The sequence below is a fragment of the Delftia sp. WSY_16 genome (assembly GCF_043104415.1).
Lineage (GTDB): Bacteria > Pseudomonadota > Gammaproteobacteria > Burkholderiales > Burkholderiaceae_C > Comamonas > Comamonas tsuruhatensis.
The window spans coordinates 56,637-101,999 of the sequence record NZ_JBICKS010000027.1; the positions used below are offsets into that span (position 1 = coordinate 56,637).

37 protein-coding genes (1 of these 37 cut by a window edge) are annotated in these 45,363 nt (G+C 68.5%); 14 read left to right on the plus strand and 23 right to left on the minus strand.

Annotated features, from left to right (window positions below; all coding sequences use genetic code 11):
* On the minus strand, window positions 1–194 hold the beginning of the coding sequence (locus tag ACF8O7_RS14720; protein WP_046239777.1) for a tripartite tricarboxylate transporter substrate binding protein. Its footprint begins 802 nt before the window's first position; 194 of the gene's 996 nt are visible here — the first part of the coding sequence; its start codon is at window positions 192–194; its stop codon lies off the left edge, out of view.
* Between the two features lie 137 nt (window positions 195–331).
* Between ACF8O7_RS14720 and ACF8O7_RS14725 the strand changes: the two genes are divergently transcribed.
* Window positions 332–1,270, plus strand: a complete 939-nt coding sequence (locus ACF8O7_RS14725) for a LysR substrate-binding domain-containing protein (RefSeq protein WP_043791045.1) — start codon at window positions 332–334, stop codon at window positions 1,268–1,270.
* 129 nt (window positions 1,271–1,399) lie between these two features.
* Here the strand turns inward: ACF8O7_RS14725 and ACF8O7_RS14730 are convergent, their stop codons facing one another.
* The 4 genes from ACF8O7_RS14730 to gorA form a co-directional block, all read right to left on the minus strand.
* Entirely contained in the window at window positions 1,400–2,635 is a 1,236-nt protein-coding gene (locus ACF8O7_RS14730; protein ID WP_280048327.1) for an NAD(P)/FAD-dependent oxidoreductase, read from the minus strand.
* The gene (locus ACF8O7_RS14735) at window positions 2,632–3,684 is read right to left on the minus strand and encodes a hypothetical protein (protein ID WP_016449735.1); all 1,053 of its coding nucleotides are present in this window, start codon (window positions 3,682–3,684) and stop codon (window positions 2,632–2,634) included. Before ACF8O7_RS14735 ends, ACF8O7_RS14730 begins: the two co-directional genes overlap by 4 nt.
* 114 nt (window positions 3,685–3,798) lie before the next feature.
* Complete coding sequence (locus ACF8O7_RS14740) at window positions 3,799–4,053, minus strand: hypothetical protein (RefSeq protein WP_126311729.1); 255 nt, start codon at window positions 4,051–4,053, stop codon at window positions 3,799–3,801.
* Between the two features lie 625 nt (window positions 4,054–4,678).
* Entirely contained in the window at window positions 4,679–6,028 is a 1,350-nt protein-coding gene (gorA, locus tag ACF8O7_RS14745) for a glutathione-disulfide reductase (protein WP_126311728.1), read from the minus strand.
* Window positions 6,029–6,431: 403 nt separating this feature from the next.
* Here gorA and ACF8O7_RS14750 point away from each other — a divergent pair, with 403 nt between their 5' ends.
* Window positions 6,432–8,453 (plus strand): Ig-like domain-containing protein, encoded by a 2,022-nt coding sequence (locus tag ACF8O7_RS14750; protein ID WP_392443656.1) that lies wholly within the window; start codon window positions 6,432–6,434, stop codon window positions 8,451–8,453.
* A 38-nt stretch (window positions 8,454–8,491) separates the two neighbouring features.
* On the opposite strand, the gene ACF8O7_RS14755 is transcribed toward ACF8O7_RS14750, so the two are convergent.
* The gene (locus ACF8O7_RS14755) at window positions 8,492–9,580 is read right to left on the minus strand and encodes a tartrate dehydrogenase (protein WP_017406912.1); all 1,089 of its coding nucleotides are present in this window, start codon (window positions 9,578–9,580) and stop codon (window positions 8,492–8,494) included.
* A 130-nt stretch (window positions 9,581–9,710) separates the two neighbouring features.
* Here ACF8O7_RS14755 and ACF8O7_RS14760 point away from each other — a divergent pair, with 130 nt between their 5' ends.
* Complete coding sequence (locus tag ACF8O7_RS14760) at window positions 9,711–10,625, plus strand: LysR substrate-binding domain-containing protein (RefSeq protein ID WP_017406911.1); 915 nt, start codon at window positions 9,711–9,713, stop codon at window positions 10,623–10,625.
* Between the two features lie 33 nt (window positions 10,626–10,658).
* On the opposite strand, the gene ACF8O7_RS14765 is transcribed toward ACF8O7_RS14760, so the two are convergent.
* From ACF8O7_RS14765 to ACF8O7_RS14775, 3 genes are all read right to left on the minus strand, one after another.
* Window positions 10,659–11,105, minus strand: coding sequence for a GatB/YqeY domain-containing protein (locus ACF8O7_RS14765; RefSeq protein ID WP_016449728.1), 447 nt, complete (start codon window positions 11,103–11,105; stop codon window positions 10,659–10,661).
* Between the two features lie 116 nt (window positions 11,106–11,221).
* A complete protein-coding gene (gene rpsU, locus ACF8O7_RS14770; RefSeq protein ID WP_003052999.1) occupies window positions 11,222–11,434 on the minus strand; it encodes a 30S ribosomal protein S21 in 213 nt (70 codons plus the stop codon).
* Window positions 11,435–11,599: 165 nt separating this feature from the next.
* Window positions 11,600–12,820 carry an NAD(P)/FAD-dependent oxidoreductase gene (locus ACF8O7_RS14775; RefSeq protein ID WP_133074114.1) on the minus strand — a complete coding sequence of 407 codons (1,221 nt, stop codon included), beginning with the start codon at window positions 12,818–12,820 and terminating at the stop codon, window positions 11,600–11,602.
* Window positions 12,821–12,889: 69 nt separating this feature from the next.
* Here ACF8O7_RS14775 and ACF8O7_RS14780 point away from each other — a divergent pair, with 69 nt between their 5' ends.
* The gene (locus tag ACF8O7_RS14780; protein ID WP_017406259.1) at window positions 12,890–13,393 is read left to right on the plus strand and encodes an acyl-CoA thioesterase; all 504 of its coding nucleotides are present in this window, start codon (window positions 12,890–12,892) and stop codon (window positions 13,391–13,393) included.
* On the opposite strand, the gene ACF8O7_RS14785 is transcribed toward ACF8O7_RS14780, so the two are convergent.
* From ACF8O7_RS14785 to ACF8O7_RS14805, 5 genes are all read right to left on the minus strand, one after another.
* Window positions 13,380–16,343, minus strand: a complete 2,964-nt coding sequence (locus ACF8O7_RS14785; protein WP_043791038.1) for an ATP-binding protein — start codon at window positions 16,341–16,343, stop codon at window positions 13,380–13,382. The genes ACF8O7_RS14780 and ACF8O7_RS14785 overlap by 14 nt on opposite strands.
* A 252-nt stretch (window positions 16,344–16,595) precedes the next feature.
* A complete protein-coding gene (gene cobA / locus ACF8O7_RS14790; protein WP_392443659.1) occupies window positions 16,596–17,408 on the minus strand; it encodes a uroporphyrinogen-III C-methyltransferase in 813 nt (270 codons plus the stop codon).
* Window positions 17,409–17,434: 26 nt separating this feature from the next.
* Window positions 17,435–18,349, minus strand: a complete 915-nt coding sequence (ybiB, locus tag ACF8O7_RS14795) for a DNA-binding protein YbiB (RefSeq protein ID WP_034367674.1) — start codon at window positions 18,347–18,349, stop codon at window positions 17,435–17,437.
* Between the two features lie 98 nt (window positions 18,350–18,447).
* Complete coding sequence (locus ACF8O7_RS14800) at window positions 18,448–21,285, minus strand: molybdopterin-dependent oxidoreductase (RefSeq protein WP_392443662.1); 2,838 nt, start codon at window positions 21,283–21,285, stop codon at window positions 18,448–18,450.
* Between the two features lie 50 nt (window positions 21,286–21,335).
* Entirely contained in the window at window positions 21,336–22,598 is a 1,263-nt protein-coding gene (locus ACF8O7_RS14805) for an NAD(P)/FAD-dependent oxidoreductase (protein WP_392443664.1), read from the minus strand.
* Between the two features lie 414 nt (window positions 22,599–23,012).
* Between ACF8O7_RS14805 and ACF8O7_RS14810 the strand changes: the two genes are divergently transcribed.
* The 3 genes from ACF8O7_RS14810 (at window position 23,013) to ACF8O7_RS14820 (ending at window position 26,037) form a co-directional block, all read left to right on the plus strand.
* Complete coding sequence (locus ACF8O7_RS14810) at window positions 23,013–24,701, plus strand: PAS domain-containing methyl-accepting chemotaxis protein (RefSeq protein WP_016449720.1); 1,689 nt, start codon at window positions 23,013–23,015, stop codon at window positions 24,699–24,701.
* A gap of 122 nt (window positions 24,702–24,823) precedes the next feature.
* Window positions 24,824–25,474 (plus strand): DUF937 domain-containing protein, encoded by a 651-nt coding sequence (locus ACF8O7_RS14815; protein ID WP_016449719.1) that lies wholly within the window; start codon window positions 24,824–24,826, stop codon window positions 25,472–25,474.
* Window positions 25,475–25,596: 122 nt separating this feature from the next.
* Window positions 25,597–26,037, plus strand: coding sequence for a CBS domain-containing protein (locus tag ACF8O7_RS14820; RefSeq protein WP_016449718.1), 441 nt, complete (start codon window positions 25,597–25,599; stop codon window positions 26,035–26,037).
* Window positions 26,038–26,097: 60 nt separating this feature from the next.
* On the opposite strand, the gene ACF8O7_RS14825 is transcribed toward ACF8O7_RS14820, so the two are convergent.
* The 4 genes from ACF8O7_RS14825 to ACF8O7_RS14840 form a co-directional block, all read right to left on the minus strand.
* Entirely contained in the window at window positions 26,098–26,904 is an 807-nt protein-coding gene (locus ACF8O7_RS14825; protein ID WP_392443665.1) for an ABC transporter ATP-binding protein, read from the minus strand.
* Window positions 26,901–27,836: a nitrate ABC transporter permease gene (gene ntrB / locus ACF8O7_RS14830; protein WP_034367678.1), complete on the minus strand. Its 936-nt coding sequence runs from the start codon at window positions 27,834–27,836 to the stop codon at window positions 26,901–26,903. Before ntrB ends, ACF8O7_RS14825 begins: the two co-directional genes overlap by 4 nt.
* 40 nt (window positions 27,837–27,876) lie before the next feature.
* Window positions 27,877–29,157 carry a CmpA/NrtA family ABC transporter substrate-binding protein gene (locus tag ACF8O7_RS14835; RefSeq protein ID WP_034367671.1) on the minus strand — a complete coding sequence of 427 codons (1,281 nt, stop codon included), beginning with the start codon at window positions 29,155–29,157 and terminating at the stop codon, window positions 27,877–27,879.
* 317 nt (window positions 29,158–29,474) lie between these two features.
* A complete protein-coding gene (locus ACF8O7_RS14840; protein ID WP_392443668.1) occupies window positions 29,475–30,740 on the minus strand; it encodes a nitrate- and nitrite sensing domain-containing protein in 1,266 nt (421 codons plus the stop codon).
* A 295-nt stretch (window positions 30,741–31,035) separates the two neighbouring features.
* Between ACF8O7_RS14840 and ACF8O7_RS14845 the strand changes: the two genes are divergently transcribed.
* Both ACF8O7_RS14845 and tsaD read left to right on the plus strand, forming a co-directional pair.
* Entirely contained in the window at window positions 31,036–32,730 is a 1,695-nt protein-coding gene (locus tag ACF8O7_RS14845; RefSeq protein WP_016449713.1) for a bifunctional diguanylate cyclase/phosphodiesterase, read from the plus strand.
* Window positions 32,731–32,820: 90 nt separating this feature from the next.
* On the plus strand, window positions 32,821–33,861 hold the full coding sequence (gene tsaD, locus ACF8O7_RS14850; RefSeq protein ID WP_016449712.1) for a tRNA (adenosine(37)-N6)-threonylcarbamoyltransferase complex transferase subunit TsaD: 1,041 nt from the start codon (window positions 32,821–32,823) through the stop codon (window positions 33,859–33,861).
* 151 nt (window positions 33,862–34,012) lie between these two features.
* On the opposite strand, the gene ACF8O7_RS14855 is transcribed toward tsaD, so the two are convergent.
* Entirely contained in the window at window positions 34,013–34,393 is a 381-nt protein-coding gene (locus ACF8O7_RS14855; RefSeq protein ID WP_016449711.1) for an Hsp20/alpha crystallin family protein, read from the minus strand.
* Between the two features lie 97 nt (window positions 34,394–34,490).
* Here ACF8O7_RS14855 and ACF8O7_RS14860 point away from each other — a divergent pair, with 97 nt between their 5' ends.
* On the plus strand, window positions 34,491–35,801 hold the full coding sequence (locus ACF8O7_RS14860) for a branched-chain amino acid ABC transporter substrate-binding protein (RefSeq protein ID WP_392443670.1): 1,311 nt from the start codon (window positions 34,491–34,493) through the stop codon (window positions 35,799–35,801).
* 27 nt (window positions 35,802–35,828) lie between these two features.
* On the opposite strand, the gene mltB is transcribed toward ACF8O7_RS14860, so the two are convergent.
* Genes mltB through ACF8O7_RS14880 form a run of 4 tightly spaced genes read right to left on the minus strand, consistent with a single transcriptional unit; the run spans window position 35,829 to window position 41,129 of the window.
* A complete protein-coding gene (gene mltB / locus ACF8O7_RS14865; protein WP_392443672.1) occupies window positions 35,829–37,025 on the minus strand; it encodes a lytic murein transglycosylase B in 1,197 nt (398 codons plus the stop codon).
* Window positions 37,022–39,178 carry a transglutaminaseTgpA domain-containing protein gene (locus ACF8O7_RS14870; RefSeq protein WP_392443675.1) on the minus strand — a complete coding sequence of 719 codons (2,157 nt, stop codon included), beginning with the start codon at window positions 39,176–39,178 and terminating at the stop codon, window positions 37,022–37,024. Before ACF8O7_RS14870 ends, mltB begins: the two co-directional genes overlap by 4 nt.
* Window positions 39,175–40,209 carry a DUF58 domain-containing protein gene (locus ACF8O7_RS14875; protein ID WP_392443676.1) on the minus strand — a complete coding sequence of 345 codons (1,035 nt, stop codon included), beginning with the start codon at window positions 40,207–40,209 and terminating at the stop codon, window positions 39,175–39,177. The genes ACF8O7_RS14870 and ACF8O7_RS14875 overlap by 4 nt, the downstream gene beginning before the upstream one ends.
* Complete coding sequence (locus tag ACF8O7_RS14880) at window positions 40,209–41,129, minus strand: AAA family ATPase (RefSeq protein WP_392443678.1); 921 nt, start codon at window positions 41,127–41,129, stop codon at window positions 40,209–40,211. The genes ACF8O7_RS14875 and ACF8O7_RS14880 overlap by 1 nt, the downstream gene beginning before the upstream one ends.
* A 90-nt stretch (window positions 41,130–41,219) precedes the next feature.
* Between ACF8O7_RS14880 and ACF8O7_RS14885 the strand changes: the two genes are divergently transcribed.
* The 4 genes from ACF8O7_RS14885 to ACF8O7_RS14900 all read left to right on the plus strand — a co-directional run bounded on the left by ACF8O7_RS14885 (window position 41,220) and on the right by ACF8O7_RS14900 (window position 45,293).
* Window positions 41,220–42,125, plus strand: coding sequence for a histone deacetylase family protein (locus ACF8O7_RS14885; protein ID WP_049801441.1), 906 nt, complete (start codon window positions 41,220–41,222; stop codon window positions 42,123–42,125).
* 17 nt (window positions 42,126–42,142) lie between these two features.
* Window positions 42,143–42,952, plus strand: a complete 810-nt coding sequence (locus tag ACF8O7_RS14890) for an enoyl-CoA hydratase (protein WP_392443680.1) — start codon at window positions 42,143–42,145, stop codon at window positions 42,950–42,952.
* Between the two features lie 92 nt (window positions 42,953–43,044).
* Window positions 43,045–44,334, plus strand: coding sequence for a mechanosensitive ion channel family protein (locus ACF8O7_RS14895; protein ID WP_016449703.1), 1,290 nt, complete (start codon window positions 43,045–43,047; stop codon window positions 44,332–44,334).
* 209 nt (window positions 44,335–44,543) lie between these two features.
* Window positions 44,544–45,293 (plus strand): electron transfer flavoprotein subunit beta/FixA family protein, encoded by a 750-nt coding sequence (locus tag ACF8O7_RS14900; RefSeq protein ID WP_012204310.1) that lies wholly within the window; start codon window positions 44,544–44,546, stop codon window positions 45,291–45,293.
* Window positions 45,294–45,363 lie beyond the last annotated feature (70 nt).

Genomic DNA, 45,363 nt, shown 5'->3' on the forward strand with positions numbered 1-45,363 from the left:
TTGCCGGCCACGGTGCACAGCGCGCGCATGGACTGGTCGGCCGTGCCGCCCGCAGGCCAGGGGCAGATGAAGGTGATGGGGCGTTCGGGCCAGTTCTGGGCGAAAAGACGTCCGGTGGCGGCCAGTGCGCTGGCGCCGAGCGTGGCGAGCACGAATTCGCGCCGGCTTGCATGGCGTGTGCGTGGGGTGTTCATCGCTTGTCTCCTGTATTGGCTTTTTGCAGCCCTGTGATCCGGGCCTTGGGCTGACTGGCGCGATTGTTCAGCGCCTGATCATGACAATCCAATGAAAAGATAGACTGGCTTCATAACCTCAAAGCTATGAAGACCCCATGAGCAAGATAGACCGCGTGCTGCGCTCCAACCTCAAGCTGCGCCATCTGCAGCTGCTGGTGGCGCTGGACCAGTTCCGCCACCTGGGCCGCGCCGCCGAGTTCCTGGCCGTCACCCAGCCCGCCGTCTCCAAGACCCTGGCCGAGATCGAGCGCATGCTGGACATGACGCTGTTCGAGCGCTCCACGCGCGGCACCGAGCCCACGGCGGCCGGGGTCAGCATGGTGCGCTTTGCGCGCTCGGTGCTGGCGGGCTTCGAACGCACGCGCGATGAAATGGCGGCCGAGGCCAGCGGCACACGCGGGCGCACCAGCGTGGGCGCCATGGTCGTGGCCACGCCCGTGCTGCTGGCCCGGGCCGTCGAGCAGTTGAAGGCGCGATCGGCCCAGACCACGGTGCTGGTCGAGGAGGGCGATCTCACGCGGCTGCTGCCCAAGCTGCGCATGGGCGAGCTGGACCTGTTCGTGGGCCGGCTCGAACCCGGCTATGCCTCGCCCGACCTGGAAACCGAAGCCCTGTACGACGAGCCCATGGTCGCCGTCGTGCGCCCCGGCCATGCGTTGCTGGCGCAGCCTGCGAGCTGGCAGGCGCTGGCCGACATGCCCTGCGTCATGCCCCCGCCCTGGGCATCGCTGCGCGTGAAGCTGGAGCAGCAGTTCTTCGCCCACGGCCTGCATCCTCCGGCCGATCTGGTGGAGTCCGCCTCATTCCTGTCGCAGATCAGCTTCCTGCACCAGCGCGGCGCCGTGGCCTTCATGGCGCGCGGCGTGGCCGAGCATTTCGCGCAGCAGGGGCTGGTCGCCGTGCTGGACCTACCCGTGCCCATCGACCTGCCCCCCGTGGGCCTGATCACCCTGCGCGGCCAGCCGATGACGGCGACGACGCGGTTGCTGGTGGAGTGTTTGCGGGCGGTGGGGCGCAGCCTGGCAACGCGCTGATCCTGCGGCTGCGGCTGCGGCTGCGTTGGCGCTGCGCCACCGGCGCCGCCGCATTCGGCATGAGGCTCTGTCCCTCCGTGGCCTGCACCGCATGCTCGCTGCAGCCGTGCTCCATGAAGGCAATGGAGATCATGGCGTGAGTGGGGCTTTGGAGGGGAGCGTTGGGAAACCGGGGTCGGCGCAGTGCGTGGCGGCGATGGCCTTGCGCGCAGCCATGAATTCGCCCGGCGAATTCACGCATTCGGCGGCGCACAGCTGGCCGCCGCGCAGGTGCAGGACGGCGAACCTGCCGCTGGCCGGGTTGCCGCGCAGCACGGTCTGGTCGCCCTGGCCGGGCAGGCCGGCGATCTGCAGCCTGGTGTCGTACTGATCGGACCAGAACCAGGGCGTTTCATGGGCGGGCAGTTCGCTGCCCGTGATGGCGCAGGCCGCGCGCCGGGCCTGTTCGAGCGCGCTGGGCACGCTTTCGAGCCGGTGCAGCCCGGGGTAGCCGGCCAGCGGGCGGCGCGTGGCATCGCCTATGGCGTAGATGCCGCTCATGGCGGTGCGGCCTTCGCCATCCACGGCAATGCCGTCGGCGCAGTCCAGGCCGAGGGATTGCGCCAGTTCCATGCAGGGCGCCGCGCCCACGCCGATGAGCACGGCATCGCACTCCAGTCGGGAGCCATCGGCCATCCACAGGGCCGTGATGCGGGTGGGGCTGTCTCCCTGGATGGCGGCGACCGCTGCATTGAAATGCACCTCCACGCCATGGCCTGCATGCAGCTGCAGCAGATGCGCAGCCATCTGCGGCGAGGCGCTGCGCGTCAGCAGCCTGCCTTCGCGCTCGATGATCCGGACCTGCACGCCCAGCTTGCGGGCCGTGGAAGCGATTTCGAGGCCCGCATAGCCGCCGCCGATGATGGCCAGGCAGCGTGCGGTCTGCAGATGGCCCCGCAGCGCCTGCGCGTCTTCCATGGTGCGCAGGTAGGTGATGCCAGGCCGCTCATCCCCGGGCAGGACCAGCCAGCGCGGCGCGGAGCCTGTGGCAATGACCAGGTGTTCGTAGTGCAGCACCGATCCGTCGTTCAGCGCCACCTGCCGCGAGCCCGGCTCTATGGCCATGGCGCGCATGCCCGGGCGCAGGGCGATGGCCTGGTCCGCGGAGGCGCCGGCGGGCCGCGGCAACAGCTCGTCCGGGCCCATGGCCTGCTGCAGCCATGCCCTGGACAGCGGCGGGCGCAGGTAGGGCGGCAGGTCCTCGCCGCCGACCACAGTGATCGGACCCGGGTGGCCGTACTGGCGCAGTAGGGCGGCCAGGGTGCCACCGGCGTGTCCGGCGCCGATGATGACGGCATGGCCTTGGGGGTGTTGTGCGGGGTTCATGCTGCACCTTCGCAGGAGGCCCGGAGTACGGGGCGGGCGCAGATCTCGTCCCAGGCTTGCCGCATGAAGCGCGCGGCCGCCACGTTCTGCTCCAGCAGGTCATAGCCTGCGCCCAGGCCGTAGTCGGGGAGATTGATGAATTCGGTGGTGAGGTAGCGCAGCGGGCTGTGCGGCTGCGCATGGTGGCAGGCCAGCACCTTGCGGATGGCCTCTTTGGAGGGCTCCAGCAGGTAGGCATGCCAGGGCGAATGCCATTCGCCGGGTCCGGGCCGCAGCATGGGGTACTGGATGCCCCGGCCCGGGCTGCCGTCCTCGTCGCGGTGCCACAGGTTCAGGGGCTGGTTGGGGCCGGCCGCGCGCAGCTGGGCCCAGCGCACGATGCCCATGTCCAGCCATTGTTCGCACAGCGAGCCGGGCTCGAACGGGTCCAGCACCAGTTCGCCGCGCTCGAGCAGCCCGCGCACGCCCGACCGGTCCAGCTCGGCCGGGTTGCCGATCTTGAAGTTCACATGGCTGTAGTCCAGCGTGAAGTGAAAGGGCACGCCGCGTGCCTGCACGCGCCCGGCCACGCTGCGCACGCGCAGGAAGTCTTCGGTCCACGTGTTCACATGCAGCGCGAAGCTGGGCTCCACGCCCAGGCCCATGGCGTCGTCATAGACCCGCAGATAGTGTTCGGCGATTTCCACATCGGACAGCACATGGCCGTCGCGGTGGTGCTTGAAGGTCATGATGTTGTGGCAGCGCACGCCGATCTCGCGGCAGATGCGCAGGTTGCCGGCCAGCAGGACCTCGTCCTCGCCCAGGCGGTAGAACCAGCTGGCGGTGTGCACGGGCAGCTTGAATTCGGCGATGGCCGACTCGTAGTCGGCCAGCTGGTGGCGCAGCGGCAGGCGGTCGAAGCAGTCGAACACGCCGGTCTCGCTGACGAGGCGGAACTGCTCGCGTATGGGCAGCTCCTGCAGGCCGATGGGCTGGTGGCGCGAGGAGCGCTGCACGCCACGGCCGTTGCAGCCGATGGGCGGGAGGGTGGGGCGGGGGGCTTCGTGCATGACCTGCTCCTCAGCCGCCCGTGGGCGCGCCCACGATCATGCGGTCCGCCGGCAGAGGGTGGCCCGCGTTGCGCGACCCGGTCAACGGGGACCGGGCATCGAGTACATCGGTTGTCATGGATCTGTCTCCTTGTTGAGTGTGGTGTTGCGCCCCGGCCGCTGCTCAGCCCCATAGGCGCTGCGGGCCAAGAAGGCGTCATCGGCCAAGCGGCTCCCGGCGCCGCTGCCCGCACGGTGGAAGGCCTCCAGCGCGAACACTGCTTTCAGCCTGCAGCCCAGCGCCTGCGTTTGCCGCAGGGGCCAGAAGCTGGCCTGCATGCCGCCTGGCGCGGGCTCGCCATGCCCTGTCTTCGAATGCAGTCTGGGCATGGGATGTCTCCTGGGCTCCGATCGCGGCTCTCGACCCATGGCTGCTGGGTTGATGCGGAAAATCAAGGTGTATGCACTCGAATTAAGTCGGATTGCCTACAAAGAAACACCAAGGCTTTCCATGGAGCAATGCCTCTTTTTCCCCGCGTACAAGGATTGTGAATTTTTCGATTTGACTTGACTATCGGGAAAATACTTTATTTGTTTTTGACTATTGAATTGGGTGTTTGAGCGTAGGCGCTTGAAATTCCCGCGGTGGACGGATGTTTCCACCGGGGCCAGCGTGGCGACGCAGGACCCTGGACGGTGGCAATGCACCGCAAGCAGCTGAAATGTCAGCGCACAGCCATGCCGGCAGCGCCGGCATGCAGGAGCAGGAGGTCCATGTCGGGGGAAGGAAAAGGAAAAGGAGAAGGACAAGGAGGAGGAGCGGAGCCGGCTGCGGATCGCGCGCAGCTTGCGGCTGCCACCAGCGTCCGCGAGGCTGGCGTCAGGAGCACGGCGCAGATCGGCCTGCTCCCGGCCATTCCCGATGCCTTCGCCGACCTGGGCGGCTTCGCGCTCGCCCGGCGCGTGCCCTGCCCAGGGCGGTGGTCAACCGCCGAAGGCAGGTGGTGCGCGCCGTTCAGCGCATGGTCACGAACTCTTCTGCCGCCGTGGGGTGGATGGCCACGGTGTCGTCGAAGTCGCGCTTGGTGGCGCCCATCTTGAGCGCCACGGCAAAGCCCTGCAGCATCTCGTCCATCCCCAGGCCGATGCCGTGTATGCCCACGATGCGTTCCTCGGGGCCCACGCAGACCAGCTTCATGCGCGCGGGCTGGCGGTGGCGCGTGACCGCCGTGTACATGGCGGTGAAGGCCGACTGGTAGATCTTGACCTGATCGTCGCCAAATCGCTCGCGCGCCTGCGGCTCGGTCAGGCCCACGGTGCCGATGGGCGGGTGGCTGAAGACCACGGTCGGCACGTTGTCGTAGTCCAGGTGCTCGCCGGTCTTGCCGTTGAACAGGCGCTCGGACAGGCGCCGGCCTGCGGCCACGGCCACGGGCGTGAGTTCGATGCGGCCCGTGATGTCGCCCACGGCGTGGATGCCGGGCACATTGGTGTCCTGGAACTTGTCCACCGCGATGTGGCCGCTGTCCTGCAGCGCCACGCCTGCGGCCTCCAGGTTCAGGCCCGAGGTGTCGGGCCTGCGGCCCACGGCCCAGACCACGCAGTCCACGGTGTGGCTGCTGCCGTCCTGCAGTTGCAGATCCAGGCTGCCGTCGGCATTGCGGACCACGGCCTTCGGGGTGGCCTGGCGGTGCACGGCGGGGCCTTCGGCCTCCATGATCTCCATCAGGGTCTGGCTCAGCAGCGGATCGAATCCGCGCAGTGCCGAGTTCTGGCGCAGGAACAGATGGGTCTGCGAGCCCAGCGCGTGCAGCACGCCGGCAATCTCCACGGCGATATAGCCGGCACCCACCACGGCCGTGCGCGCAGGCAGGGCCTTGAGGGCGAAGAAGCCGTCGGAGTCGATGCCCAGCTCGGCGCCAGGTATGTCGGGCCGTGCCGGGCGCGTGCCCGTGGCGATGAGGATGTGGTCGGCACTGAGCCGCTGGCCGCCCACCTCCACGGTGCGCGCATCCACGAAGCGGCCAAAGCCCTGGATCAGCTCGACCTTGTTGCGCGCCAGGCCGCTTTCATACGAGGCATGGATGCGGTCGATGTAGGTGCTGCGGCTGTCCAGCAGGCGCTGCCAGTCCAGGCCCTCGACGGTGGCATCCCAGCCGTAGTCGGGGCCGTAGCGGTGCATGGCCTCGCCGATCTGGGCCGCATGCCACATGACCTTCTTGGGCACGCAGCCCACGTTGACGCAGGTGCCGCCGATCTCGCCGGCTTCGATCAGCGCGCAGTGGCGCCCGTGCATGGCGGCGCGGTTGGCCGATGCAATGCCGCCGCTGCCGCCGCCGATGACGATGTAGTCGTAGTGCTTCATGGAGATTCCGTGCTGTGTCTGAGCGGCCCGAATGCCGCAGCCGGCCATCTTGCCCTGTTCGCCGGCCAGAGGCCTGCGGCGGGGGCAATGCCGCCATCTCCGCGCCCAGACGACGGCCCGGTTGGCCGGCATATCGCCGCTTTGCAGGGCCGGGGGCAGCAGGCGTTTGGTGGCGAATGAACGGACGGTGGCGCGGCAGCCCGCGTTGCGCAGGGGGCGGGACGCACTGTCAAGAAAAGCGCAACGCGCAGTCAAGGCGCGGGCAGGTGCGGCCGCTAGGCTCCTGCATTGCCGGTACCCCCGGCACGGACCAGAAGAACAGCAAGTTGAAACGGGAGTGCATGTGAGAGAACGAGGCAGTCGCCTTCAGGCGGAATTTTCCAGGGCCCTGATGCCGTGGGTGGTGGTATTCGGAGCCGGCCTGCATTGCGTCGCGGCCGTGGCCGCGCCGGCGCAGGGGCTGGTCATGACGGGCTACCAGACGCAGTCCAACGCTTGGTATACGTCCATGGTGACCGAATACACGTTCAGCGTGGGCGGCGTGGTGCAGCAAGGCGGCTCGCCGCCCTCCACTGCGGATTGGGTCACCCCTTCCAACTACTGGGATGACGGCTGGGGTCTCAACAGTTGGAACGAGGACTACACATACAGCTACCAGGGCCAGGTCCTGCGGACGAGCGATCCCATGGGAATTCCCGCAGCGGCAGCCTGGGCCACGATCAGCTCCTTTCAGATCGAGGGGTCCTCCCTCCCGCGCCCCATCGACAGCACTGTTTTCCACTATTCGCTCGATGGCATCCAGACCCTGCTCGCCATGGACGCATCGTCCATCCCCGCCAATGCGGTCTGGGCGGGTCTGTCATCCCTGTCCGATGGGTGGCATGCAGCGCAAAACCCTGGGTTTGCCGGCTATGTGCTGGGCCGCCCGGTCTTCAGTCTGGCTCCCGTCGTCGACCCGCAGGCGGGCGGTGTGACGGCCAAGGCCCGCGTGGCGCTGGACCGGGACGGCACGGGCTACTGGCAGGTGCTTGCTGCGGCCGCAGCGGCGCCGGATGCCGCCACGCTGCAGGCCGGCGGCTCCCCGGTCGGCATGACGGCAGGCGTGGTCCACGATATCGATATCGGGGGGCTGGCGGTGAATACGGCCTACAGGCTGCACTTCATCGCCAGGGATGGCGCAGGCCGCGTGCAGCCGGACGTGGCCAGCGTGCCCTTCACCACGCTCAGGCGGGAGCAGAGCATCGACTTTGCGCAGCCGTCGGCGCAAACCTTCGGCACGACATTCACGCCCGTTGCAACGGCTACCTCCGGCCTGGCCGTGACGTTTTCCGCATCTGCGCCAGAGGTTTGCACCGTCGATGCCGCAGGGGTGTTCAGCTTCCATTCCGCAGGCACTTGCACGATGACGGCCCGGCAGGGCGGCGACGCGACCTATGCTCCCGCCCCCGAGGTGGCTTACCCGGTGACGGTGCAGCCTGCTGCGCAGAACATCGTCTGGAGCATGCCGGCGCCTCTGGTCGTGGATGCACGGGTAGCTCTGAGCGCCGCCGGCGGTGGCTCGTCCCAGGCCGTGCAGTTCAGCTCCCTGACGCCGGCGGCGTGCTCCGTCAGCGGTGCCGAGGTGTCCGGCAGGCTGGCGGGTACGGACAACTGCCTGCTGGCCGCCGATCAGCAGGGGGATGCCAACCATCTGCCTGCGGCCCGGCAAGTCCTGTCCCTGAGCATCGGCAAGGGCCCGCAGGCCATTGCCTTCACTTCCGTGGCGCCAGCGGCCGCCAAGGTGGGCGATACCTATGCCGTGGCAGCAACGGGCGGGGCTTCCGGCAAGGCGGTGGTGTTCTCCGTGGATGCGGCGACGGCTGCCCATTGCACCATCGCGGGCGGTTCTGTCTCCTTCATTGCGCCGGGACCCTGCCGCATCCTGGCAGACCAGGCCGGCGATGCGAACTACGAGGCGGCGGCAAGGCAGCAGCAAAGCGTGCAGATCGCCCAGGCCACAACCACCCTGGCGATCACCTCCACCCCCAACCCTTCCCGGCCCGGCGACGATGTGACCATCAGCGTGTCGGCCGTGACCGGGGCGCAGGACCGACGGGGGGCGCTGCGGGCGATGGCGGCGGCGCTCCCCTCGGGCAGCATCACGGTCTCGTACAACGGGGCGCAGCTGGGGTCGGCGCCCCTGGTTGGCGGCGCCGCCAGCATCACGGTCCGGCTGCCCGTGGCGGCCGGATCCCACGGCCTTGTGGTCGACTACAGCGGGGATGCAGTCCACGCCCCGATGAGCCAGGGCTTCACACAGGCCGTGGTGGCGGCGCCGGTGCCCACGCCTGTGCCGGCCCTGCACACCGTGGCGCTGGTCATGCTGAGCCTGCTGGCGGCCGGGATGGGGGCCGGCAGGCTGCGCAGGGGCCGCATGGGCCGGTAGGCCAGGCTGCCGGGCGGCATGAACCCCGGCGCGGCGCCTCAGGCGGCAGCGATGCGCCGGGCGATGGCCTGGCCCACCTCGGTGGTGCTGGCCGTGCCGCCCAGGTCGGGCGTGCGCGGGCCGCTCCTGATGACTTCCTCGATGGCCGAGACGATGGCGTCGTGCGCCGCGCGGCCTGCGCCCTGGCCGTGGGTCAGGAAGTCCAGCATCAGCGCCGCCGACCAGACCATGGCGATGGGGTTGGCGATGTTCTTGCCGTAGATGTCGGGCGCCGAGCCGTGCACGGGCTCGAACAGGCTGGGGAAGCTGCGGTCGGGGTTGAGGTTGGCCGAGGGGGCCAGGCCGATGGTGCCCGTGGTGGCCGGGCCCAGGTCGCTGAGGATGTCGCCGAACAGGTTGGTGGCGGCCACCACGTCGAAGCGGCCCGGCTGCAGCACGAAGCGCGCGGTCAGGATGTCGATGTGCTGCTTGTCCAGCGTGACTTCCGGGTAGGCCTTGGCCACGTCCTCGGCGCGCTGGTCCCACCAGGGCATGCTGATGGCGATGCCGTTGCTCTTGGTGGCCAGGGTGACGTGCTTGCGCTCGCGGCTTTGGGCCAGGTCGAAGGCGTACTTGAGCAGGCGCTCGGCACCCTTGCGCGAGTAGACCGATTCCTGGATCACGATCTCGCGGTCCGTGCCCTCGTACATGATGCCGCCCAGCGAGGTGTACTCGCCCTCGGTGTTCTCGCGCACCACGTAGTAGTCGATGTCGCCGGGCTTGCGGCCGGCCAGCGGGCAGGGCACGCCCTCGAACAGGCGAACGGGGCGCAGGTTGATGTACTGGTCGAACTCGCGGCGGAACTTGAGCAGCGAGCCCCACAGCGAGACATGGTCGGGCACGGTGGCGGGCCAGCCCACGGCGCCGAAGAAGATGGCATCCATGCCGGACAGCTGCGCCTTCCAGTCGTCGGGCATCATTTTTCCGTGGGCCAGGTAGTAGTCGCAGTGGGCCCAGTCGAAATGGTGGAATTCGAGCTTGATCGCAAAGCGGCTGGCGGCAGCTTCCAGGGCGCGCAGGCCTTCGGGCATGACTTCCTTGCCAATGCCGTCACCGGCGATGACGGCGATCTTGAATGTGTCTTGCATGGTGTCTGTCCTTGGATCGAATGGATGGATATGAAGCGGCGCCGCTGACAGCCAGGCCGCATGCATGGCATTGTTGGCTGCGCCAGGGCTAAATACAATCGGCCAACTGTGGTTCCATTATTTACAGATCGTGAATAAACAGCCGTCTCCCGAAGACCTGCGCGTCTTCACCGTGGTGGCCCGCAAATCCGGCTTTGCCGCTGCGGCCGAGGAATTGGGGGCTTCGCCCGCCTATGTGAGCAAGCGCATCCGCCTGCTGGAGGAAGAGCTGGGCGTGAAGCTGCTGCACCGCACCACGCGCCGCGTGGCCGTGACCGAGGAGGGCGAGCGCGTCTTCCACTGGGCGCAGCGCATCCTCGACGACATGGACCAGCTGATGCAGGAGGTGGCCATCACGCGCAGCGAGCCGCGCGGCCTGCTGCGCGTGAGCAGCAGCTTCGGTTTCGGGCGGCATGTGATCGCGCCCGCGCTTTCCAGGCTGGTGGAGCGCCATCCGGGGCTGCAGGTGCGGCTGGACGTGTTCGACCGGCTGGTGGATGTGGCGGGCGAGGGCTTCGATCTGGATGTGCGCGTGGGCGACGAGATCGCGCCCCACCTGATTGCGCGGCGCCTGGCCGACAACCACCGCGTGCTGTGCGCCGCGCCTGCCTACCTGGCGCGCCGTGGCACGCCGCGCACGCCGGCCGAGCTGTCGGCCCATGACTGCCTGGCCATCAAGGAGCGCGACCAGGCCTTTGGCGTGTGGCGGCTGCGCGCGGGCGCGGCCGAGCAGGCGGTGAAGGTCACGGGGCCGCTGTCGGCCAACAACGGCGAGATGGTGGTGCAGTGGGCCGTGGACGGTCGCGGCATTGCGCTGCGCTCGCTATGGGATGTGGGCGCCCATCTGCAGGCCGGGCGCCTGGTGCAGGTGTTGCCCGAATGGCGGCAGGAGGCCAATGTCTGGGCTGTGTATCCGACGCGGCTGCAGCTGTCGGCCAAGGTGCGGGTGTGCGTGGAGTTCCTGCAGGAACACTTCAAGAAGGAGTGGATGGCAGCCGCTCCCTGAGCGGGGCGGCTGCTGCAGCGGACTGGCCGGGGATCAGCCTGCCAGGGCAGCCTTCACTGCGGCGGAGACCTGGCCCATGTCGGCCTTGCCTGCCAGTTGCGCCTTGACCGCGCCCATGACCTTGCCCATGTCGCCGGGGCCGGATGCGCCCAACTCGGCCACGATGGCCTTGACGGCGGTGGCCACTTCCTCGGCCGACATGCGCTCGGGCAGGTAGGCGGTCAGCACGGCCATCTCGGCCTTTTCCTTGTCGGCCAGGTCCTGGCGGCCCGCGCCCTCGAAGGCGGCGATGCTGTCCTTGCGCTGCTTGATCAGCTTGTCCACGATGGCGATGACGGCGGCGTCGTCCAGCTCGATGCGCTCATCGACTTCCTTTTGCTTCATCGCTGCCTGCAGCAGGCGGATGGTGCCCAGGCGCTCGCTGTCCTTGGCGCGCATGGCGGTCTTCATGTCTTCGGTGATCTGGGCCTTGAGGCTCATGGCTTTTCTCCTGAGGTGATGGCGTCGGAAAACACGGAACAAAAAACAAAAAACCCGCGCCTGGCGTCCCGAGCGCGGGTTTTGCGGCTGACGAGAGCCGGCTGGTCAAGGGCTGATCAGTACAGCTTCTTGGGCAGCTGCATGCTGCGAACGCGCTTGTAGTGACGCTTGACGGCGGCAGCCTTCTTGCGCTTGCGTTCGGCAGTGGGCTTCTCGTAGAACTCGCGAGCGCGCAGGTCGGTCAGCAGGCCGAGCTTTTCGATGGTGCGCTTGAAGCGGCGCAGGGCAACTTCATAGGGCTCGTTTTCTTTTACGCGGATGGTGGTCATTAGCTAGATTTCCAGATATCTGTGCTGACAGCGGGTTCCCGGGAAGATCGGGCCTGAGAGCCATGTTCAGCGGTTGGTCCCCGTCCAAAGTTAACTAGTATTGGCCGACGGGGCGATTGCCAGCAAAGCGGGCGATTATACGCGAGACGAAAGCGGTCTGACAAATCAGGCAGAAGGCAAGGCCTGCGCACAGGCGTACCCACTGGCCCAGGCCCATTGGAAGTTGTATCCGCCGAGCCAGCCGGTGATATCCACCACTTCGCCAATGCAGTACAGGCCCGGCTGGGTCTTGCATTCCATGGTCTGCTGCGAGAGCGCCCGCGTGTCCACGCCGCCCAGCGTCACTTCCGCCTTCTTGTAGCCTTCCGTGCCCGTGGGCACGATCTCCCAGCGTGACAGGCGCTCGGCCAGCTGGTTCAGGGCCTTGTCGGAGGCTTCGGCGATGGGGCGCTGCCAGGCAGCATCCTGCTGCACCCAGGCATCGGCCAGTCGCGAGGGCAGCCACTGCGCCAGTTCATTGGCGATGAGCTTGCGCGAGCGCGACTTGGCCCTGAGCAGCTCGCCCTGCAGGTCCACCTCGGGCGCGAGGTTGATGCTCAGGGGCGTGCCGGGCTTCCAGTAGCTCGATATCTGCAGCACGGCCGGGCCCGAAAGGCCCCGGTGCGTGAACAGCAGGTCTTCCATGAAGGCCATGCGCTCTTTCTTGCTGCCGGTGCTGATCTCCACGGGCAGGGCCAGGCCCGCGAGCTGGGCGTAGGGGGCCCAGGCGTCGCCATCGAAGGTCAGCGGCACCAGGCCCGGCGTGCGTTCGACCAGGGGCAGGCCGAATTGCTGGGCCAGGCGGTAGCCGAAGTCGGTGGCGCCGATCTTGGGGATGGACAGGCCCCCCGTGGCGATGACCAGGCTGGGCGCCTGCACGGCGCCCCGGCTGGTCTGCAGGCGGTATTGGCCGTCCGAGTGCGCCACGGAATCGACCTTGCAGGGCTGCCAGCGCTGCACGCCGCCGGCCTGGCATTCGGCCAGCAGCATGGCGATGATGTCTTCGGCCGAGCGGTCGGCAAACAGCTGGCCCTTGTGCTTTTCATGGTGGGCGATGCCGTGCCTGTCCATGAGCGCAATGAAGTCGGCCGGCGTGTAGCGCGACAGGGCCGAGCGGCAGAACTGCGGGTTGCCGCCCACGAAGTGCTTGTGGGGTGCGCGCACGTCCAGGTCGCGGTTGGTGAAGTTGCAGCGGCCACCGCCCGAGATGCGGATCTTCTCTGCCACCTTCTCCGCGTGGTCCAGGAGCAGCACCGACAGGCCACGCTGTCCGGCCTGGGCCGCGCAGAACAGACCGGCCGCGCCGGCGCCGATGACGATGGCGTCGAAAGAGAGGGAAGAGGTCACAAAAACGTCACTCGGGGGGCAAAAGGGCGCCCATTCTCGCGCAATGGCGCTTTTTCCTAGAATCCCGTGATGAATTTCCCATCGCACCAGCTGAGCATGACTGTGCTCATGTCGCCCGACATGGCGAACTTTTCGGGCAACGTCCATGGCGGCGCCGTTCTCAAGCAGCTCGACCAGGTGGCCTATGCCTGCGCCAGCCGCTACGCGGGCCGCTATGTGGTCACGCTGAGCGTGGACCAGGTGATGTTCCTGCAGCCCATCCACGTGGGCGAGCTGGTGACGTTCCTGGCCAGCGTCAACCACACGGGCAAGTCGTCGATGGAGATCGGCATCAAGGTGGTGGCCGAGGACATCCGCACCCAGGTGGTGCGCCATGTGAACAGCTGCTTTTTCACCATGGTGGCCGTGGACGAGAACAAGCAGCCGGCCGCCGTGCCGACGCTGGTGCCGTCCAACGACGAGGAAAGGCGCCGCTGGCAGGCTGCGCTGATCCGCAAGGACCTGCGCCGCGAGCTGGCCCAGCGCTTCGAGCAAAGCCGCGTGACGGCCAGCAGCACGGTCAGGCCGGGCTGAGCGTGGAGGGCGCGGCGGGCGGCGGATGCCAGGTGCCGGGCGTGCCGCCCTGCAGCTCGTTCCGCACCTGTTCGATGACGCGCCTGAGGTCTTCCATGGCAGCCGGCTTGGACAGCACCTCGTCGGCGCCGGCCTGCAGGTAGCGCAGCGCTTCGGAGGCTTCGGGGCTGGCGGTCAGTGCGATCACGCGGCAGCGGCGCAGCTGGTTTTCGGCCTCGCGCTGGCGCAGGCGCCGGATGAACTCGAAGCCGTCCATGAGCGGCATGCGTCCATCGGTGATGATGAGATCGAAGGACTCGACCAGGCAGCGTGCCCAGGCTTCCTGTCCATCGCCGGCCAGGCAGATGCCGTGGCCCAGCGCGGCCAGCTGGCTCTTGAGCAGCTCGCGGTTGAACAGATAGTCTTCCACGGCCAGGATTCTGAGGTCGGACCCGGACCCGGGCTGTGATGCGGGCAGGGGCTCGGCACTGGCCTGGGGCTTTCCTTGCAGCGCCACCGAGGCGGGCAGCACCAGGGGCAATATTCCCTCTGACGCGGGCGTGACGTCGGCCTGCATGCGATGGTCCGGCTCCACCAGTGGCAGGCTCAGCCTGACCGTGAAGCGCGAGCCTCGGCCCGGTGCGCTGTCCACCGTGATGGTTCCCCCCATGTGCTCCAGCAGGCGCCGCGTGATGCTCAGGCCCAGGCCGCTGCCAAAGGCCCTGTCCTGGTGGGCGCCTTCCACCTGCGAGAAGGGCTGGAACAGCCGGGCCTGGTCCTGCGGCGCAATGCCGATGCCCGTGTCCTCGACCTCCATCTGCAGCAGCAGGCGGTCATGCCGGCTGGCGCCATGCGCGCGCAGGGTGACGCTGCCGCGCTCGGTGAACTTGATGGCATTGCTGAGCAGGTTGAACAGCACCTGCTTGAGATGCAGCGGGTCGGCCGTCACGCTGTGGTCCACGCCGCTGCCCACTTCGGTGCGCAGCGACAGCCGCTTGCCGTGGGCCAGGCCTTGCAGCAGCGGGGCCATGTCTTCGATCAGCGGGCGCAGTGCCACCGGCTGGAGCGTGGAGTCGATATGGCCCGACTCGATGCGGTGCAGATCCAGCACATTGCCCAGCAACAGCAGCATGCCCTGGGCGGCCTTGTGGGCGGAGGCCAGCATATCGCGGTGGGGCAGGCCGAGCTTTTCCCGGTCCTGCGCCAGTTCCAGCAAGCCGATGACGGCGCTCAGCGGCGTGCGTATCTCGTGGCTGGTGGTAGACAGAAACAGGCTCTTGGCCTGGTTGGCGGCCTCGGCGCGCCGCTCGGCCCGGCGTGTCCTGCGCATCTGGCGGCTCAGGTAAAAGCCCCAGACCAGGGAGATGACCGTGACCAGGGCCAGCGCCCCGGCCAGCAGCAGCAGGCGCTGGCGGTGCTCGCGCCAGAAGCTCGCGCCGTTGCCGTTATGGTGCGGCGCCCAGTGGTGGACGATTTCGGCCACCTCTTCGGGTGCGATGGACAGCTGGGCCTTTTCCAGGATGCCCAGCAGTTCAGGTTCGGCGGCGTGCACGGCCAGGCTGATGGGGCGGGTGTAGTCGTCCAGGATGCCGGTGAGCTGCAGCCGGCTGCCCAATTGCTGGGCGTTGGCATAGCGCGCCGCGTAGTCGTTGCCCACGAAGGCATCGCTGTCATTGGCCGCCACGCTGGCCAGGGCCTGGGTCAGGTCGGCATACAGCTGCAGCCGTATGCTCGGATGCTCCCTGCGCACCGTGCTTTCGAGAAAGAAGCCCGCCACCATGGCCACGCGCTTGCCCTCCAGTCCCTGGAGGTGGTGTATGGGCTTGTCGCGCGGGGTGCCTGCGTTGGCCTCGGGCCGGGCCATCACCACGACCGTGCTGCGCAGATAGGGCGGCAGCAGCCTGATATCGGGCGAGGCCGTGGGCGGCGAGGTGTACGCCGGGGTGAGCAGGGCCTTGCCGGAGCCCAGCATGGTTTCGAGTTCGGAATAGTTGCGCGCGGCGATGTACTCGAACTGCAGGCCGGCGCGGCGGCTGATCAGGTCCAGGTAGTCGGGGCCTATGCCCTGGGCCTGGCGGTCGGCATCGAGCTGTCCCAGCGGACCCAGCGAGCCGTTGAGCACCACGGGAATGCGCGGATGGGCATCCAGCCACTGCTTTTCCGAGGGCGTCAGCGCCACGCGGTCGCCGCCCAGCAGCGGGCGGCGGCTTCCACTCCAGCTGCGCAGGATGTCGTCGCCGTGCTGCACGGTGATGCTGGGCAGGGCCTGGTCCAGGTAGGCCTTCAGCTGTGCATCGCCATGCCTCACCAGCATGCCGAAGCCACGGCTTTCTATGGGCGCAAAGCCCTGCACGCGCAGGTTGAGCAGGTAGTTGGCCTGGATCAGGTAGTGCACCGTGACCGTGTCGCCGACGAAGCCGTCGATCTCGCCCAGGCTCAGCGCCTCCAGCGCGCGGCGGGGTGTTTCATAGGTCAGCAGCTCGCTGAGGGGGTAGGCGGCAGCCACCTGGGAGCGCAGCAGCTGGTCGGGCGTCATGGCCAGCCGCGCACCCCGGCGCCGGGCGTCGAAGGGAGCATTCGACGGGGAGACCAGCACGGGCTGGCTGGGCAGGTAGGGCACGCTCAGGGCCAGGTCGGCGCGCTCGGCTTCCAGCTCGGTGCCGCCGCAGGCCAGGTCGATCTCGCCGCGGCGCAGCGCATCGAGCACGGCCGCACGCGATCCATAGGACTTGAAGCGCACGGGCGTGGGAAAAAGCAGGCCCAGGTGGTCGGCCGTGATGCCCTGGAAGCGATCGCCATCGATCATGCCCAGCGGCGGATGGTCCGGCGTGGAAATGCCCAGCGTCAGCGGCCCGCGCGCCTGCAGCCATTGGCGGTGCGCAGGCGTGAGCCAGGGCTTGGCGCCTGCCGTGACGCGCGTGGCCAGCACCATGTCGGCGCCGCTGGCCAGGCCGGGCATGGGCATGGCCATGCCAAGTGCGCAGCCGGCCAGCAGTTGGGCCGCCAGGTGTCGGCATGCCGGCCACCATGCCTGCGTCGCTGTGGAAGTGAGAGTACGGCTTGATGTTTTCATTGAATCCCCCGGTGGCGCTGCCGCCGTCCGGCGCAGCTGACGGCCTGCGAAAACGGTCTAGACGCTGTTTTCGGCAACCAACAGGAGATTTTTAATGAAAACTAATGATTTTATCTATCGATAGATTTTTTCTTTGTTGCAGCTCGGCACTCAGGCGGCAGCAACCGCAGGGTTGGGCTGCTCCTGGGGTTCGGTCATTGCCCGAATGCCATGGACCACATCTCCAACGACGATGACGCTGGGGCTGCCCAGGCCGGTGTCGGCAATGCATTGCACGAGCGTGTCCAGCGTGGCCAGTGCATGGCGCTGCTGCGGCAGGCTGGCGTGCTGGATCACGGCCACGGGCGTGGCGGCGGGCAGGCCGTGCAGCAGCTCGGCGCGGATGTGCTCCACGCTGCTCACGCCCATGTAGATCACCAGGGTGAGCCGGGCATCGCGCGCGGTGGCGGCCAGCTGGCGCCAGTCCGTGCCGCTGTCGCCGGGCTTGGCGTGGCCGGTGATGAAGACCACGCCGTGCGCCCGGTCGCGGTGCGTGAGCGGCGCGCCCAGGCTGGTGAGCCCGGCCAGGCCGGCCGTGATGCCGTTGACGACCTGGACCTCGACGCCGGCCTCGCGCAGATGCTCCACCTCTTCGCCGCCGCGCCCGAAGATGAAGGGGTCGCCGCCCTTGAGGCGCACCACCGTCTCGCCATCCTGCACGGCGGACAGCATGAGCTTTTCGATGAAGGCCTGGGGCGTGCTCTTGCAGCCGCCGCGCTTGCCCACGTAGACGATGCGCGCCGTGGGCGAGGCATGGGCCACGATGGCATCGCTGACCAGGTCATCGACCAGCAGCACGGTGGCCGTCTGTATGGCCTTGAGGGCCTTGATGGTCAGCAGCTCCGGGTCGCCGGGGCCGGCGCCGACCAGGGTGCAGCTGCCGCGCCGGGCGGTGTTTGCGGGGGTGGGGGACGGGGTCGTCATGGCGGGGCTCCGTTTTTCTGGGGTGTTCAGCGAATCTGATCGGCAAGGTGGACGATGTGTTCCACCTGGCGCGTGAGCGCCGGCGGCACGGGCAGGCGGCCCGCAAGCACGTCCTCGGTGTAGCGCGCCGTGGTGTCCACGTCGATCTCGGCGGGCAGGCCCGGGATTTCGGAGGCCGTGCCGCTTTGCTGCTCGGCCAGCAGTTGGTGGGCGCCTGCGACGAATCCGTCGTAGCGCGGCAGCCGGCGCGGGTCGGCCGCGACCTCGCCTTCCAGCCCGCGCGAGAGCAGCACATTCATGCCCAGCGTCCCGAAGGTGCCGTGCAGCATGGGCAGGTACTCGGGATGGGTGTAGGCCGTCACCAGCAAGGACGGGCCGTCGCAGGGCGCCAGCAGCTTGACCACGCTGTGGCCCGGATTGCGCAGGCCGATGACCTCGCGCACGGACAGCAGCCGGGCCAGCGCCGGATGCAGGTGTTCGGTATGCAGATGGGCCACCTGGCCGCCATCGAGTGCCTGGGGTGCCTGCAGCGGCGCAATGCCCAGCGCCTGCAGCACATCGCTGGCCAGGATGCGCCGCGCCTCGGTGCGCATGCCGTGCAGCAGCACGGGCAGGCCTTCGCGCGCCAGCAGCAGGGCCAGCAGGGGCGTGAGCACGGGCAGACGGCGCGCGCCGTTGTAGCTGGGCAGCACGATCACGGGGCGGCCATGGGCCGATGCGGGAAAGCGCGCGGCGCGCGCATGCACGGCATCCAGGAAGCCGCTCATCTCCTCGACCGTCTCGCCCTTGATGCGCATGGCGATGCAGAAGGCGCCGATCTCCAGATCGGTGACGCCCCCGTCCAGCACCTGGCCGAACAGGTCGGCGGCCTGCGCGCGCTCCAGCGCCTTGGCTCCGCGTGCGCCGCGGCCTATTTCCTTGATGTATTGGCTGATGCCCATGGCGTGGTGATCGTGGGTGGAATCCTGTGGGCGCATATTTTCCCGCAGGTTTCATTACTTTTCGCTATATATGCAAACCTGTCGTTCCATGGCCTCTTTCATGCCGCCTGCGGGCTGGGCGCAACGGGGATGTGGCGCACCAGGCGCTTGAGTTCAGGCAGGCAGGAGCCGCAGTTGGTGCCGCAGCGCAATTGGCCTTGCAAAGCGGCCAAGCGGGCATCGTCGCTGCCCTCGCAGCGCGCAAGCACGCCTTCGATGGCGGCCTCGTCCACGTCGAAGCACGCGCAGACCTGGCGCGTGCGCTGCGCCAGGGGCAGCGGTGCCGAGGCCGAGGACATGAGCAGCAGGCGCCCATAGTCCTGGGCCGGCAACTGGTCCTTCAGCAGGGTGCCCAGCCAGCTGCCGGCGCGCGTGTCTCCGGCCAGCAGCAAGGCTTCGACCGTGGTGGACAGGCTGGTGCGGTCCAGCCGCAGCGCACGGCTGTGCTGGCGGCGGCGGTCGCTGTAGCGCAGGGTGTCGGCGGCATCCAGGCCCAGCAGGGACTCGATCTGCGCGATGAGGGCGTCGTCGGGCGCCTCATGCGCGGCGGCGCGCAGCAGCACTCCGTGGCGGGCGCGGGCGGCGTCCTGCAGCGGCACGGCATTGCCGAAAGGCACGCAGCTGGCAAAGCCGAAGTGCGGCATGAGGGCGGACAACTGCTCGCGCACGGCCAGCACGCGGTCCTCGGGCAGCCAGGCCATGGCCAGCAGGGTCCAGGGCAGAGCGGCCTTTTGCAGCTTGACGGCCGTGTGCTTGAGTTCAGGCTGCTTGGATGCGGGGCAGAAGGCTGGCGTGGTCAGTGCGTTGAGGCCCCCCGTGGCCGTGCCGCCCAGGTACTCGCCGCCCCAGTGCATGGCCATGAAGAGCTGGGAGGGCGCGAGCGTGGCATCGGGCTGCACCGGCACCAGCAGGGCACCGCGGCGGCTGCTCACCTGCACCAGGTCGCCCGCGCGCAGGCCGCGCTCGGCCATGTCCTGCGGATGCATCTGCACACTGGGCTCGGCAGCCTGGCCGAACAGTCGTCCCAGCTGGCCCGTGCGGCTCATGCCGTGCCACTGGTCGCGCAGCCGGCCCGTGGTCAGGCTGAAGGGGTAGCTCGCATCGGGCGACTCGGCCAGCGGCTGCCAGGGCAGCAGGGCAAAGCGGGCGCGGCCATCGGGCGTGGGAAAGCGGCCGTCTTCGTAGAGCCGTGCGCGGCCCAGGGCTGCGCCTTCGGGCAGCGGCCATTGCTGGGGGCCTTGCGCGTCCAGCAGATCCCAGGACAGGCCGGTGATGTCCAGGTCACGCCCGCGCGTGCTTTCGCGGTGCTCGTTCCAGATGGCTTCGGCGCCTGCGGCGGCGTCCTCGGTGTCGTAGGGGAAGAGGCTGGGCCGGCCCGGGCGCAGCCGCGTTTCCATGCGCCGCGCGCAGTCCACGGCGATGTGCCAGTCATGGCGCGCGGCGCCCGGTGCGGCCACGGCGGGGCGTACGCGCGAGATGCGCCTTTCGCTGTTGGTCACCGTGCCGATCTTCTCGCCCCAGGTGGTGGCGGGCAGCAGCAGGTCGGCGTAGGCGCAGGTGGCGGTGGTGGCGAAGGCCTCCTGCACGATGACGAATTCGGCCCGCTGCAGTGCGCGCCGCACCAGGGCCTGGTCGGGCATGCTTTGCGCGGGGTTGGTGCAGGCTATCCACAGCGCGCGGATCTCGCCCTCGGCGGCGGCCTCGAACATCTCCACGGCGGTCTTGCCGGGCCGTGATGGCACGGCGTCCACGTCCCACAGTGCGGCCACTTCGGCGCGGTGGGCCGGGTTGGCCAGGTCGCGGTGGGCCGACAGCAGATTGGCCAGCCCGCCCACCTCGCGCCCACCCATGGCATTGGGCTGGCCCGTGAGCGAGAACGGTCCCGCGCCTGCGCGCCCGATCTGGCCCGTGGCCAGGTGCAGGCCGATCAGCGCGGCGTTCTTGGCCGTGCCGTTGCTGCTCTGGTTCAGGCCCTGGCAGTACAGGCTGAGCGTTGCGCCACGGGCGGCGCCGTCCCGCGCATCTCCTCCCAGCGCGAACCACTGCGCGGCCTGGAAAAGGTCGTGGCGGGGCAGGCCGCAGACCTCGCTCACGCGCTCGGGCGTGGCCTCCCGCACCAGGGCCTGCAGGTCGGCAAAGCCGCTGGTGTGGCGCGCGATGTAGGCCCGGTCCAGCCAGCCTTCCAGCTCCATGATGTGCAGCATGCCGTGGAACAGCAGGGTGTCGCTGCCGGGGCGCAGCGGCAGGAAGAGGTCGGCCATGCCGGCCGTGTCGGTGCGGCGTGGGTCGGCCACGATGATCTTCATCTGCGGCCGCGCAGCACGCGCCTGCTCTATGCGCCGCGTGAGCACGGGATGGGCCCATGCCGCGTTGCTGCCCACGATGAACAGGCAGTCCGCATGGTCCACGTCCTCGTAGCAGGCCGGTGGCGCGTCGGCGCCCAGCGTGGCCTTGTAGCCCGCCACGGCGCTGCTCATGCACAGGCGCGAATTGGTGTCGATGTTGTTGGTGCCGATCAGGCCCTTGGCCAGCTTGTTGAAGACGTAGTAGTCCTCGGTCAGCAACTGGCCGCTCACATACAGGCCCACGGCGTCGGGGCCGTGCTCCTGCACGATGGAGGCCAGCCTGCCGGCTGCCAGGTCCAGCGCGGCATCCCAGCTGATGTCCCGGGGCGCCGCCCCGCGCGTGGTGCGCAGGGCGGGCTGCAGCAGCCGGGTCTGCCGCGCCAGGGCGGGCGAGGCCGTCAGATGCAGCGTGCTGCCCTTGGTGCACAGGCGGCCGTGGTTGGCGGGGTGCGCCGGATCGCCACGCACGCCCGTGATGCGGGCGCCATCGCTTTCGATGATGACGCCGCAGCCTGTGCCGCAGTAGGGGCAGGTGGATCGGGTTTCTTGCATGGTGGGCCTGGGGTGGATGAGGGAAGGGCAGGGCACGGGGGCGGGCGCCGTCACGGGCCGCTGGCCGGGTCGGCCTGGCTGGCCTGGCTGGCTTGACTTTCGCCGAACATGAGGCGGTCGCGCAGTTCCTGCACTGCCACGCCATCGCGCAACAGGCGGAAGTACCAGCCGCCGTCCTCGGTGTCGCCATACAGGCAGGCGCCGACCAGTCTGTCACCGCGCAGCACCAGCTTGCGGTACACGCCCGCGCCGGGGTCGCTGAGCACGATTTCCTCCGTGCCGTCGTCGCCGCGAAAGTCGCCTGCGCTGAACAGATGAATGCCCGTGACCTTGAGCTTGGCCGAGGTCTGCGAGCCCGGATAGCGGCCGATGCCGATTTCGGCCAGGTGGTTGGCCAGCACCTTGCCTTGCTCGAACAGCGGCGCCACCAGCCCGTAGGCCACGCCCCGGTGCGCCGCGCACTCGCCCACGGCATAGATGCGCGGGTCGGTCACGGTCTGCAGCGTGTCGCTGACCACGATGCCGCGCTGCACATGCAGGTGCATCTGCTCGGCCAGCGCGGTCTCGGGTCGGATGCCCACAGCCATGACCACGAGCGAGGCCGGCGCATCGCGCCCGTCCTGCAGGTGCACGCAGGCCACGCGGCCCTGGCCGTCGCCCGTCAGCGCGCGGGTCTGGGCCTGCATCAGAAAGCGCATGCCGCGCTCGGCCAGCGAGGCCTGCAGCAAGGCGGCGGCGGTCTCGTCCAGCTGGCGGTCCAGCAGGCGCTCGCCCGCATGCACCACGGTGACCTCCATGCCGCGCTTCATGAGGCCGTTGGCGGCCTCCAGGCCCAGCAGTCCGCCGCCGATGACCACGGCATGGCGGTGGCTGGCGGCCGCCGCGATCATGGCCTGGGTGTCGGCAATGTCGCGGTAGCCGAGCACGCCGTCCAGTTCGCGCCCGGGCACGGGCAGCATGAAGGGGCGCGATCCCGTGGCCAGGATCAGGCGGTCGTACCCGGCGCTCACGGGCTGGCCGGTGGCGTCCACGGCGTGCACCACGCGGCGCGCCCGGTCCACCGCATGCACGCGGCAGCCTGCATGCAAGGTGATGCCGTGCCGGGCATACCAGGACCAGTCGTTGAGGATGATTTCGTCCAGCTGCTGCTCGCCCGCCAGCACCGGCGACAGCATGATGCGGTTGTAGTTGGGGTGCGGCTCGGCGCCGAACACGGTGATCTCGTAGAGGTCGGGCGCGATCCTGAGCAGCTCTTCCAGCGTGCGCACGCCGGCCATGCCGTTGCCCACCATCACCAGCCTGGATTTCTTCATTGCGCCCCCGCATCGGTTCGAAAAGCAAAAAGGCGTCATCCCCACTGCGCGGCTGCTGCCTGCGCGCGGGTTGACGCCTTTGTCCCTGGGGCAGCGGCACCTCGTTGCGCCTTGCCCCCATGGCCTGCAATGGCCACGCATGGGATGAAGCAAGCGGCATGCCAGGGCGCGCAGCCCTGCGCGGGCGCTGTCCTCGGGGCTGCCGCCCGGCGGCCGAGCCATGGTGGTGCGCCGCATGCCTCAAGGCGGTGCGCCCGCTATCGAGAGCGCGCAATCAGATGTCTGAATCGAATGGAGGTTTTGTGGCGATTTGTTTCAAATGCGACGAATCGGGGTACAACAAGCCACCGGGTCCTGCAGTAAGCCAGGGCCGCAATGACGTGAAGGATTTTTCTTCTTCAAGGGACCACGCCTATGAGAGTGAATCTGCCAGTCAGCACGCGCGAATACGCATTTCCCAAGGGCCAGACCCTGGTGTCCACCACGGACCTGAAGGGGCGCATCCTCTACTGCAACCCGATGTTCATCGAGGTCAGCGGCTACGAGCGCGAAGAACTGCTGGGCCAGCCCCACAACATGATCCGCCACCCCGACATGCCCGAGGAAGCCTTCCGCGACATGTGGGCCACCATCTCGGCCGGACTGCCCTGGTCGGCGCCTGTGAAGAACCGGCGCAAGAACGGCGACTTCTACTGGGTCATGGCCAATGTCACGCCGCTGATGGAAGGCGACCGGCCCTCGGGCTACATGTCGGTGCGCACCGAGGCCACGCGCGAGCAGACGGATGCGGCCGAGCGCCTCTACGCCACCATGCGCGCCGAAAAGGACGCAGGGCGCAAGGTCCACGTGCTGCGCGCCGGCCATCTGGTGCGCAACAACCTGCGCGGACGCCTTGCCAGCGCGCTGAGCCTGGGCCTGGCAGGCAAGCTGGTGCTGATCTTCTTCCTGGTGGTGGCGGCGGCCTTTGGCGCGGCGATGGCGGGAGGGCACACGCTGGATGCATGGTCCGCGCTGGCCTGGCTGGCGGTCTGCATCTTCACGGGGCTGGCCGGGGCCTGGGCGTACCGGCTGACCGTGGCGCCGCTGGCGCAGATGGTGCTGCAGGCCAACCGCCTGGCGGCCGGCGACCTGACGCAGACCATACGCATCACGCGCAAGGACGTGGTGGGCGATCTGCAGAAGGCACTGAGCCAGCTCAATGTGAACCTGCTGTCCATCGTGCGCGATGCGCGCGAGGAAAGCGACAAGATGCAGATCTCCACGCGGGAAATCGCGCAGGGCAACCAGGACCTGTCCGCGCGCACGGAAACCCAGGCCGGCAACCTGCAGCAGACGGCGGCCTCGATGGAGGAGATCACGGGCACGGTCAAGCACACGGCCGAGTCGGCGCGCCAGGCCACGGACCTGGCCACCCAGGCCAGCGAGGTGGCCGAGCGCAGCAGCGGCGCCGTCGACGGCGTGGCGGCCACCATGAAGCAGATCCAGGCCGCGTCGGGGCGCATCGGCGAGATCACGCAGCTCATCGACTCCATCGCCTTCCAGACCAACATCCTGGCGCTGAACGCCGCCGTGGAGGCCGCGCGCGCGGGCGACCAGGGCCGGGGCTTTGCGGTGGTGGCGGCCGAAGTGCGCAGTCTCTCGCAGCGCACGCAGGCAGCGGCCAAGGAGATCCGCGAACTCATAGACGACTCCGCCGCCAAGGTGCTGGATGGCAATCAGCGCACCGAGGTCGCGCAGAAAACCATGACCGAATCGCTGGACCTGGTGCGGCGCGTGAACCTGCTGATCGGCGAAATCCACAGCGCCTCCAACGAGCAGCTCAGCGGCATCTCGCAGGTCAACGCGGCCGTGGCGCATCTGGACAACATCACGCAGCAGAACGCGGCGCTGGTGGAGCAGAACGCGGCATCGGCCATGGCCTTGCAGGCCCAGGCGCAGACCGTGTCGGAGACCGTGCAGGTCTTCCGGCTGGACGCCACGGCCCGGGCACCGGCGGCCGTGGCCGACGCAGTGGCGCTGCGCCGGTCCATGAAGGCGCAGGCGCCGCTGCCGCCACTGCGGCCGCCGCGCACCCAGCCGCAGCCGGCGCTGACCACGGGCTGAGCGCGATCCGGGCGCTGGAAAACATCGTTGACACTTGGGGCGCTGAGCCGTCATGCCCGCTGCACCGGCCGGCGCTACCATGTGACTTTGTGTTGACCGGGCGACCGGATGAAGGAACGACCATGAACTCCAGCTCTTCCCTGGCCGCCGAACTGATGGCCCAACTGCAGGGCGCGCCCATGCAGCAGATGGCAGACCAGATCGGCGCCAGCCCCGCTCAGACCGAAAGTGCCGTGGGCGCGGCCCTTCCCGTGCTGCTGGGCTCGCTGGGCCGCAATGCGGCCGATCCGCAGGGCGCGGCCAATCTCTTCGGCGCGCTGCAGCGCGACCACGGCGCGGCCAGCGGTGGCGCCGGCGGGCTGGATCTGGGAGGCCTGCTGGGCTCGCTGCTGGGCGGCGGCGCAGGCGCAGGCGGCAATGCGGGCGGCGGGCTCGACGGCGCAGCCATCCTGGGCCATATCCTGGGCGGCAACCAGCAGCGCGCGCAGGACGGCCTGGGCCAGGCCACGGGCCTGGGCAGCGGCGGCGCGGCCCAGCTGCTGCAGCTGCTGGCCCCCATCGTCATGTCCTTTCTTGCACAGCGCGTGAGCGCAGGCGGCATGGATGCCGGCGGCCTGGGCCAGGTGCTGGGCCGCGAGCATGCGCAGGCGCAGCAGCAGGGCGGCCTGGGTGGTGGTTTGCTGGGAAGCCTGCTCGATCAGGATGGCGACGGCCAGGTAGGTCTCAGCGATCTGATGAAGATTGGTGGCAGTCTGTTGGGCGGTCGTCGCTGAAGGGCCGCATTCACTGAATCGGGCAGGGCCGGTGCGTGTGCATACACGCGCTGGCCCTGTTGCTTTTTGGGCGCAGTTCGGATGACACTAGAACCGAATTGGCGAACGACTGAAAGGCACCCATGACAGCAGTTGCAGACATTCTCAAGTCCAAGGCCACCAGCGCGGTGTACAGCATCGCGCCTACCGATTCCGTGCTCGATGCGCTGCGGCTCATGGCCGACAAGGGCATTGGCGCCCTGCTCGTGATGGAGGGCAGCGAGATCGCCGGCATCGTCACCGAGCGCGACTACGCGCGCAAGATCGCGCTGCTGGGGCGCACCTCCGGCGCCACCCTGGTGCGCGACGTGATGACGCGCGACGTGCTGTTCGTCGGCCCCACCCAGACCACGCAGGAGTGCATGGCGGTGATGACCGAGAACCGGCTGCGCCACCTGCCCGTGGTGGACGAAGGCGGCAAGCTGCTGGGCCTGATCTCCATCGGAGACCTGGTCAAGGACATCATCTCCGAGCAGAAGTTCATCATCGAGCAGCTGGAGCACTACATCTCGGGCCGGCACTGAACCGGGGCTCGGCCTGCCCGCCATGGGCAGGGTCTCGAAGGCGGCAGGACCTGCGAAGGTTCAGGCCGCCTTTTCCACATGCCCCTGGCGTGTGTAGAGGAAATCGATCACGGCCTTGCGGCACTGGCGGTAGAGGTCGTCCTCGGCCAGCGCCACGCGGTTGCGCGGGCGGGCCAGGCCGACCTGCAGCACCTCGCCGATGGTGGCGGCCGGGCCGTTGGTCATCATCACGATCTTGTCGGACAGCAGCACGGCCTCGTCCACATCGTGCGTGACCATGACCACGGTGCTTTGCGTGCGCGCCACGATCTCCAGCAGCTCGTCCTGCAGCTTGGCGCGCGTGAGCGCATCGAGCGCGCCGAAGGGCTCGTCCATCAGCAGCACCTGCGGCTCCATCGACAGCGCGCGCGCAATGCCCACGCGCTGCTTCATGCCGCCCGATATCTCGCCGGGCCGCTTGTGCGCGGCATGGGTCAGGCCCACCAGTTCCAGCGCGGCCAGGGTGCGGGCCTTGAGCTGGGCGCGGCTTTCCGTGCGGCCATAGACGCGCTCCACGGCCAGGTGGATGTTGCCCTCGCAGGTCAGCCAGGGCAGCAGCGAGTGGTTCTGGAAGACCACGGCGCGCTCGGGTCCCGGGCCCTTGATCTCCTTGTTGGCGCACAGCAGCACGCCCGTGGTGGGCGTGGTCAGGCCCGCGATCAGGTTCAGCAGGGTGGACTTGCCGCAGCCCGAGTGGCCGATCAGCGAGACGAACTCGCCCCGCGCAATGGTCAGGTCGATATTGCGCAGTGCCGGAAACAGGCCCTTGGCGGTCTTGAAGCTCTGCTCCACGCCCTGGATCTCGATGAACTTGGACGATGCATTCATGCCTTCACCTCTTCGAACGTAAATGCCGTTGCCAGCTTGACCAGGGCCATCTCCAGCAGCAGGCCCACGATGCCGATCACGAAGATCGCGATGATGATGTTCTTGACGTTGAGGTTGTTCCACTCGTCCCAGACCCAGAAGCCGATGCCCACACCGCCGGTGAGCATCTCGGCCGCGACGATGACCAGCCAGGCCGTGCCCACGGCCAGGCGCACGCCGGTCAGCATGTAGGGCAGCACGGCGGGGAACAGGATGGTGGTGGCGATCTTCCACTCGCTGAGGTTGAGCACGCGCGCCACGTTCATGTAGTCCTGGGGCACGCGCTGCACGCCCACGGCGGTGTTGATGAGCATGGGCCAGATCGAGCAGATGAAGATGGTCCAGATGGCCGCCGGGTTGGCGCCCTTGAAGACCAGCAGGCCTATGGGCAGCCAGGCCAGCGGCGACACCGGGCGCAGCAGGCTGATCAGCGGGTTGAACATGCGCGACAGGAAGTTGAAGCGCCCGATCACGAAGCCGGCCGGAATGCCGACCAGGGCCGCCAGGCCGAAGCCCACGGCCACGCGCTGCAGCGAAGCGAGCACGTTCCAGCCCACGCCCTGGTCATTGGGGCCGTTGCGGTAGAACGGGTCGCTGAAAATCTCCACCGCCTGCTGCCAGGTCGCCAGGGGCCCCGGAATGCTCTGGCCGGAGCCCGCGGCCACCAGGGACCACACGCCCACGAGCAGGCCGAGGCCGCACAGCGGCGGCAGCACGGCCAGCCAGAAGGCGCGCGACAGCGCCGCCCAGTCGCGCGCAGGGGCGGGAGTCCTGGGCGTTGCCGGTGCAGCCTGCATGGCCGGGACCGGGGATGCAGCGGTGGGGGAAACCGGCGCAGGCGGGGCGGCGGCGGTGGAGGACTCTGCCGGGAAGTGGAAGACGGCGCTGACCATGGTGTGTTCCTCGGTGGGATGGGTCTTCAAAGGGGATCTCTCAGGCCTTGATGGCGAAGCTGTCCGCGTACTTGCGCGGGTCCTTGCCGTCCCAGACCGTGCCGTCCATCAGCTTGCTGCTGCGCATCTCGCCCTTGGGCAGCGGGGCCTTGGCGGCGGTGGCGGCCTGCTGGTAGATGTCCAGGCGGTTGATGGAGCGGGCCACGCCCAGGTAGTCGGGGTGCTCCTTGAGCAGGCCCCAGCGCTTGTGCTGGGTGAGGAACCACATGCCGTCGGACAGATAGGGATAGCCCACGCTGCCGTCGCCATAGAACTTCATGTGGTGGGGGTCGTCCCAGGTCTTGCCCATGCCGTCCTGGTAGCGGCCCAGGATGCGCTGGTTGATGGCGTCCACGCCGGTGTTCACATAGGCCTTGCCGGCAATGGTGTCGGCCATGCGGGTCTTGTTGGCCAGGCTCTCGTCGATCCAGCGGCCGGCCTCGATGATGGCGGCCGTCACGGCGCGTGCCGTGTTGGGGTTCTGGCGGGCAAATTCGGCCGTGGTGCCCAGCACCTTCTCGGGATGGTCCTGCCAGATGGCCTGGGAGGTGGTGGCCGTGACGCCGATACCGTCCATGATGGCGCGGTGGTTCCAGGGCTCGCCCACGCAAAAGCCGTCCATGTTGCCCACGCGCATGTTGGCCACCATCTGCGGCGGCGGCACGGTGATGACCTTGGCATCCTTGAGCGGGTGGATGCCGTTGGCCGCCAGCCAGTAGTACAGCCACATGGCATGCGTGCCCGTGGGAAAGGTCTGGGCAAAGGTGTATTCGCGCTTTTCGCTGGCCATCAGCTTGGCCAGGCCTGCGCCGTTGACGGCGCCCTTGTCGGCCAGTTTCTTGGACAGCGTGATGGCCTGGCCGTTGTGGTTGAGCGTCATCAGCACGGCCATGTCTTTCCTGGCGCCGCCCACGCCCAGGTGCATGCCGTAGACCAGGCCGTACAGCACATGGGCAAAGTCCAGTTCGCCATTGGCCAGCTTGTCGCGCACGCTGGCCCAGCTCGCTTCCTTGGAGGGAATGATCCTGACACCGTACTTCTGGTCGATCCCCAGCACCGAGGCCATGACCACGCTGGCGCAATCGGTCAGCGGAATGAAGCCGATGCGCACTTCCTTTTTCTCGGGCGCATCCGAGCCGGCCGCCCAGGCGCCGTGGTGGCCCAGCTGGGTGTAGAGCGCCGCGCCGCCTGCCAGCGTGCCGGCCTGGCGCAGAAAATCGCGCCGGGGCAGTGCCGGGCCGGAGGTGAGAGGGCCTGTGGTGGGCTGGGGCGTGGACGCCATGGCGGAACTCCTTCGATCGTCGGGAATGGAACACTTGCAAACCGGCATGTCCCAAGCAAAACGGCGTCCTCTCCGGCCGCGCTGCGCGGGGAGAGTGACGCCGTTGTCCTGGGGCCCTGAATCAAGACCGGGTTCCCGGCCGCCTTTGGCCGGGATTTGCCAGAGTCAATGCAGAAACCGTGCCAGGCGGCGTTCAAGGGGGACCATGCACTCCACCGGCCTTGCCGTCCGCGCCGGGCCACCTTCTGGTGCGCGACTTGCCGCAGCACTGCACCAAGTCGGTGCTGCGCTGCAACATGGCGCGCAGCGGCCCGGGTTCATGGGGCGGGCGGCAGCAAATCGGCCATGGAAAGCACGGCCTGCGCCACTTCGGCCAGGCGGCGGTTCTGGTTCATGGCGGTCTGGCGCAGCAGCTTGTGGGCCTCGCCTTCGCTGAGCTGGCGCCGTGTCATCAACAGGCCCTTGGCGCGCTCCAGCAGCTTGCGTTCCGTGAGCGTGGCGCGCACGGTCTCCAGCTCGGCCTGCATGGCCTGCAGCCGCTGGGACTGGTCCTGCACCAGGTCCATCACGGATCGGTCCAGCTGCGGGCCCAGACGCGCGGCCGGGGGCTGCAGCCCGCCCAGCGCCAGCGTGGCGGAGACGGGCGTGATCTCCATTGCCTGCGGCGCCTGCAGCAGCGTCTGCAGGGCGGCGCGCGCATCGACAATGCAGCGCTGGCACTGCTGCTGCAGCTCGGCCGTCAGGCGGGCCTCGACGGTGTGCAGCGCATCCATGCGCCGCGAGCAGCTGTCGAACCAGGGCTCGGCCATCTCTGGCGCCAGGGGAGTGCCCGGCGCGGCCGTGCAGCCCACGCGGCGCAGGCGTTCGATCACGGCCAGCGTGGCGTCGGCCGCGCTGCTTTCTTGCCACAGGGCCAGGGAATGGGGCGGCGCAAACTCCGCAAAGACCTGAAAGCAGCGCTCCTGCGAGGCGATCAGGTGCAGCCAGTGCTGCTGGCGCGGCGCATCGCTGACGCCCGCACCAAAGGCGGCCACGCCCGTGGCACGCTCCTGGCCCGCGAGTTCCTTGCCCTGCATGAAGTTGAACAAGGCCACCAGCAGGCGCGAGATACCGGGCTCGGGTGCGCTGTCGGCCGCCTCGAACACCACGGCCAGCAGGCCTGCCACCAGCTCGATGTAGATGGCGGTGGCCGCCTCCGGCGACAGGTCGTGGCTGGCGACGCGCTCGCGCAGCGCAGGCAGGGCGTCCAGGCACTGCAGCACATGGGCGATGCGGCTGAACAGCCGCGCGCCATGGCCGGGGTGCCCCGTGGAGTCTGTTTGGCCGGGCTGCATGTCCAGCCGGTCGAAGCCGTCAAGCGCCGCCGCGGCAATCCGGTCGCACTCGGCCATCTGCGCCAGCCGTGCCTCGCCGCCATGCGCGCCCGCGCTGGCCAGAAAGACGTTGGACAGGCCGCGCTCCTTTTGCAGCGCATGGATGAGGCGGCTGAGCAGATCCACCAGTGCGCTGGTGCGCTGCAGTTGCTCCAGCTCGCCGATTTCGCACTGGCGCGCGGCCACAAGAAAGTTGAGAGCGGTTTTCATGGGGGACGGGTCCTGTCTGCCTGCATTGATGCAATTCCCATGCCGGGCCTGCCGTGGCGCAAAAGGACAAGTAGAAGCAAGGCGCAGGGTTTGATAGAATTTTTCTAACGTTTTGAAATCGTCGATACAAATTTGGACGCGCGAATGTGTCGAGTATTTGCCGGGCGCCCTGCAGGAAAAAGCCCGGCTTTCCGGCACACACGACAACCATGGCATAGCCATCCACAAGATCGGGCTGCGCAATGCGGCAGCGAGGCTGAATCAGCATGAGCTTGCAATATCACGAGAAGATCGGATGTCCCCCGTGCGCTGGCGGTTCATGACCCAGGCGGTGTTGGGGCGGACTGCTGTGCGCCGGCGTGGCCCGTCCCTGGCTGCGCTGCTGCTGGGTCTGGCGCAGTGCCGGGCACTGGCGGGGGGCGAGCTCCTGGCCGCATCGGCGCCATCCGATGGCCAGGGAAGCTGGGCCGCGGGGTGGAGCGCTTTCGGCCTGTGGGGCGCCATTCCCGTTCTGATATTCCTGCTGGTTTCGCTGGTGGTCCATGTGCGCCTGCGCGAGAAGGCTCAGCGCCTGACGCAATCGCTGCAGCAGACCAATGAAAAGCTGCTGCGCGCCAATGTGAAGCTCAAGCGCATCGCCTTCAGGGACCCGCTGACCGGCACGGCCAACCGGGCGCTGCTCGAGTACCGGCTTGGCCGGGCGATTGCGCGCGCCGACAGCTCGGTGGAGCAGCCAGGGCCCGGCGGACCGGTGCGCGTGGGCCTGCTGTACATCGATCTGGACGGATTCAAGCCCATCAACGACGTGGAGGGCCATGCCGCAGGTGACGCGCTGCTGTGCCAGGTGGCCGTGCGCCTGAACCGTATGACGCGCAAGTCGGACACGCTGGCGCGCGTGGGGGGCGATGAGTTCGTGCTGCTGCTGGGCTGCCTGGCATCGGAGGACGATGCCGTGGCCATGGCCGGCCGGGTGCAGAAGGTTTTGGGTCAGCCCTTCGATCTGCCGGGAAAGTCCATCTCCATCGGCAGCTCCGTCGGCGTGGCCATCTATCCCGATCATGGCCAGAAGGAAAAGCTCATGGCGGCGGCCGACCTCGCCATGTACACGGCCAAGCGCGCCGGCGGGAATTCCTGCGCCATCTTCAAGGAAAGCATGCGCAAGGATGTGGCCGTGCAGTTCGACCTGCAGCAAGCCCTGCGCCGCGCCGTCGCAAGCCAGCAGCTGGTGCTGTTCTACCAGCCCAAGATCGATGCCCGCACGGGCCGCATCCGCAGCGTGGAGGCGCTGGTTCGATGGAACCATCCCCGATTCGGCCTCATCAGCCCCCGCGTGTTCATTCCGCTGGCCGAGCGCTTCGGCCTGATCAGCGAGATCGGCGACTGGGTCATCGACGAGGCCTGCCGCCAGACTGCCCAGTGGACGCGCCAGCGGCGCTTCATGCGCGTCTCCATCAATATCTCGGGCTATCAGCTCTTTCAGACGCGGCTGGCGCAGTACATCGGCGAAGCGATCGAGCGGCACCGCATTCGGCCCGAGCAGCTGGTCTTCGAGATCACCGAGTCCGTGGCCATGGAGGACGACAAGACCACCATGGCCGTGATTGCCGAGTTGACGGGCATGGGCGTGCAGATTTCCATCGACGACTTCGGCACCGGCTACTCCAGCCTGGCCCTGCTGCGCCAGCTGGGCGCCGACGAGGTCAAGATCGACCGCAGCTTCGTGCGGGACGTGGCCATCAAGAGCGACGCGCGGGCCGTGGTCGATGCCATCGTGCGCCTGGCCCATGCGCTGGAGCTGCGCGTGGTGGCCGAAGGCGTGACCGACCAGCAGCAGCGCGAAGTGCTTCAGACGCTGGGCTGCGACGAGCTGCAGGGCTTTTACTTCGCTCGCCCCATGAACGCCCAGGCGCTGATCGCCAGCGAAATCTGGACCTCCGACGGCATCGAGCCCGTGCAGTTCTCGCGCTCGTCATACCTGGACAACCTGTAGCGGCCCGCCGGCCCCGCAACTGCCCGCCGGCCAGGGGCCATTGACGCGGGCGGCCGTGCGCCGCGCCCGCAGGTTCTACACTTCAGTCCCATGAGTTTGCTGATTCTGGGGATCGAATCCTCCTGCGATGAAACCGGCGTGGCCCTGGTCGAGGCCCCCGATGGCACGGGCGTGCCCAGGCTGCTGTCCCATGCGCTGCACAGCCAGATCGACATGCACCGCGCCTATGGCGGCGTGGTGCCGGAGCTGGCCAGCCGCGACCACATCCGCCGCGTGCTGCCGCTGACCGAAAGCGTGCTGGGCGAGTCCGGCCGCACGCTGGACCAGGTCGATGTGATCGCCTTCACGCGCGGCCCCGGCCTGGCCGGCGCGCTGCTGGTGGGCGCGGGCGTGGCCTGCGCCATGGCTGCGGCGCTGGACAAGCCCGTGCTGGGCGTGCACCACCTGGAAGGCCACCTGCTGTCGCCCTTCCTGAGCGCCGATCCCCCCGAATTCCCCTTCGTGGCCCTGCTGGTCTCGGGCGGCCACACGCAGCTGATGCGCGTGGACGGCGTGGGCAGCTACGCCATCCTGGGCGAGACCATCGACGACGCGGCCGGCGAGGCCTTCGACAAATCGGCCAAGCTCATGGGCCTGCCCTATCCGGGCGGCCCCGTGCTCTCGCGCCTGGCCGAGGGCGGGGACGCGCAGGCCTTTAAGCTGCCCCGGCCGCTGCTGCATTCGGGCGACCTGGACTTCTCGTTCGCCGGCCTGAAGACGGCCGTGCTGACCCAGGCGAAGAAGCTGGGCGATGACCTTGAGGCGCGCAAGGCCGACCTGGCCGCCAGCACGCAGGCGGCCATCGTCGAGGTGCTGGTCAAGAAGACGCTGGCGGCGCTGCAGCAGACCGGCATGAAGCGCGTGGTCGTGGCCGGCGGCGTGGGCGCCAACCGTCTGCTGCGCGCCCAGCTGGATGCGGCCTGTGCCAAGCGCAAGCTGCGCGTGCACTACCCCGAGCTGCACCTGTGCACCGACAACGGCGCCATGATCGCCATGGCCGCCGCCATGCGCCTGCAGGCAGGCCGCGAAATGGCGAACAGGCACTACGCGTTCGACGTCAAGCCGCGCTGGCCGCTCGATTCGCTGGCCTGATGGTCCGGGGCCGCGTGCCCGGCCTGCACGGCGGGCGCAAAAAAAGCCCGGCGCGGGCCGGGCTCTGGAAACGGGCTGTCACCTTGCCAAGAGGATGGAAGAAAGGATGGTTGACAGCCCGGGTGCACAAACGCGCTGACCGTGACCGGACTTACTGGATGCTCAGCATGGTGGCCTTGCTCTGGGGTTCCAGGCGGGCCAGGGACAGCGTGAGCACGCCGTTTTCCAGCTTGGCGCTGCTGGCGGCCGTGTCGATTTCATGGTCCAGCTCCCAGGCACGCTGCACCTGGCGGGGCGCGCCCTCGACGCTGGACAGACGGACCACGGCGCCTTCGATGCTCAGCTGCAGCTGCTCGCGGGACAGGCCGGGCACATCCAGCTGCAAGGTCGTGGCCTTTTCATCGCGCTGAACCTGCACCGACGAGAGCGAAGGGGCCGCGTTGCCCAGGGTGCCTTGCAAGAAGCGCTGCAGGGCCAGATCGGCGGCTTGGGGAGCGAAGGCGTTGCGGCGGAGAACAGGCGTGAAGATCATGGTGGGTTGGCTCCTATAAACTGCGCGGCTTCATCGAAGTTGTCGCCGCATGGAGCCTAGTTAAGCGGTGTTGAACGCATTTCAAGAGGAAAAAGCCATGAATAAATTGCGCCGCAAGGTCTTGAAAAGCGGCGCCATGGCGCTATTTGCGGCGCCCGCGCTGCTGGCCCGGGCGTCAAGCGGACACGACCGGCCCGTGTCGCCGCCGCGCGGCGAGCCGATACGGCTGGCGCTGATCGAAAGCCTGTCCGGCCCCTTTGCCAACACGGGCGAGGCCGTGTTCCGCAACCTGCTGTGGGCCGCCGAGCGCGTGAACGCGCGCGGCGGTGTGCTGCTGCCGGCTGCGCTGGGCGGCGCCCGGCCCCTGGCCATCGAACGCCATGACAGCAAGGGCCAGAACGAGGAGGCGCTGTCTGCGCTGCGCGCAGCCATCGACGGCGGCGCGCGCGTGGTCATGCAGGGCAATTCATCGGCCGTGGCCGCCGTGCTGGTCGACGCCATTGCCAAGCACAACGAGCGCGATCCGACCCGGCGTGTGCTGTACCTGAACTACTCGGCCGTCGATCCCGCGCTCACCAACGAGCGCTGCAGCTTCTGGCACTTTCGCTTCGACGCCCATGCCGACATGCGCATGGCCGCGCTGATGCAGGTGCTGCGCGAGGACGGGGCCGTGCGCAACGCCTACCTGATCGGGCAGGACTACAGCTTTGGCCAGGCCGTGCTGCGCGAGGCAAGGCGCCAGCTGGCCGCGCAGCGGCCCGATGTGGCCATCGTGGGCGACGAGCTGCACCCCGTGGGGCGCGTCAAGGACTTTGCGCCCTATGCGGCCAAGATCAAGGCCAGCGGCGCCCAGGCCGTGGTCACGGGCAACTGGGGCAACGATCTGATGCTGCTGGTCAAGGCCGCGCGGGAGGCGGGTTTTGACGGCCGCTTCTACACCTTCTACGGCAATGCGCTGGGCGCGCCCGCCGCCCTGGGCGAGGCCGGCGTGGGCAAGGTGCTGGCCGTGGCCGACTGGCTGCCCAACGTGCCGGGCCCCGACAGCCAGGCCTTCTACAAGGCATTCCGCGAGCGCTTTCCCAGGCCAGCCGATGACTATGTGCACATGCGCATGCAGCTGATGATCGAGGCCCTGGCCCAGTCCATGGCGCGCGCGGGCAGCACGGACACCGTTGCCGTGGCGCAGGCGCTGGAAAGCGCGGACGTGACCCTGGCCGGACGCAGGGGCCGCATGCGCGCGGCCGACCACCAGTTCCAGCAGGCGCTGGTGGTCGGCGTCATGGACAGGCAGGGGGCGCCAGGCGTGCCCTTCGATGTGGAAGGCTCGGGCTACGGCTTCCGCGTGGTGCGAGAGATCGAGGCCGCGCGTGCCGAGCAGTCCGCGATGTGCCGCATGCGCCGGCCCTGACCGCCTCGACGGTTTGGATGGCCTGGATCAGCGGCCCATGGCTGCCGCGACTTCCTGGCCCAGTTCGATCACGGACAGCGCGTAGTAGCTGGACCAGTTGTAGCGCGTGATGGCATAGAAGTTCTCCGTGCCCGCGATGTACAGCGGCTGGCCCTGCGCGCCGTTTTCCAGCTTGACCAGGGCCAGCGGCCCCGGGTGCGCGGCGCCGTCGCCAGGCAACTGCACGCCGCGTGCGGCCATCTCGTCGGCCGTGAACTGGGGAAGGATGTCGGGCGCCAGCAGGGCGGCCAGGTCGGCGCCCTGGGCCTGCATGATCACCGGGTAGTGGGTGGGCATGCCGCTTTTCCAGCCATGCGCGACAAAGTAGTTGGCCACCGAGCCGATGGCATCGGCCGCGCTGCCGAACAGGTCGATGCGGTCGTCGCCGTCAAAGTCCACGGCCCACTTCACCCAGCTGCTGGGCATGAACTGGCCCATGCCCATGGCGCCTGCGTAGCTGCCGCGCAGCGAGAACGGGTCCGTGCCCGCACGGTGGGTGAAGCGCAGGAACTGCTCCAGCTCGCCACGGAAGTACTCGGTGCGCGCCGCAGCGCGCGGGTGGGCGGCAGGGAAGTCGAAGCTCAGCGTGGCCAGGGCGTCCATCACGCGGAAGTTGCCCATCTGCTGGCCGTAGATGGTCTCCACGCCGATGATGCCGACGATGATTTCGGCCGGCACGCCGTACTGCTTTTCGGCACGCGCCAGCGCGGCGGCATTGGCCTGCCAGAAACGGGTTCCGGCGCGTATGCGCACGGGCTCGACAAAGCGGCTGCGGTAGACGCCCCAGTTCTTGGCCGTGCCCTGGACGGCCGGCGTCATCAGGCGCGGCACCTGGGGCAGAAAGCGGGCCTGGGCGATGGTCTCGCGCACCCAGTCCACCGGCAGGTCGTGGCGCAGCGCAATGTCGGCGGCCATCTGCATGGCTTCAGGCCGTTCGCCGTAGGGCGTGCTGCCCTGCACGGTCCTGGCCACGGCGGCGCCGCCAGCGGCCGTGGCGGCGGCAGCAGCGGCCGTGCGCTTTTTCGTGGAAGGTTTGACCGTGGACTTGGTCGTGGCTTTAGCCGAGGTTTTGGCCGTGGCTTGGGCGGCAGGGCTGGCTGCCGGCTTGCCGGCCAGCGCGCCGCAGGGCACGGCCGCGGCCGCGAGCAGCAGCAGGGCGCAGGGGATCAGTCGTTGCTTGGTCATGGTGTGCTTGTCGTGGGGCCGGCAGCGGCGGCTTGTGGCCGTGGCTGCGGATTGCGTGGCCAGTCCAGCGCCCGCCATTGGCGTCGCAGGGCGGGCAGGCCGGGGGTGTCGGGTGCGGATGAGGATGGGGATGGGGATGGCCGTGCGTAGCGCTGGCGCTCCATGCCCAGGAGCCAGTCGTGAAGGGCCTGGGCCGCCTTGGCATCGTCCCGGCCCCAGCGGTCCATGACCTGGGCTGCCAGCGCACGTGGGGGCAGGCTGGCGTCGGCGTCCAGGCCGATGCGCCGCAGCCGGGCGCGGGTCCTGTCCATGAGGCGCAGCCATTCGTCGCGGCTGGTGCGCTGGGCGCGGGCCATCCAGGCCAGCCACGCCAGCGCAGCCACGCCGGCCAGCGCGCCCAGCAGGCGCAGCATGTCCACCCACGAGGGCGATTGCACGCCCAGGTTCTTGAGCAGGTCCAGCTGGCGGCTTTGCGTGTAGTTGAGCACCCACTGGTTCCAGCCGTTGTTGACGGCCTCCCACACGGCGCGCATCTGCTGCAGCATGCCCACGCCCACGAAGTTGCCCATGGCTCCAGCGATGGCGCCCTGCGGCGCGCGCAGGCGCTGGAACTCGCCCACGCGCGACGGGGCCACGGCGCCGGTGGGGTCGATGCGAACCCAGCCCTCATCCTCCAGCCACACCTCGGTCCAGGCATGGGCGTCGGCGTTGCGCACGGTCCAGTAGCCGTCGACCGGGTTGCGCTCGCCACCCTGGTAGCCGGTGACGATGCGGGCAGGCACGCCCATGCCGCGCATCAGCACGGCGAAGGCGGAGGCGATGTGCTCGCAGAATCCCTCTTTGCTGTCGAACCAGAAGTCATCGGCCGTGTGCACGCTATCCACCACGCCGGGCTCCAGTGTGTAGGTGTAGCCGCCCGTGCGCAGGCGCGCCAGCGCGGCCTGCACCCAGGCACGGGGCGCGGCATCGGCCAGTTGCGGGTCGGCGCGCATCTGCCGGGCCAGCTCCAGCGTGCGCGGGTTGCTGCCTTCGGGCAGCTGGGTGTAGCGGCGCAGGCCGCGCGTGGGCTTGAGCGGGCCGTAGCTGAACTGCACATGGCTTTGGGCGCTGATGCGCACCACGTCGGTGATGGGGCGCCAGGTCAGCCATTGCAGCTGGGGCGTCATGCGGGCGGTGCCCATGCCTGGGGGGAGCTCGGGAGTCCTGGCCGCGGCGTCCAGCAGGGGTAGCCAGGGGCGGCGGCTGGGCTCTATGGTCATCTGGTAGCTCACGCCCTCGCCGGAGACGCGCAACTGCGCGTCCTCCAGAACGGCCTCCGTGTCCATCTGCCATTCCTGTCCGTCAAAGCGAGACAGAACGGGTCCCCGGAAATACAGGGTGTTGGCAGGCGGAGGAGCACCATCGGGCGTATCGAAACGCAGGCGCAGGGCCACGTTTTCGTCCAGCACCAGCGAGGCCATGGAGCCCACGCGCATGTTCTCCGACAGGCCGCTGCGGCCCGCCAGGTCGTTGCCCGGCACGCCCCACAGCGGGGCCATGCGCGGAAAGAACAGGAACAGCGCCACCATCACCGGCGTGCCCCACAGCGCCAGCAGGGCCGCCGTGCGCAGCGCCTGGGTCAGCGGCGGCCGGCCGGCGGTCATGTGGGCATTGACCAGGGCCGTGAGCAGGCCCAGCAGGCCCAGCACCATGGCCAGGGCCAGCAGCAGGGACTGCGAGTAGAAGAAGTTGGCCAGCAGCGCGAAGAAGCCCAGGAAGAACACCACCATGGCGTCGCGCCGGGCGCGCAGCTCCAGTGTCTTGAGCGCCAGCAGCAGCACGATCAGCGTCACGCCCGCATCGCGCCCGACAAAGGTGCCGTGCGAGACCCAGGTGGCGCCCAGGGCCAGCAGCAGCAGTCCGCCCAGCAGCCAGCGGCCGGGCAGGGGCTGGCCGCGCCAGGCCAGCAGGGCGCGCCACAGCAGCAGGCCGGCCACGAAGACCATGGTCCACCAGGGCGTGTGGGCGGCCTGGGGCATAAGCACCCAGGCCACCACGGCCAGCAGGAACAGGGTGTCGCGCGCATCGCGGGGCAGGGCGGCCAGGCGCTGGCGCCAAGTGGCCGCAGGCTGCGCAATGGCTTGGAAGGAGGAGGGCATGGACGTGCGATTCATGGGCAGGCCGCCAGGGCTTCCAGGCAGAGCGTGGCATGGGCCGGGCCCTGGTCGGGGGCGATCTCGCGGCCGTCGGGCAGGCGCAGGCCCCAGGTCAGGTCCTGCTGGCGCGCGGCCAGCACCCAGGCGGTCAGGCGGCTGAGGCGGGCCTCGGGGTCGGCCAGGCCGGTGGCCTTGGCATCCAGCCACAGGCGGTGCTGCTGGGACAGCGGGCGGTCGCGGCTCACCAGCTGGTTGCTGCCCGTGGCAAAGGCCTGTGCAGCCTTTTTCCAGACCACCAGCTTGAGCGGATCGCCGCGACGGTAGGCCCGCACACCGTCGAACTCGTCGCCGTGCCGCGTGGCAGCCGCGCTGCGGCCGCCGGCATCGGCGCTGGCCGGTGGCAGGGGCGGCGGATTGTGCTCGGGCGCTGGGTAGATCCAGGCCTGCGTCTGTGCGCGCCACAGCGCCCAGACGCGGAAGGTGCCCAGCGGATAGCGGGTGGCCGCCGTGATCGTGGGCAGCGGCTGCCGTCCCCGGCGCAGCGGCGTGAAGGCCAACTGTGCCGTGGTGCTGCCCTGTGCCGGTACATCGATCCAGGTCCAGTCGGTGACCGGGACATCGCCCTGCACGGCCAGGCCTATGCCCCAGCGCGTGCTGCGGCGGCTGTTGTGCAGCACCACGTCGAAGCGGCAGGGCTGGCCGGCAAAGCTGCCGGCCGGCGGCACCAGGTGCATTGCCAGGCCGCGCAGGTTGCCGTGGCCGACCACCATGCCCGCAGCCGCGCTTCCGGCCAGCAAAAAGGTCAGCAGGTAGCCCAGGTTGAGCTGGTAGTTGATGGCCGCCACCAGCAGCACGCACAGCGTCAGCGCCAGGGCCCAGCCTGCGCGCGAGGGCATGATGTAGACATTGCGCTGGGTCAGCCTGAGGCTGTCGGTGCGCGGCAGGCGGGCATGCCACCACTGGCGCACGCGCCGCGCAGGAGACCAGCGCTGGCGCAGCGGTGCCCCCGGCTGGGCGGCGCCGGGCGAGGACGCGGGAGCGGCCGGCATCAGCGCAGCGCCACGGCGTCCAGCATGGCGCGCACCTGCTCCACGGCACCCCGGCCGCTGGAGCCTATGGGCACCAGGCGGTGGGCGGCCGTCTGCGGCAGGATGGCCTGCACATCGTCGGGCGCCACGTAGTCGCGCCCCTCCATCAGGGCCACCGCCCTGGCCGCGCGCAGCAGCGCAATGCCCGCGCGAGGCGACAGGCCCTGCACGAACCACTGGCCCGAGCGCGTCGCCTCCAGCAGGTCCTGCACATAGTCGAGCAAGGCATCGCTGGCATGGACCTGCAGCACGGCGGCCTGCAACTGCTGCAGCTCGTCCGTGGCCAGCAGCGGGAGCAGTGCATCGGCCTGGGCGCGCCGGCCATTGCCGGACAGCAGGGAGCGCTCGGCCGCGCGGTCGGGATAGCCCAGGCTGATGCGCATCAGAAAGCGGTCCAGCTGGCTTTCGGGCAGCGGGAAGGTGCCCAGCTGTTCCTGCGAGTTCTGCGTGGCGATCACGAAGAAGGGCTCGGGCAGGCGGTGCGTGCGGCCTTCGGACGAGACCTGGCGCTCTTCCATGGCTTCGAGCAGGGCGCTCTGTGTCTTGGGGCTGGCGCGGTTGATCTCGTCGGCCAGCAGTACCTGGGCGAAAACGGGACCTGGATGGAAGACGAAGGACTCGCTGCTGCGCTCATAGATGGACACGCCGGTGAGGTCGCTGGGCATGAGGTCGGCCGTGAACTGCACGCGCGAGAACTGCAGCCCGAAGCTGTGCGCCAGCGCATGGGCCAGCGTGGTCTTGCCCACGCCGGGAACGTCTTCCAGCAGCAGGTGTCCCCCGGCCAGCAGGCAGGCCACGCTGTCGCGGACCTGAGCCGGCTTCCCTACAACCACCGTGTTAAGCTGATCCAGAAGCGCCTTGATCTTGTGTGTAGCTTGCATGGCGCGACGTTATCCTAAAAAAAACATCGCGGAGACATCACTGTGGGCAAGACGGGTTATTTCACCCATAGGGAGTGCTGGCGGCATGAGATGGGGCCGGGGCACCCGGAATGCCCGGCCCGGCTCGACGCCATCGAGGACCGGCTGCTGGTGACCGGCGTGGCCGATGCGCTGGAGCGGCACGAGGCCCCCCAGGCCTCGCTGGCCGACATCGAACTGGCCCATGACCGCATGCATGTGGCCGCGCTGCAGGGCCTGACACAGCGCCTGGTCGAGGAGCAGCAGGCCGGCGGCCCCGAGTACTCCCAGATCGATACCGACACCTCCATCAACAGCCATACCTTCTCGGCCGCCCTGCATGCGGCCGGCGCCGCGCTGGCGGCCACCGATGCGGTGATGGCCGGCGAGCTGGAGAACGCCTTTTGCGCCGTGCGCCCGCCGGGCCACCATGCCACGCGCCACCAGGCCATGGGCTTTTGCTTCTTCAACAACGTGGCCGTGGGCGTGAAGTACGCGCTCAGCCGCCACCACCTCAAGCGCGTGGCCGTGATCGATTTCGACGTGCACCACGGCAACGGCACGGAGGACATCCTCTCCGGCGACGACCGCGTGCTCATGTGCGGCATCTTCCAGCATCCGTTCTACCCCTTCAGCGGCGACCAGCATCCGGCCGCCAACATGGTCAACGTGCCGGTGGCCGCCTATACCAAGGGCATGGACATCCGCGAAATCGTCGAGATGATGTGGATTCCGCGCCTGGAGGCCTTCAAGCCCGAGCTGATCTTCATCAGCGCCGGCTTCGACGCCCACCGCGAGGACGACATGGGCCAGCTGGGCATGACCGAGCAGGACTTCACCTGGATCACCTCGCGCATCAAGGACATTGCGCGGCGCTTTTCCAAGGGGCGCATCGTCTCCTGCCTGGAAGGCGGCTATGTGATGGGGCCGCTTGCGCGCAGCGTGGAAGCGCACGTGCGCGTGCTGGCCGACCTCTGAACCGGATCTGGAGCACCATGAACGCGAGCACCCATCCTCCTGAAGCCAGCCCCCTGCTCGACGTGCAGCGCAACGCGCGCGGCGTCGTGCGCCTCACGCTCAACGACCCGCAGCGCTTCAATGCCCTGGGCGAGCAGATGCTCACGCAGCTGCAGCAGGCGCTGGACGACGTGGCGCGCGACGAGTCCGTGCGCGTGGTCGTGCTGGCTGCGGCCGGCAAGGCCTTTTGCGCGGGGCACAACCTCAAGGACATGGCGGCCCATCCGCAGCTGGACTACTACCAGAAGCTGTTCGCCCAGTGCAGCCGCATGATGCTGTCCATCCACCGGCTGCCCGTTCCCGTGATCGCGCGCGTGCACGGCATTGCCACGGCGGCGGGCTGCCAGCTCGTGGCCCAGTGCGATCTGGCCGTTGCTGCGCAGGCGGCACGCTTTGCCACCAGTGGCATCCACTATGGCCTGTTCTGTGCCACGCCCAGCGTGCCCTTGGTGCGCAATGTGCCGGCCAAGCAGGCCATGGAGATGCTGCTCACGGGTGACTTCATCGACGCGCAGCAGGCGCTGGACCAGGGCCTGGTCAACCGCGTGGTGGCCGAGCAGGCGCTGGACGATGCGGTGGAGCACTTCGTGCAGTCCATCGTCAGCAAGCCCCGCGCGGCCGTGGCCATGGGCAAGGCCCTGGTCTACCGCCAGCGCGAGATGGGCATCGAGGCCGCCTACCAGCTGGCCGGCCAGACCATGGCCGCCAACATGATGGATGCCGACGCCCAGGAGGGCGCCCAGGCCTTCGCCGCCAAGCGCGAACCGGCCTGGAAGACGGGCCGCTGACCGACCTGCATGTAGGCCCCGGTCCGGTTGGCCTGTCCTGGATCTGCGCGATGATGGCGGCCTGCGCCCTTGCGGCGGAACGGCCCTGATCCATGGATATCTTCGACAAGCTCATCAACGACTTCCAAAGCTCCAGCGCCTGGCTGGAGTTCTCCGTTCTCATCGGCTGCCTGCTGTTGGCCTATGGCGCCATGCGCGGCCTGCATGCGCGCTACGGCCATCTCAACGATGGCAAGCCCTCCGTATGGATTGGCCGCCATGCGCTCGATGGCGCACTGTTCCCGCTGCTGGCGCTGGTGCTGGTCTTCACCAGCCAGGAGATCCTGGCGCGGTTTTCCACGGTGTTCTGGTTGCGCGTGGCCGTGTCGCTGCTGGTGTCCCTGTCGGTGATCCGCTTCGTGGCGCGGGTGCTCAGCCGGACCTTCCCCCACTCCACCGTGGTGCGCCTGATCGAGCGCATTTTTTCCTGGCTGGCCTGGGGCGCGGCGGTGCTGCACAGCATCGGCCTGCTGCCGCAGGTCATGGAGGAGCTGGAGGCCCTGCAGTTCAACATCGGCAAGACGCCGGTCAGCCTGCTCAACCTGATCGAGGGCACGCTGTCGGCGGGGCTGATGATGGTGGCCGTGCTCTGGCTGTCCACGCTGTTCGAGCAGAAGGTCATCAACCAGTGGGTCAGCGACCTGTCCATGCGCAAGGTGGCCATGAACATCACGCGCAGCGTGCTGATCCTGGTGGGCCTGCTGGTCTCGCTGTCCATGGTGGGCGTGGACCTGACGGCGCTGTCCGTCATGGGCGGCGCCATCGGCGTGGGCCTGGGTTTCGGCATGCAGAAGATCGCCTCCAACTACGTCAGCGGCTTTCTGGTGCTGATCGAGCGTGCGCTGCGCATCGGCGACAACGTGCGCGTGGACGGCTTCGAGGGCCGCATCACTGATATCCGCACGCGCTACACCATCATCCGCGCGCTCAACGGCCGCGAATCCATCGTGCCCAACGAGACGCTGATCACCCAGCGTGTGGAGAACCTCACCGGATTCGACGTCAAGTTCGGCCTGTCCACCAACATCGTCGTGGGCATGGACAGCGATGTGGAGCAGGTGCGCGGCATCCTGCTCGAAGCCGCAGCCGCGCAGCCGCGCGTGCTCAAGACGCCCGCGCCTTCGGTGGCTCTGGTCGACTTTGTGGAGCAGGGCCTGCAGTTCAGTCTCAGCTACTACATCAACGACCCGCAAAATGGCCAGGGCAATGTGCGCTCCGAGGTCAACCTCGCCGTGCTGCGCGGCCTGCGTGCCGCAGGCGTGAGCCTGCCGGTCCCCAGGCAGGTGGTACAGATCACCGAACGCGTGGGCGTGGCGGCCCAGGCAGCAGAGAAAAGCAGCTAGGATTATTCCTAGGTGCATACCCTGAGTTCAGGCTGTTCCCCTGCAGGAAATCTCAAGGGTCGTGCTTAAAATGGCACGATCGTTCTTTTTTGTGAGCGCGCATGCGGCCCTCGGCCGTCAGGGAAACCTGCCTCAGCTGCTGCAGCGCCGCATACAATGATTTCGGTTTACGTAAACGTCAATCTATCAATCAATCAGGAGCCGCTGCAATGAAGGTTTTGGTCCCGGTCAAGCGCGTGGTGGACTACAACGTGAAGGTCCGCGTGAAGTCGGACGGCACGGGCGTGGACATCGCCAACGTCAAGATGAGCATGAACCCCTTTGACGAAATCGCCGTCGAAGAAGCCGTTCGCCTCAAGGAAAAGGGCGTGGCCACCGAAGTCATCGCCGTCTCCTGCGGCGTGGCCCAGTGCCAGGAAACCCTGCGCACGGCCATGGCCATCGGTGCCGACCGCGGCATCCTGGTGGAGACCACCGAGGAACTGCAGCCCCTGGCCGTCGCCAAGCTGCTCAAGGCCCTGGTGGACAAGGAGCAGCCCGGCCTGATCATCCTGGGCAAGCAGGCCATCGACGACGATGCCAACCAGACCGGCCAGATGCTGGCGGCCCTGGCCGACCTGCCGCAAGCCACCTTCGCCTCCAAGGTCGAAGTCGCTGGCGACAAGGTCAACGTGACCCGTGAAGTGGACGGCGGCCTGGAAACCCTGGCCCTGAGCCTGCCGGCCGTCATCACCACCGACCTGCGCCTGAACGAGCCGCGCTACGTCACGCTGCCCAACATCATGAAGGCCAAGAAAAAGCAGCTGGACACGGTCAAGCCTGAAGAGCTGGGCGTGGATGTCGCCCCGCGCCTGAAGACGCTCAAGGTGGCCGAGCCCGCCAAGCGCGGTGCTGGCGTGAAGGTGCCCGATGTGGCGACCTTGGTCAGCAAGCTCAAGAACGAAGCCAAGGTCATCTAAAGGAATTCGCAGACATGACATCCCTCGTTATTGCAGAACACGACAACGCTTCCATCAAGAGCGCCACGCT

Excerpts from the sequence above, each read along its gene's own strand:
- ACF8O7_RS14840 (WP_392443668.1), bottom strand. The coding sequence starts at position 30,740 with ATGAAAACCGCTCTCAACTTTCTTGTGGCCGCGCGCCAGTGCGAAATC.
- ACF8O7_RS14730 (WP_280048327.1), bottom strand. The coding sequence starts at position 2,635 with ATGAACCCCGCACAACACCCCCAAGGCCATGCCGTCATCATCGGCGCC.
- ACF8O7_RS14805 (WP_392443664.1), bottom strand. The coding sequence starts at position 22,598 with ATGAAGAAATCCAGGCTGGTGATGGTGGGCAACGGCATGGCCGGCGTG.
- ACF8O7_RS14825 (WP_392443665.1), bottom strand. The coding sequence starts at position 26,904 with ATGAATGCATCGTCCAAGTTCATCGAGATCCAGGGCGTGGAGCAGAGC.
- ACF8O7_RS14800 (WP_392443662.1), bottom strand. The coding sequence starts at position 21,285 with ATGCAAGAAACCCGATCCACCTGCCCCTACTGCGGCACAGGCTGCGGC.
- ACF8O7_RS14860 (WP_392443670.1), top strand. The coding sequence starts at position 34,491 with ATGAATAAATTGCGCCGCAAGGTCTTGAAAAGCGGCGCCATGGCGCTA.
- mltB (WP_392443672.1), bottom strand. The coding sequence starts at position 37,025 with ATGACCAAGCAACGACTGATCCCCTGCGCCCTGCTGCTGCTCGCGGCC.
- ACF8O7_RS14835 (WP_034367671.1), bottom strand. The coding sequence starts at position 29,157 with ATGGCGTCCACGCCCCAGCCCACCACAGGCCCTCTCACCTCCGGCCCG.
- ACF8O7_RS14735 (WP_016449735.1), bottom strand. The coding sequence starts at position 3,684 with ATGCACGAAGCCCCCCGCCCCACCCTCCCGCCCATCGGCTGCAACGGC.
- ACF8O7_RS14755 (WP_017406912.1), bottom strand. The coding sequence starts at position 9,580 with ATGCAAGACACATTCAAGATCGCCGTCATCGCCGGTGACGGCATTGGC.
- ACF8O7_RS14815 (WP_016449719.1), top strand. The coding sequence starts at position 24,824 with ATGAACTCCAGCTCTTCCCTGGCCGCCGAACTGATGGCCCAACTGCAG.
- ACF8O7_RS14820 (WP_016449718.1), top strand. The coding sequence starts at position 25,597 with ATGACAGCAGTTGCAGACATTCTCAAGTCCAAGGCCACCAGCGCGGTG.
- ACF8O7_RS14890 (WP_392443680.1), top strand. The coding sequence starts at position 42,143 with ATGAACGCGAGCACCCATCCTCCTGAAGCCAGCCCCCTGCTCGACGTG.
- ACF8O7_RS14885 (WP_049801441.1), top strand. The coding sequence starts at position 41,220 with ATGGGGCCGGGGCACCCGGAATGCCCGGCCCGGCTCGACGCCATCGAG.
- ACF8O7_RS14810 (WP_016449720.1), top strand. The coding sequence starts at position 23,013 with ATGAGAGTGAATCTGCCAGTCAGCACGCGCGAATACGCATTTCCCAAG.
- ACF8O7_RS14725 (WP_043791045.1), top strand. The coding sequence starts at position 332 with ATGAGCAAGATAGACCGCGTGCTGCGCTCCAACCTCAAGCTGCGCCAT.
- ACF8O7_RS14765 (WP_016449728.1), bottom strand. The coding sequence starts at position 11,105 with ATGAGCCTCAAGGCCCAGATCACCGAAGACATGAAGACCGCCATGCGC.
- ACF8O7_RS14845 (WP_016449713.1), top strand. The coding sequence starts at position 31,036 with ATGTCCCCCGTGCGCTGGCGGTTCATGACCCAGGCGGTGTTGGGGCGG.
- ntrB (WP_034367678.1), bottom strand. The coding sequence starts at position 27,836 with ATGGTCAGCGCCGTCTTCCACTTCCCGGCAGAGTCCTCCACCGCCGCC.
- tsaD (WP_016449712.1), top strand. The coding sequence starts at position 32,821 with ATGAGTTTGCTGATTCTGGGGATCGAATCCTCCTGCGATGAAACCGGC.
- ACF8O7_RS14855 (WP_016449711.1), bottom strand. The coding sequence starts at position 34,393 with ATGATCTTCACGCCTGTTCTCCGCCGCAACGCCTTCGCTCCCCAAGCC.
- ACF8O7_RS14785 (WP_043791038.1), bottom strand. The coding sequence starts at position 16,343 with ATGGCCATGCCCATGCCCGGCCTGGCCAGCGGCGCCGACATGGTGCTG.
- cobA (WP_392443659.1), bottom strand. The coding sequence starts at position 17,408 with ATGACGACCCCGTCCCCCACCCCCGCAAACACCGCCCGGCGCGGCAGC.
- rpsU (WP_003052999.1), bottom strand. The coding sequence starts at position 11,434 with ATGACCACCATCCGCGTAAAAGAAAACGAGCCCTATGAAGTTGCCCTG.
- ACF8O7_RS14870 (WP_392443675.1), bottom strand. The coding sequence starts at position 39,178 with ATGAATCGCACGTCCATGCCCTCCTCCTTCCAAGCCATTGCGCAGCCT.
- ACF8O7_RS14740 (WP_126311729.1), bottom strand. The coding sequence starts at position 4,053 with ATGCCCAGACTGCATTCGAAGACAGGGCATGGCGAGCCCGCGCCAGGC.
- ACF8O7_RS14900 (WP_012204310.1), top strand. The coding sequence starts at position 44,544 with ATGAAGGTTTTGGTCCCGGTCAAGCGCGTGGTGGACTACAACGTGAAG.
- ybiB (WP_034367674.1), bottom strand. The coding sequence starts at position 18,349 with ATGGGCATCAGCCAATACATCAAGGAAATAGGCCGCGGCGCACGCGGA.
- ACF8O7_RS14780 (WP_017406259.1), top strand. The coding sequence starts at position 12,890 with ATGAATTTCCCATCGCACCAGCTGAGCATGACTGTGCTCATGTCGCCC.
- ACF8O7_RS14895 (WP_016449703.1), top strand. The coding sequence starts at position 43,045 with ATGGATATCTTCGACAAGCTCATCAACGACTTCCAAAGCTCCAGCGCC.
- gorA (WP_126311728.1), bottom strand. The coding sequence starts at position 6,028 with ATGAAGCACTACGACTACATCGTCATCGGCGGCGGCAGCGGCGGCATT.
- ACF8O7_RS14880 (WP_392443678.1), bottom strand. The coding sequence starts at position 41,129 with ATGCAAGCTACACACAAGATCAAGGCGCTTCTGGATCAGCTTAACACG.
- ACF8O7_RS14875 (WP_392443676.1), bottom strand. The coding sequence starts at position 40,209 with ATGCCGGCCGCTCCCGCGTCCTCGCCCGGCGCCGCCCAGCCGGGGGCA.